The sequence below is a fragment of the Actinotignum timonense genome (assembly GCF_030216305.1).
Classification (GTDB): Bacteria; Actinomycetota; Actinomycetes; order Actinomycetales; family Actinomycetaceae; genus Actinotignum; species Actinotignum timonense_A.
The window spans coordinates 57,383-115,053 of the sequence record NZ_JASOKT010000001.1; the positions used below are offsets into that span (position 1 = coordinate 57,383).

At 61.2% G+C, this 57,671-nt stretch carries 46 protein-coding genes and 2 pseudogenes (2 of these 48 running past the window's edge); 38 read left to right on the forward strand and 10 right to left on the reverse strand.

Annotated features, from left to right (window positions below):
- From QP305_RS00290 to QP305_RS00325, 8 genes are all read left to right on the forward strand, one after another.
- On the forward strand, positions 1-82 hold the 3' portion of the coding sequence (locus QP305_RS00290) for an ANTAR domain-containing response regulator (protein ID WP_284903564.1). The gene continues 536 nt to the left of window position 1, outside the view; only the last 82 of its 618 coding nucleotides appear in the window; its start codon lies beyond the left edge, outside the window; it ends in the stop codon at positions 80-82.
- Between the two features lie 205 nt (positions 83-287).
- A complete protein-coding gene (polA, locus tag QP305_RS00295; RefSeq protein ID WP_284903236.1) occupies positions 288-2,966 on the forward strand; it encodes a DNA polymerase I in 2,679 nt (892 codons plus the stop codon).
- Positions 2,967-3,191: 225 nt separating this feature from the next.
- Positions 3,192-4,676, forward strand: coding sequence for a 30S ribosomal protein S1 (gene rpsA / locus QP305_RS00300; protein WP_284903237.1), 1,485 nt, complete (start codon positions 3,192-3,194; stop codon positions 4,674-4,676).
- 173 nt (positions 4,677-4,849) lie between these two features.
- Positions 4,850-5,551 carry a dephospho-CoA kinase gene (gene coaE / locus QP305_RS00305; RefSeq protein ID WP_284903238.1) on the forward strand — a complete coding sequence of 234 codons (702 nt, stop codon included), beginning with the start codon at positions 4,850-4,852 and terminating at the stop codon, positions 5,549-5,551.
- 149 nt (positions 5,552-5,700) lie between these two features.
- The gene (locus QP305_RS00310) at positions 5,701-7,047 is read left to right on the forward strand and encodes a gluconate:H+ symporter (RefSeq protein WP_284903239.1); all 1,347 of its coding nucleotides are present in this window, start codon (positions 5,701-5,703) and stop codon (positions 7,045-7,047) included.
- A 74-nt stretch (positions 7,048-7,121) separates the two neighbouring features.
- Positions 7,122-7,997 carry a D-hexose-6-phosphate mutarotase gene (locus QP305_RS00315; RefSeq protein ID WP_284903240.1) on the forward strand — a complete coding sequence of 292 codons (876 nt, stop codon included), beginning with the start codon at positions 7,122-7,124 and terminating at the stop codon, positions 7,995-7,997.
- Positions 7,998-8,193: 196 nt separating this feature from the next.
- A complete protein-coding gene (uvrB, locus tag QP305_RS00320; RefSeq protein WP_284903241.1) occupies positions 8,194-10,272 on the forward strand; it encodes an excinuclease ABC subunit UvrB in 2,079 nt (692 codons plus the stop codon).
- Between the two features lie 317 nt (positions 10,273-10,589).
- On the forward strand, positions 10,590-11,588 hold the full coding sequence (locus QP305_RS00325; protein WP_284903243.1) for a TerC/Alx family metal homeostasis membrane protein: 999 nt from the start codon (positions 10,590-10,592) through the stop codon (positions 11,586-11,588).
- Positions 11,589-11,683: 95 nt separating this feature from the next.
- Here the strand turns inward: QP305_RS00325 and QP305_RS00330 are convergent, their stop codons facing one another.
- Entirely contained in the window at positions 11,684-12,658 is a 975-nt protein-coding gene (locus tag QP305_RS00330; RefSeq protein ID WP_284903245.1) for a bile acid:sodium symporter family protein, read from the reverse strand.
- Between the two features lie 72 nt (positions 12,659-12,730).
- Between QP305_RS00330 and uvrA the strand changes: the two genes are divergently transcribed.
- The 9 genes from uvrA (at position 12,731) to secG (ending at position 24,379) form a co-directional block, all read left to right on the forward strand.
- On the forward strand, positions 12,731-15,574 hold the full coding sequence (gene uvrA, locus QP305_RS00335; protein WP_284903246.1) for an excinuclease ABC subunit UvrA: 2,844 nt from the start codon (positions 12,731-12,733) through the stop codon (positions 15,572-15,574).
- Positions 15,575-15,580: 6 nt separating this feature from the next.
- Entirely contained in the window at positions 15,581-17,569 is a 1,989-nt protein-coding gene (gene uvrC / locus QP305_RS00340; RefSeq protein WP_284903247.1) for an excinuclease ABC subunit UvrC, read from the forward strand.
- 93 nt (positions 17,570-17,662) lie between these two features.
- A complete protein-coding gene (gene rapZ / locus QP305_RS00345; RefSeq protein ID WP_284903248.1) occupies positions 17,663-18,610 on the forward strand; it encodes an RNase adapter RapZ in 948 nt (315 codons plus the stop codon).
- Positions 18,610-19,566, forward strand: coding sequence for a gluconeogenesis factor YvcK family protein (locus tag QP305_RS00350; RefSeq protein WP_284903250.1), 957 nt, complete (start codon positions 18,610-18,612; stop codon positions 19,564-19,566). Before rapZ ends, QP305_RS00350 begins: the two co-directional genes overlap by 1 nt.
- An 84-nt stretch (positions 19,567-19,650) precedes the next feature.
- Positions 19,651-20,637, forward strand: coding sequence for a DNA-binding protein WhiA (gene whiA, locus QP305_RS00355; protein ID WP_087070770.1), 987 nt, complete (start codon positions 19,651-19,653; stop codon positions 20,635-20,637).
- A 245-nt stretch (positions 20,638-20,882) separates the two neighbouring features.
- A complete protein-coding gene (gene gap, locus QP305_RS00360) occupies positions 20,883-21,890 on the forward strand; it encodes a type I glyceraldehyde-3-phosphate dehydrogenase (protein ID WP_026429334.1) in 1,008 nt (335 codons plus the stop codon).
- 75 nt (positions 21,891-21,965) lie between these two features.
- Entirely contained in the window at positions 21,966-23,156 is a 1,191-nt protein-coding gene (locus tag QP305_RS00365) for a phosphoglycerate kinase (RefSeq protein ID WP_284903251.1), read from the forward strand.
- Positions 23,156-23,932: a triose-phosphate isomerase gene (tpiA, locus tag QP305_RS00370; RefSeq protein ID WP_284903253.1), complete on the forward strand. Its 777-nt coding sequence runs from the start codon at positions 23,156-23,158 to the stop codon at positions 23,930-23,932. Before QP305_RS00365 ends, tpiA begins: the two co-directional genes overlap by 1 nt.
- Before the next feature lie 201 nt (positions 23,933-24,133).
- A complete protein-coding gene (gene secG, locus QP305_RS00375) occupies positions 24,134-24,379 on the forward strand; it encodes a preprotein translocase subunit SecG (RefSeq protein ID WP_016442760.1) in 246 nt (81 codons plus the stop codon).
- A gap of 95 nt (positions 24,380-24,474) precedes the next feature.
- On the opposite strand, the gene QP305_RS00380 is transcribed toward secG, so the two are convergent.
- The 3 genes from QP305_RS00380 to tkt all read right to left on the reverse strand — a co-directional run bounded on the left by QP305_RS00380 (position 24,475) and on the right by tkt (position 29,484).
- Positions 24,475-25,473, reverse strand: a complete 999-nt coding sequence (locus QP305_RS00380) for a glucose-6-phosphate dehydrogenase assembly protein OpcA (protein WP_284903255.1) — start codon at positions 25,471-25,473, stop codon at positions 24,475-24,477.
- A 77-nt stretch (positions 25,474-25,550) separates the two neighbouring features.
- Positions 25,551-27,071: a glucose-6-phosphate dehydrogenase gene (gene zwf, locus QP305_RS00385; RefSeq protein WP_087070771.1), complete on the reverse strand. Its 1,521-nt coding sequence runs from the start codon at positions 27,069-27,071 to the stop codon at positions 25,551-25,553.
- A 331-nt stretch (positions 27,072-27,402) separates the two neighbouring features.
- A complete protein-coding gene (tkt, locus tag QP305_RS00390; protein ID WP_284903256.1) occupies positions 27,403-29,484 on the reverse strand; it encodes a transketolase in 2,082 nt (693 codons plus the stop codon).
- A gap of 188 nt (positions 29,485-29,672) precedes the next feature.
- On the opposite strand from tkt, the gene xerD reads away from it, so the two are divergent.
- From xerD to der, 8 genes are all read left to right on the forward strand, one after another.
- Positions 29,673-30,596, forward strand: a complete 924-nt coding sequence (xerD, locus tag QP305_RS00395; RefSeq protein WP_284903257.1) for a site-specific tyrosine recombinase XerD — start codon at positions 29,673-29,675, stop codon at positions 30,594-30,596.
- An 86-nt stretch (positions 30,597-30,682) separates the two neighbouring features.
- Complete coding sequence (locus tag QP305_RS00400; RefSeq protein WP_026429342.1) at positions 30,683-31,531, forward strand: ParA family protein; 849 nt, start codon at positions 30,683-30,685, stop codon at positions 31,529-31,531.
- Between the two features lie 12 nt (positions 31,532-31,543).
- Positions 31,544-32,377, forward strand: a complete 834-nt coding sequence (locus tag QP305_RS00405) for a segregation and condensation protein A (protein WP_284903258.1) — start codon at positions 31,544-31,546, stop codon at positions 32,375-32,377.
- A gap of 65 nt (positions 32,378-32,442) precedes the next feature.
- Positions 32,443-33,000 carry an SMC-Scp complex subunit ScpB gene (gene scpB, locus QP305_RS00410; protein WP_087070776.1) on the forward strand — a complete coding sequence of 186 codons (558 nt, stop codon included), beginning with the start codon at positions 32,443-32,445 and terminating at the stop codon, positions 32,998-33,000.
- Entirely contained in the window at positions 32,997-33,719 is a 723-nt protein-coding gene (locus QP305_RS00415; protein WP_016442768.1) for a pseudouridine synthase, read from the forward strand. Before scpB ends, QP305_RS00415 begins: the two co-directional genes overlap by 4 nt.
- Positions 33,719-34,822 (forward strand): prephenate dehydrogenase, encoded by a 1,104-nt coding sequence (locus tag QP305_RS00420; RefSeq protein ID WP_284903566.1) that lies wholly within the window; start codon positions 33,719-33,721, stop codon positions 34,820-34,822. Before QP305_RS00415 ends, QP305_RS00420 begins: the two co-directional genes overlap by 1 nt.
- Positions 34,815-35,582, forward strand: a complete 768-nt coding sequence (cmk, locus tag QP305_RS00425) for a (d)CMP kinase (RefSeq protein WP_284903259.1) — start codon at positions 34,815-34,817, stop codon at positions 35,580-35,582. The genes QP305_RS00420 and cmk overlap by 8 nt, the downstream gene beginning before the upstream one ends.
- Positions 35,579-37,051: a ribosome biogenesis GTPase Der gene (gene der / locus QP305_RS00430; RefSeq protein ID WP_087070779.1), complete on the forward strand. Its 1,473-nt coding sequence runs from the start codon at positions 35,579-35,581 to the stop codon at positions 37,049-37,051. The genes cmk and der overlap by 4 nt, the downstream gene beginning before the upstream one ends.
- A 104-nt stretch (positions 37,052-37,155) precedes the next feature.
- Here der and QP305_RS00435 read toward each other — a convergent pair whose 3' ends face one another.
- Positions 37,156-37,956, reverse strand: a complete 801-nt coding sequence (locus tag QP305_RS00435) for an IclR family transcriptional regulator (RefSeq protein ID WP_284903261.1) — start codon at positions 37,954-37,956, stop codon at positions 37,156-37,158.
- A gap of 411 nt (positions 37,957-38,367) precedes the next feature.
- Between QP305_RS00435 and QP305_RS00440 the strand changes: the two genes are divergently transcribed.
- From QP305_RS00440 to QP305_RS00455, 4 genes are read left to right on the forward strand one after another with little or no spacing between them, the layout of a single operon-like run.
- A complete protein-coding gene (locus QP305_RS00440; RefSeq protein WP_087070781.1) occupies positions 38,368-39,966 on the forward strand; it encodes a mannitol dehydrogenase family protein in 1,599 nt (532 codons plus the stop codon).
- Positions 39,966-41,048 (forward strand): mannonate dehydratase, encoded by a 1,083-nt coding sequence (uxuA, locus tag QP305_RS00445; protein ID WP_016442774.1) that lies wholly within the window; start codon positions 39,966-39,968, stop codon positions 41,046-41,048. The genes QP305_RS00440 and uxuA overlap by 1 nt, the downstream gene beginning before the upstream one ends.
- Complete coding sequence (locus tag QP305_RS00450) at positions 41,048-41,695, forward strand: bifunctional 4-hydroxy-2-oxoglutarate aldolase/2-dehydro-3-deoxy-phosphogluconate aldolase (protein ID WP_087070782.1); 648 nt, start codon at positions 41,048-41,050, stop codon at positions 41,693-41,695. Before uxuA ends, QP305_RS00450 begins: the two co-directional genes overlap by 1 nt.
- A complete protein-coding gene (locus tag QP305_RS00455) occupies positions 41,692-42,798 on the forward strand; it encodes a sugar kinase (RefSeq protein ID WP_016442776.1) in 1,107 nt (368 codons plus the stop codon). The genes QP305_RS00450 and QP305_RS00455 overlap by 4 nt, the downstream gene beginning before the upstream one ends.
- A 330-nt stretch (positions 42,799-43,128) precedes the next feature.
- Here QP305_RS00455 and QP305_RS00460 read toward each other — a convergent pair.
- From QP305_RS00460 to QP305_RS00470, 3 genes and pseudogenes are all read right to left on the reverse strand, one after another.
- Positions 43,129-43,485, reverse strand: a pseudogene (locus QP305_RS00460) (DUF6688 family protein); the annotation flags it as partial.
- Between the two features lie 428 nt (positions 43,486-43,913).
- Positions 43,914-44,234, reverse strand: a complete 321-nt coding sequence (locus QP305_RS00465) for an AzlD domain-containing protein (protein WP_284890202.1) — start codon at positions 44,232-44,234, stop codon at positions 43,914-43,916.
- Entirely contained in the window at positions 44,231-44,971 is a 741-nt protein-coding gene (locus tag QP305_RS00470; RefSeq protein ID WP_284903264.1) for an AzlC family ABC transporter permease, read from the reverse strand. Before QP305_RS00470 ends, QP305_RS00465 begins: the two co-directional genes overlap by 4 nt.
- 117 nt (positions 44,972-45,088) lie before the next feature.
- On the opposite strand from QP305_RS00470, the gene QP305_RS00475 reads away from it, so the two are divergent.
- The gene (locus QP305_RS00475) at positions 45,089-45,730 is read left to right on the forward strand and encodes an antibiotic biosynthesis monooxygenase family protein (protein WP_284903265.1); all 642 of its coding nucleotides are present in this window, start codon (positions 45,089-45,091) and stop codon (positions 45,728-45,730) included.
- 345 nt (positions 45,731-46,075) lie between these two features.
- Positions 46,076-47,305, forward strand: coding sequence for a hypothetical protein (locus QP305_RS00480; protein WP_284903266.1), 1,230 nt, complete (start codon positions 46,076-46,078; stop codon positions 47,303-47,305).
- Between the two features lie 238 nt (positions 47,306-47,543).
- Here QP305_RS00480 and QP305_RS00485 read toward each other — a convergent pair whose 3' ends face one another.
- Together QP305_RS00485 and ppc are read right to left on the reverse strand one after the other, a co-directional pair.
- Complete coding sequence (locus QP305_RS00485; RefSeq protein WP_284903267.1) at positions 47,544-47,945, reverse strand: hypothetical protein; 402 nt, start codon at positions 47,943-47,945, stop codon at positions 47,544-47,546.
- Positions 47,946-48,329: 384 nt separating this feature from the next.
- The gene (ppc, locus tag QP305_RS00490; protein WP_284903269.1) at positions 48,330-51,158 is read right to left on the reverse strand and encodes a phosphoenolpyruvate carboxylase; all 2,829 of its coding nucleotides are present in this window, start codon (positions 51,156-51,158) and stop codon (positions 48,330-48,332) included.
- A 336-nt stretch (positions 51,159-51,494) separates the two neighbouring features.
- On the opposite strand from ppc, the pseudogene QP305_RS00495 reads away from it, so the two are divergent.
- The 7 genes and pseudogenes from QP305_RS00495 to QP305_RS00525 form a co-directional block, all read left to right on the forward strand.
- Positions 51,495-52,344, forward strand: a pseudogene (locus tag QP305_RS00495) (sugar-binding transcriptional regulator).
- Positions 52,345-52,706: 362 nt separating this feature from the next.
- Complete coding sequence (gene deoC, locus QP305_RS00500) at positions 52,707-53,381, forward strand: deoxyribose-phosphate aldolase (protein WP_284903567.1); 675 nt, start codon at positions 52,707-52,709, stop codon at positions 53,379-53,381.
- Between the two features lie 105 nt (positions 53,382-53,486).
- Positions 53,487-54,890 (forward strand): L-fucose:H+ symporter permease, encoded by a 1,404-nt coding sequence (gene fucP, locus QP305_RS00505; protein WP_350309588.1) that lies wholly within the window; start codon positions 53,487-53,489, stop codon positions 54,888-54,890.
- A gap of 53 nt (positions 54,891-54,943) precedes the next feature.
- Entirely contained in the window at positions 54,944-56,041 is a 1,098-nt protein-coding gene (locus QP305_RS00510) for an aldose 1-epimerase family protein (RefSeq protein ID WP_284903270.1), read from the forward strand.
- Positions 56,041-56,949: a ribokinase gene (gene rbsK / locus QP305_RS00515; RefSeq protein ID WP_087070794.1), complete on the forward strand. Its 909-nt coding sequence runs from the start codon at positions 56,041-56,043 to the stop codon at positions 56,947-56,949. The genes QP305_RS00510 and rbsK overlap by 1 nt, the downstream gene beginning before the upstream one ends.
- A 167-nt stretch (positions 56,950-57,116) precedes the next feature.
- Positions 57,117-57,497: a hypothetical protein gene (locus tag QP305_RS00520; protein ID WP_284903272.1), complete on the forward strand. Its 381-nt coding sequence runs from the start codon at positions 57,117-57,119 to the stop codon at positions 57,495-57,497.
- Between the two features lie 41 nt (positions 57,498-57,538).
- Positions 57,539-57,671, forward strand: the 5' portion of a protein-coding gene (locus QP305_RS00525; RefSeq protein ID WP_284903274.1) for a hypothetical protein. Its footprint extends 233 nt past the window's final position; only the first 133 of its 366 coding nucleotides appear in the window; its start codon is at positions 57,539-57,541; its stop codon lies off the right edge, out of view.

Below are 57,671 nucleotides of genomic sequence, written 5' to 3' on the forward strand. Positions count from 1 at the left end.
TCAAAAGACGTCCATGGATCGGCGCCTGACCATGCGCGAAGTTGCCGATGCCGTTATCGAACAGGTAGGCGGGAAGAACTAAGCTTGCGCACCCGCAGCGCGCACCCGCCGAACTCGTAGCACGAACCGCTACGTGAGGAACCGGGGCGGAAGCGGCGCACACGTGTTGCGGAACCCGCAGTACGAACCGCGCATACGTGTTGCGGAACCCGAACACGCTTTCAACTAGCAGGCGCTCACCGGAAATCCGGTGGGCGCCTGTTTGCTATCTCGCGTAGGCTAGAGGGGTGAGTGACGAAAAATTCCTTCTTGTTGATGGCCATTCCATGGCGTTCCGTGCCTTCTACGCCCTGCGGGCGGAGAACTTCCTCACTGATCGCGGGCAGTACACCAACGCCGTATACGGGTTCCTTTCCACCCTCCTGAAAATCATTGGTGACTACCATCCCGATTACATTGCTGTGGCCTTTGACCTGCCGGGAGGAACCTTCCGCACCCGTGTCTATCCTGATTACAAAGCGGGCCGGGCCCCCACCCCGGTGGAATTCGCCGGGCAAATCGATGTTATTAAAAGCGTCCTTGATGTTTGCGGAATCAGCTGGCTCACCTACGAAGATTACGAAGCCGACGATATTATCGCCACCCTCTCGCGCCGGGCGGTAGACCACGGTGCGGATGTGTATATCGCCTCCGGTGATAAAGACTCCTACCAGCTCGTTGATGAGCACACCACCGTGCTGTATCCCATGCCGCGCTCGACCATGCAGGTGCTCGACCCGGCAGGTATCGAAAAGAAAACCGGGGTGCGCCCCGAACGCTACGCTGACCTGGCCGCACTCGTGGGGGAGGGCGCCGATAATATTCCCGGCGTGCCCGGGGTCGGCCCGAAAACCGCGGCGAAATGGCTTGCGAACTACGGTGACCTCGACTCCATCCTCGCCCGCGCCGACGACATCGGCGGAAAAGTGGGGGCTTCCCTGCGCGAGCACCTGGATCAGGTCCGTCAAAATCGCTCTCTCAACACCCTCGTACGTGACCTTCCCATCGGGGAGAATCTCGAGGAATTCCGCCCGCGTGGAGTGGACCGGGAGGCACTGCACGAACTCTTCGATACCCTCGATTTTGATACCTTGCGTGGGCGTGTCCTCACCGAATTACCTTCGCGCGACGGCGCACCTCAATCCGATGCTCCAGCCGGATTCACCCTCGCCGGCCTGGAGATCACCACCTCCGGGGTACGCGCGTGGCTTGACCAGCATGCCGATGCCCCGTTCTTTGGTCTCGAAATCGCCGGGCCGGCCAGCCCGGGTGCGGGGCGCGTGGAGGCAATGGCGATTGGCACAGCCCACGCGGCCTTGCTTCTCGATACGCACACCATGAACGAGGAGGACACCGCCCAGGTGCGGGCCTGGCTGGAATCGGATGCCCCGAAAGTGGTGCACGGCGCCAAAGAAGCCTGGCATCGGGTATGCGGGCAGGGCGCCGAATTGCGCGGCGTCGTACGCGATACCGTGCTGTGTGCCTACCTTCTCTATCCCGATCAGCGCAGCTATGACCTCGGTGATCTGGCGCTGCGCCACCTCGGCGTTGATCTGGGGGACGGGGGAGTGCTGCCCGGACTAGATGGGCAGGCTGATCCGTTGGCGGCACGCGCCGCGCTCCTCGGCCCGCTTTCCGAGAAATTACTCGGGGAATTGACGCAGCGCGGGGAAGACGGCGCCCTGCTCGACCTGGAAATGGATGTGGCGCGCACCCTCGCGCGCATGGAGGACACCGGGATTGCGGTGGACGCTCCCTACCTTGAAAAGCTCCGGAAGGATTTCGACGGCCGGGTGGAAGCCGCGGCGCGGCTTGCCTATGATGCCATTGGCCACAAGGTGAATCTCTCCAGCCCCAAGCAGCTCCAGGGGGTGCTGTTCGACGAATTGGGCTTGCCCACCACCCGGAAAACCAGATCCGGGTACACCACGAATGCGGAGGCGCTGGCTGATCTTGCCGTACGCATCGCACCCCGGGAAGATGATAAGGCGGTGGCCGGAACCCAATTCCTCGGGGCGCTCCTCGAGCATCGTGATGCCATTAAATTGCGGCAATCCGTGGAAGGCTTGCAGCGCAATACCCGGGCGGACGGAAAAATCCACACCACCTACCAGCAGGCGGTGGCCGCCACCGGGCGGCTCTCCTCCACGGACCCGAATCTCCAGAATATTCACGCGCGCACGGCCGAAGGACTCCAAATCCGTTCCGCTTTTATTCCCTCGGAGGGCTATGCGGCGCTCATGACCGCGGATTACTCCCAGATTGAAATGCGGATTATGGCCTCGCTTTCCGGTGATGAAGCGCTTATTACCGCCTTTAATGAAGGCGAAGACTTACATTCCTCGGTGGCGTCCCTCGTGTTCGGGATTCCCGAAAGCGAGGTGAGTAGCCAGCAGCGCTCCCGTATTAAAGCGATGAGCTACGGCCTGGCCTACGGCCTCTCCGCCTACGGGCTCTCCCGCCAGCTTCATATTTCTGCCCACGATGCCCAAGAGCTGATGGACACCTATTTTGCACGCTTCGGGAAAGTGCGTGATTACCTTGATTCCCTCGTAGTGAAAGCTCGCGAAGATGGCTATACCCAGACCCTGTTGGGGCGGCGGCGCTACCTGCCGGAACTGCGCTCCACGAACCGCCAGCTGCGCGAAGCATCCGAGCGGATGGCCCTCAACGCGCCTATCCAGGGCAGCGCCGCGGATATTATCAAGATCGCCATGGTGGCCGTGGTGGAAGCGCTGCGGGAAGCCGGGTTGCGCAGCCGGGTTCTGCTCCAGGTGCATGACGAACTGGTGCTGGAAGTAGCGCCCGGCGAGCACGAGGCCGCGGAGGAAATTGTGCGCCGGGAAATGGCTGGGGCAGCCCAGTTGCGGGTCCCGCTCTCCGTCGGGGTGGGCTACGGCCCCAATTGGCGTGAGGCAGCCCACTAAAACGCTCGACAGCGGGTCCACAAGAACAGCGCAACTGTCCCACGCGAACCTCGCGCACCATCCCGTGAGAACGGGGCTCACGCCACTCCGATTCCGGCCCGGATACCTTGCACTGGCCAAGCGTTTCCGCGTAGTATGGAGAACTGGTGTGAGCACCCGCCACACTGGCCGATATCCATCGGTCCCAAGCAAATATTCACAATAGTGTCCGGAAGTTATCAGTTAATGACTAATACCACCCCCGAGTCTTCGACTCTCCCCGAGATTGCCGTCAACGATATCGGCTCCGAGGAAGAACTTATTGCCGCCGTCGATAAGACGATCAAGTACGTTAACGATGGTGACCTCGTCGAAGGAACCGTTGTCAAGGTCGACCATGACGAAGTGTTGCTCGACATTGGCTACAAAACCGAGGGTGTTATTCCCTCCAAGGAACTTTCGATCAAGCACGATGTCAATCCCGATGACGTCGTGGAAATTGGCGACCAGGTAGAAGCCCTCGTCCTCCAGAAAGAAGACAAGGAAGGCCGCCTCCTCCTCTCGAAGAAGCGCGCGCAGTACGAACGCGCCTGGGCTGAAATCGAGAAGATCAAGGAAGCCGATGGTGTCGTGACCGGTACCGTCATCGAAGTCGTCAAGGGCGGCCTGATTGTTGATATCGGGCTGCGTGGCTTCCTGCCCGCTTCGCTCGTTGAAATGCGCCGCGTGCGCGATCTGCAGCCCTACATCGGCCGCGAACTCGAAGCGAAGATCATCGAACTTGATAAGAACCGCAATAACGTGGTTCTTTCCCGCCGCGCTTGGCTGGAAGCGTCCCAGTCCCAGGCCCGTGGCGAATTCCTGCACCAGCTCCAGAAGGGCCAGGTGCGCGAAGGCTTCGTGTCCTCCATCGTCAACTTCGGTGCCTTCGTGGACCTCGGCGGTGTGGACGGCCTCGTTCACGTCTCCGAACTGTCCTGGAAGCACATCGACCACCCGTCCGAGGTTGTCGAAGTTGGCCAGCCTGTCACCGTCGAAGTTCTCGATGTTGATATGGACCGCGAGCGTGTCTCGCTCTCCCTCAAGGCCACCCAGGAAGATCCCTGGCAGTCCTTCGCCCGCACCCACGCGATCGGCCAGATCGTTCCGGGTCGCGTGACCAAGCTCGTTCCCTTCGGCGCTTTCGTGCGCGTGGAGGACGGCATCGAAGGCCTCGTCCACATTTCCGAACTGGCTTCCCGCCACATCGACACCCCGGAAGAGGTTGTCAAGGTGGGCGACGACGTTTTCGTCAAGGTTATCGATATCGATCTGGACCGCCGCCGCATTTCGCTCTCCCTCAAGCAGGCGAACGAAGGCGTGGATCCGAACTCCCAGGACTTCGATCCCTCGCTCTACGGCATGGCCGCTGATTACGACGAAAACGGCAATTACAAGTACCCCGAAGGCTTCGATCCCGAATCGAACGAATGGCTCGAGGGTTACGAAGCTCAGCGCGAGGCATGGGAGAACGAATACGCCCAGGCCCAGGCCCGTTGGGAAGCACACAAGGCCCAGGTTGCTGCCGCGATCGAAGCCGATGCTGCCGCCGGCGCCCAGGCTGCTGCCGCTGCCGAACCTGCCGCCGAAATTCCGGCCAGCTACAGCTCCACCTCCGAACCGAGCGGCTCGCTCGACTCGGATGCTGATGAAGCTCTCGCCGCTCTGCGTGAGAAGCTGACCAACAACTAAGGTTCGCGTTTCCGCGGGTAGCAGCTAGACTGCTGCGGTAGCCGGGATATCCACGCTACCGCGCGTAGCAGCACGCTGCCGCGGGTAAATACCTTGTACCGCCGCCGGCGCACCTCTTCGGGGGAGCGCCGGCGGCGTTTTCTTTCTCCCGGGCGCATTGTTAAGCTGAAACGGTGAACGCACTAACAATCGGGGGAGCCAGCGCACAACTGCTGCGCCCCTTCACCCGCCCGCGAGGCCGCGCCCTGCGGATCGCGGTATCCGGCGGCATCGGCGCCGGCAAATCCACAGTTACCCACGTCCTACGCGACCGCGGCGCAATCATCGCCGACGCCGATGCCCTCGCCCGGGAAATCACCGCCCCGGGTAGTCCCGTCCTCGCGCAACTCACCGCCGCATTCGGTCCCGATATTTTAAACGACGACGGCGCCCTCAACCGGGCCGCCCTCGCCGCGCATATCTTCACCAACCCGGCCGCCCGCCACCGGCTCGAAGCCCTCACCCATCCCGCCATCATCGCGCGGGCCCGGGATATCCTCGCCAGTGCTGCCCCCGGCCAGCTGGCGGTCTACGATGTGCCGCTCCTGGTAGAAACCCGCGCTGATCGCGAAGTCGATTGCGTCATGATCGTGGCGGCCCCGGAAGAAAAACGAATCGAGCACCTGCGAGGCCGGGGGATGAGCCAGGCTGATGCCCAAGCCCGGATGCGCAACCAGGTAGATGATGAGGCCCGCCGGGCCCTGGCCCATATCTGGATCTGGAATGCGGGAAGCCGCGCGGAGCTGGAGAATCTCGTTGCCCAGTGTGCGGAGAGCTGGCTGGCGGCGCCGCAGGCGCCGGCGACGTCGTACAACAATCAAGAGAAACGCAAGTAAAAAGGTGATCCGTATCGTGTTTACTCTCAGCGTAAGAGGGAGTACCATTTACAGATAGTGAAATGACCGTTTCGCTATATGGTACGTCTCGTCGCCACGAAGCAACGATGCGCGGCGATGGGGCCTAAAATTTGAGAGGTTAAAAAGCTATGCCAATTGTTTGGCTGCTCGTGGGCATTGCGTTGATGCTCGTGCTCAACATCGTGTTCAAGGTGAATTCGATGCTCGCGCTGTTGCTCGCCGCCGTGGTGGTGGCGCTGTGCAACGGCATGGGCCCGATGGAAACTCTCAAGACCGTCACCACCGGTTTTGGTTCTACGCTGGGTTCGCTCGCCATTATCGTTGTTTTCGGTGCAGTTATCGGCCGCCTCATGGTGGACTCCGGTGCGTCTCACGTGCTGGCATCGGGGCTCATCCGCCGCTTCGGACTGCGCTTCGTGCGTATCGCCGTCATCATCATCGGTCTTATTTTCGGCCTGGCGATGTTCTACGAAGTTGCCTTCCTCATGATTGCTCCGCTCGTTATTTCTATTGCTCAGGAAGCAAAGGTGCCGTGGCTGCGCCTGGCCATTCCGGCCGTCTGCGCCACCACGGTTGCTCACTCCATCTTCCCGCCGCAGCCCGGCCCGGTTGCGCTCATTGACCAGTACAAGGCCGATGCCGGCATGGTCTACCTCCTCGGTATTCCCATGGCCATCCTCTGGGTGATCGTGGGTGGTGTGCTGCTGCCCAAGATTCTCGGTAACCTCGAGCGCCCGGTGCCGAAGTTCATGTCCGGTGATGAAAACGATAAGGAAGCGGCGGTCAACCCGCCGTCCTTCTTCGTTTCGCTTATCGTGCCGCTCAGCCCGGCCATCATTATGATCTCGGTGACCATTGCCAATATCTGGGTGGATCCGAAATCGACGCTGGGCCAGTGGCTCAACTTCTTCGGCTCCTCCCCGGTGGCCATGTCCGTGGCGCTGGTGCTCGCCATGCTGCTCTTCGGTATTCAGCGCGGGCACAAGGGCGAATGGGTCATGGATAAGTTCAATAAGGCCGTCTCCATTATTGCCGGCGTTGTGATGATTATCGGTGCCGGTGGCGCCTTTAAGCAGGTTGTTATCGACTCCGGTATCGGCGATTACATCGGCGGCTTCATGAGTGCGGGCGCGGTTTCGCCCTACATCATGGCGTGGTTCATCACCGTTCTTATCCGCCTGGCGACCGGCCAGGGCGTGGTCTCCGCGATGACCGCCGCCTCCATTATTGGTGCGGCTGTTATGGACCCGGCGACCGGCGTGATGCAGGCGGGCGTGGATCCCACGCTCCTCGTGCTCGCCACCGCAGCGGGCTCCAACTTCATGACGCATATTAATGACGCGTCCTTCTGGCTCTTCAAGGAATACTTCGATCTGTCCATCAAGGACACCCTGAAGACGTGGGGCGGTCTGCTCGCCTCCGGTTCGCTGGTCTCACTGGCGTACGTAATGTGCCTCTCGCCGTTCTTCGGCTAAGGCATGAGCAAGAAGGTGCGGGCGGCCGGTATGGTCGCCCGCATCGCACACATAAAGAAAAACAAGGAGTACACATGACGCAGAGCATTCCCTTTGCCGAGCAGAATATCGCCGGCGTCAGCCTCGTCACCCGTGGGGACCTGAGCGCGCTGGAGATTAACACCGATACCGTATCCGGTACCGTTTTCCCCTACGGCGCCCACGTTGCCTCCTGGAAACCGGCTGGCTTCGAGGACGTCCTCTACATGAGCGAACTATCCGGCCTCACGCAGGGCACTCCTATCCGGGGTGGTATCCCGGTGGTAGCCCCGTGGTTCGGCCCCTCGGATAACGGCCTGCACGGCTGGGCCCGCATCCAGGATTGGACCCTCGAATCCGTAAGCGGGGATTCCACCGCGGTGGAAGCGACCTTCACTCTCGCGGGTAGCGCCCTGGGTGGAGAGCTGGGTGATTCCCTCAAGCTCGCCTACACCGTGCACCTGGGCAGCGATTTCTGGGTACGGCTGAGCGCCACCAATACCGGCACGGAAAACATTGCGCCGGAGCTGGCTCTTCACGCCTACTGGGCGGTGGATGCCCAAGCGCTTCGCATCGAAGGTATCGAGGAGGGCGGTATTGATCGCCTCGCCGATAATGCGCAGCTCCCGGCCGGGCCTTTCGAGGAGCTCGCGGGCCAGACCGTGGATCGCTTCTACCCCTTCGCGGGCGATATCGTGCTCGTGGACGCGGGCGGGAACCGTAAGATCACGCTGAGCTCGGAAGAATCCGATAAGTCCGTGGTGTGGAACCCGGGCACGAAGGGCTCGGCCGCGAATGCGGATATGCCCGATGATGCCTGGAAGCATTTTGTGTGCGTGGAAGCGACTCGGGTGCGCGAAGGTGCCCCGCAGCTCGCGCCGGGGGAGAGCGCCACGCTCACCCTGCACGCCACGGTTGAGCAGCTCGGCTAAGTTCGCCTGGCCTATGGTTCGCCTGGCGGCTATATTCGCCCAGTAACAGGCAAACGTAGCTGAAAGCAACCGATAGTCGTTTGTTACGACGACGGCGCCCAGTGGCCGGATACCGTCCCGAATTTCTTCGGGCCGTTATCCGGCCACTGGCGTATTTCATACCGCAATCCGGGACTTGGCTAGTAAGCTCGCCACTATGGCTCTTGATTCTGAGATTGTGCGCAGCGATAAGCCTTTTGAAGTTATTTCCGAGTATCGCCCCTCGGGTGATCAGCCCGCCGCGATTGCCGAACTCACCCGCCGCATTAACGACGGCGAAAAGGACGTGGTGCTGCTGGGAGCCACCGGTACCGGAAAATCCGCCACTACCGCTTGGCTTATCGAACAGGTGCAGCGCCCCACCCTCATTATGGAGCCAAATAAAACCCTGGCCGCGCAAATGGCAGCGGAATTCCGCGAACTCATGCCCAATAACGCGGTGGAATACTTTGTTTCCTATTACGATTACTACCAGCCCGAAGCCTACGTTCCCCAAACCGATACCTTTATTGAAAAAGATTCCTCCATTAATGATGAGGTGGAGCGGCTGCGCCATTCGGCTACCAATTCGCTCCTCACCCGGCGGGACACCGTGGTGGTGGCCTCTGTTTCCTGCATTTACGGCCTGGGCACTCCGCAGGAATATGTTGACCGCATGGTGCAACTCCACGTGGGCCAACAACTGGATCGCGATGAGCTGCTGCGCACCTTCGTATCCATGCAGTACACCCGTAACGATATTGCCTTCACCCGCGGCACCTTCCGGGTGCGGGGCGATACCGTGGAGATTATCCCCGTCTACGAAGAGCTGGCTATCCGCATTGAATTCTTCGGCGATGAGATTGACGGGATTTCTCTTCTCCACCCGCTCACCGGGGATGTTATCCAACGCACCGATACCGCGCATGTATTCCCGGCTTCCCACTACGTGGCCGGCCCCGAGCGGATGGAACGCGCTATTCGATCCATTGAGGAAGAACTGGCCGAACGCCTGGAGTATCTGCGCGCCCATAACAAGCTCCTTGAGGCGCAGCGCTTGGAAATGCGCACCAGCTACGATATAGAGATGATGCGCAATATCGGAACAACGTCCGGTATTGAAAACTATTCGCGGCATATTGACGGGCGCGGCCCGGGCACCGCCCCGAATACCCTCCTCGATTATTTCCCGGACGATTTCCTCCTTATCCTCGATGAATCCCATGTGACTGTTCCCCAGATTGGGGCCATGTACGAAGGGGATATGTCCCGCAAACGCACCCTGGTGGAATACGGCTTCCGGTTGCCCTCCGCCATGGATAACCGCCCCCTCAAATGGGAGGAATTCCTCGACCGTATTGGCCAAACCGTGTACTTATCCGCAACGCCTGGCAAATATGAACTTGGCCAAGCGGACGGCGTCGTCGAACAAATTATTCGACCCACCGGTTTGGTTGATCCCCTTATTAAAGTCAAGCCCACCGAAGGGCAGATCGATGATTTGCTCGAAGAAGTGCGGGTGCGGGCCGAACGTGATGAGCGGGTGCTCGTCACCACGCTGACGAAGAAAATGGCTGAGGATCTCACCGCGTACCTGGCGGATTGCGGAGTGCGGGTGGAGTACCTGCATTCGGATGTGGATACCCTGCGCCGCGTGGAGCTGCTGCGGGAGCTGCGGCTCGGGAAATTCGATGTGCTCGTGGGTATTAACCTGCTGCGCGAGGGGCTAGATCTTCCGGAAGTCTCGCTCGTGGCGATTCTCGACGCCGATAAGCAGGGCTTTTTGCGATCCACCACCTCGCTTATTCAGACCATCGGGCGCGCGGCCCGTAACGTTTCCGGGGAAGTGCATATGTACGGGGATAGCATCACCCCGAATATGCAGCAGGCTATTGATGAAACGAATCGGCGCCGGGAGAAGCAGCTCGCCTACAACCGCGAACACGGTATCGATCCGCAACCGCTGCGCAAACGCATCGCGGATGTGACCGATATGCTGGCCCGCGGGGATGTGGATACCGAACAGCTCCTTGCCGGCGGGTATCGCCAGGAACCCGCGCATGCCCGGGCCCGCGCTTCGGAAGCGGAAATTGCCCGCGCGCAGGGCGGGAAAGAGCTGCGCGAACTCATTACCGAGCTCACCGCGCAGATGCACGCGGCCGCCGAACAGCTCCAATTTGAGCTCGCGGCGCGCTACCGCGATGAGATCAAGGATCTGAAAAGCGAGCTGTGGCATTCCCAGCAGGCCCAAAAATAAAACGGCTGCACGGGAGCGGCACCGGAGGCACGCGGAAGCCGCGCGTCCGCCTGTGCGCACCGCGCACGGCACACAAGCCACATATGAAACACGGCTCGGCGGTGCTCCCCATCGTGTAAAGTGTGCACTCGTGGAGGGGAGTATTCCCATCAACCACCGATTCGTCAGCACGAGACCCACCCGGGTCGTCCGGATCGGAGACCTGCCGCGGCCGCGCGCCCGGCGGGTGGGGAGAGACCTCCGGTCATTCCATCCGGAGGGTATTTATGCTTTCATACGCCACGGGTGTGCTGCCGTTGACGAGCACGCCCGAGCAGATGTCGGTCCATTTGGCCGAGTGGATTCTGCTGTTCGTCGTCGTTATCGGTATTTTCGCCTTTGATCTGCTGTCCCACGTGCGCAAACCGCACGAGCCCAGCATGAAAGAATCGGCCGGTTTCCTGCTGTTCTATATTTTCCTGGCCGTCTGCCTGGGCGGATACCTGTGGTGGCGCCACGGGGATACCTTCGGATTGCAATTCTTCAGCGTCTGGGGCGTGGAATATTCACTTTCCGTCGATAATATCTTCGTCTTCATTATTATTATGGGTTCCTTCGCGGTGCCCCGGGCCCTCCAGCAAAAAGTGCTGTTCTGGGGCATTGTTATTGCGCTGTGCCTGCGCTTCATTTTCATCGTGCTGGGCAAGGTTATTGTGGAATCCCTGGCCTGGTCCTTCTTCCTCTTCGGTGCCTTCCTGCTGTGGACCGCATTCTCGCAGGTCAAAGAAGGGCTCTCGGAAAGCGAACCGACGGGCGAGGAAGCCGATAACTTCTTCGTACGCCTGGCGCGCCGCACCCTCCCGGTCGCCGAGGATTACCACGGCGACCACTACATCGTGAAGCGCGGCGGCAAGCGCTATATCACCCCGCTGCTGCTGTGCATTATCGCCATCGGCGGGATCGACCTCATGTTCGCCCTCGATTCCATCCCGGCCTCCTTCGGTTTCACCACCGAACCTTTCATTATTTTCGCGGCGAATGCCTTTGCGCTCATGGGCCTGCGCCAGATGTTCTTCCTGGTCGATGGCCTGCTCGAACGCCTCGTGTACCTGCACTTCGGCCTGGCCGCGATCCTCGCCTTCATCGGCTTCAAACTCATTTTCGAAGCCCTGCATCATTACGATATTGCCACCGGCTTCTTCGAGTTCACGCCGCTGAGCTCGCTGCTCGTCATCGTGGTCATTATTGTGGTGACGGTGGTGGCGTCCCTGCTGCGCTCGCGTTCTCTCGCGCGTAAGGAGAAGAACGACGACGGCGCAGCTGGCGGCGCAAACTAAGGGGTGCGTGCCGATAGCGCGAGGCGCTAGTGCTAACTGATTGGCTGAGCGCCCGTTAATCGGCGCTGCGCCGTGCTCATTGCTGTGGCGCCGCACTAATCGGCGCTGCGCCGTGCCAGGTGGCGAGCCAGAATCGCGCACACAAAAATTTGTAGCTGGTGGAAAATAACCACCGGGACGGACAGCGGGGCGACCGTGGCCGGGGAGAATAGTGCCTTGGCCATCGGGAGCCCCGTTGCCAATGATTTCTTCGAACCGCACATGAGCACCACGATGCGATCCTCCAAGGTCATCCGAGCCAGGCCCCCGAGCCACCAGGTAATCGAAAGCATGGCGGCTAGCAGCACGCAGCACAGGGCAAGCAGGCCGAGGATCGTCCAGAGCGTCACTCCCGCCCAGGCGCCTTCCGCGGTGGCATTGAGCACGGAGGAGAGCACGATGAGGATAATCGAGGTGTTATCCACCGTACGCACTAGCCGCGGGTGAGCCCGGAACCAGGTACCCACCCAGGGCTGGAGGCACTGCCCGATAATAAAGGGGAGGAGTAGCTTGAGGAGCACCGAATTAATAGATCCGGCCGAAGCTCCCTCCACGTGCAGGAAAAGCAGCACGAGCAGCGGGGTGAGGAAAATCCCGGCAATATTGGAGACGGTAGCGGAAGTGACGGCAGCGGCCACATTCCCACGGGCAATGGACACCATCGTGACCGAAGATTGGATGGTAGACGGCAGTAGCGCCAGGTAGAGGAAACCGAGGGCGAATGCCGGGCCCAGGAAAGGCGCCACCAGGTGGCCCAGGGCGAAACCGAGAAGCGGGAAAATGAGGTAGGTGCACAGGAACACCAGGCCCTGGAGTTTAATATTACGCAGCCCGGCCAGCACATCCCGGGTGCGCAGTCGCATCCCGTATACCAGAAAAACGCAGGCCACCGCGAGGTCGGAAACCGTACCTAGATATGCCCGGACCGCACTGGGCGCCGGAATAAGAAGCCCGGCGATCATCGCGAGGATAATGCCGGCCACCAGGGGATCGGGCCGGTAGCGGAGGAGACGTGCTCGGTTAGTTGCCATGGGAACCAGCCTAGCGTGAACATTGCACCATCCGGTTATCGAACCTGTGTTCAACCGTGTAAGCTTGGCCGGGTGAGTGATGTTATCCATGTTCAGGGCGCGCGGGAAAATAACCTCCGTAATATCACGGTGGATATTCCCCGCGATCAACTCGTTGTCTTTACCGGGCTTTCGGGCTCCGGTAAATCCTCCCTGGCTTTTGACACCATTTTTGCCGAAGGGCAGCGCCGCTACGTGGAATCGCTGAGCTCCTACGCTCGCATGTTCCTCGGCCAGATGGATAAACCAGATGTGGACCTCATTGAAGGGCTGTCCCCGGCGGTCTCCATCGATCAGAAATCCACCAACCGTAACCCGCGCTCCACGGTGGGCACGGTTACGGAAGTCTATGACTACCTGCGTTTGCTCTACGCGCGGGCCGGGGTACAGTACTGCCCGGAATGCGGCGCGAAAATCACCGCCCAAAGTGCCCAGCAAATCGTGGATACCCTCCTCACCTACCCGGAAGGTACCCGTTTCCAGATCCTTGCCCCGGTGGTACGTGACCGCAAGGGCGAATACGCGGATGTGTTCACGGATCTCGCCCAGGCCGGCTACACCCGCGCCCGGGTCGATAGCGAAGATATCCGCCTGGATAACCCGCCCAGCCTCGATAAGAAACTGCGCCACAATATCGACGTCGTTGTTGATCGCCTCGTGGTACGCGAAGGCATCACCAGCCGCCTCACCGATTCGGTAGAACAGGCTCTCGGACTCTCCTCCGGGCTCATGGTGGTGGAATTCGTGGACGCGGCCGAAGGCGAAGAACGCTCCCGGCGTTTTTCCGAGCACCGTTCCTGCCCGAACGGGCACGCCCTCGCCCTGGAAGAAATCGAACCGCGCACCTTCTCTTTTAACGCTCCCTACGGGGCCTGCCCGGCTTGCGATGGCCTGGGTTCCACCCTGGAAGTGGATCCGGATCTGGTGGTCCCGCATCCGGAGAAAACCCTCCGGGAGGGCGCCATTGCCCCGTGGACGAGCCACCAGGATTTCTTCACCCGCCAGATGGAAGCCCTGGGGGAGGAACTTGGCTTCGATGTGGATACCCCCTGGAAGGACCTGCCCAAGAAAGCGCGGAAGGCCCTGCTGGAAGGCAATAACTACAAGGTCACCGTCAAGTACCGCAATCGCTGGGGCCGGGAAAAAACCTATGCCACCGGCTTCGAGGGGGTCCTCGGCTACGTCAAACGCAAGCATGGGGAAACCGAATCCAGCTGGTCGAAGGAACGTTACGAAGGCTATATGCGGGAAATTGCCTGCTCGGCCTGCCACGGTGCCCGCCTCAAGCCGGATGTGCTGGCGGTGCGCATTGGAGACCTCAATATTTTCGAGCTGTGCTCCCTCGCCATCGACGATGCCAAAGCCTTCCTCGATTCCGTGGAACTCGATGCGCGCCAAGCCCAGATCGCCGCGCAGGTACTGCGTGAAATCCAGGTACGGATGGGATTCCTCGTGGATGTGGGGCTGTCCTACCTCACCCTGGCGCGGGGCGCCTCCACGCTTTCGGGCGGGGAAGCCCAGCGTATCCGCCTCGCCACCCAGATCGGTTCCGGCCTGGTGGGCGTGCTCTACGTCCTCGACGAACCGTCTATCGGCCTCCACCAGCGCGATAACGAAAAACTCATCGGCACCCTCGTCAAGCTCCGCGACCTGGGGAATACCCTGATCGTCGTCGAACACGATGAAGAAACGATTCGCACCGCCGATTACGTTATTGATATCGGCCCGGGTGCGGGAGAATTCGGGGGGCACGTTGTCTACGCCGGAGATGTTGCGGGCTTGAGCGCTTGCGAAGAATCCGTGACCGGTGCATATCTATCCGGGAAACGTGCCATAACGACGCCGCAGCAGCGGCGCACTGTTGATCCGCAGCGGAAAATCACGGTGCGGGGCGCACGGGAAAATAACCTCAAAAACGTGGAGGTGTCTTTCCCCCTCTCTACCTTTATCGCGGTAACCGGGGTGTCCGGCTCCGGGAAATCCACCCTCGTTAACCAGATTCTTTACCGTTCCTTGGCTAACCAGCTCAACGGTGCGCATACCGTTCCGGGGCGCCACCGGGAGGTCACCGGGGCCGGGGAGCTCGATAAGGTCGTGCACGTGGATCAGTCACCCATCGGGCGCACCCCGCGCTCGAATCCGGCCACCTACACCGGGGTATGGGATAAAGTGCGCCAGCTCTTCGCCCAAACCCAGGAGGCGAAGGTGCGCGGCTACGGCCCGGGGCGCTTCTCCTTTAACGTTAAGGGTGGCCGCTGCGAAGCTTGCAAGGGCGATGGCACCGTGAAAATTGAGATGAACTTCCTCCCCGATGTGTATGTGCCCTGCGAGGTCTGTCACGGCACCCGTTACAACCGGGAAACCCTGGAAGTGAAGTACCGCGGGAAGAACGTCTCTGAAGTTCTTAATATGACCATTCACGAGGCCGCGGAATTCTTCGATCCCATCACGAATATCACCCGCTATCTCACCACCCTGGAACGGGTGGGCCTGGGCTACGTGCGTTTGGGGCAGTCGGCAACCACGCTTTCCGGCGGGGAAGCCCAACGCGTCAAGCTCGCTTCGGAATTGCACCGCCGCTCCAGTGGCCGCACTGTCTACATCCTGGATGAGCCCACTACGGGCCTGCATTTTGAGGATATTCGCAAGCTCCTCCTGGTGCTGCAATCCCTCGTGGATAAAGGCAATACCGTTATTGTTATCGAGCACAATCTCGATGTCATTAAATGCGCGGATTGGGTTATTGACATGGGGCCGGAAGGAGGCGCCGGCGGGGGTACCGTCGTCGCCACTGGAACCCCGGAACAGATCGCCGCGGTGCCCGAATCCTATACCGGGCAATTCCTCCGCCCCCTCCTGGAGGAGACGAGGAGGTGACCAGCCGTGGCTGATCCACGCAGCTACCGCCCGGCGCCGTCGTCCATTCCCACCGACCCGGGCGTCTACCGTTTCGTGGACGGTGAAGGGCGCATTCTTTACGTCGGGAAAGCGAAGAATCTACGCAACCGGCTCCAGAATTATTTCCAGCCGCCCGAACGCCTCATCCCGCGTATCCGCACCATGGTGCATACCGCCACCAATGTGGTGTGGGTGGTGGTGGGTAGTGAAATCGAGGCCCTCACCCTGGAATACTCCTGGATTAAGGAATTCGAACCGCCCTTCAACGTGATGTTTCGGGATAATAAGTCCTATCCCTACCTGGCGGTTTCCCTGGGGGAGGAGTTCCCGCGCGCCTATATCACCCGGGAAAAGCACCGCAAAGGCACCCTGCACTTCGGGCCGTACACCAAGGTGTGGGCGATCCGAAAAGTGCTGGACGCCCTGCTTCCCGTCTTCACTATGCGCTCGTGTTCCGATGCGGAATTTCGGCGAGGGCAGCGCACCGGGAAACCCTGCTTTAACACCCATATCGGGCTGTGCAACGGGGCCTGCGCCGGGCTGGTGAGCGCGGCGGAGAATCGCGCCGTCGCCGAAGAATTCGTAAAATTCATGGAATCGGACGGCAGCGATTTTATTCGCGCCCGCACCGCGGAGATGAAAAAAGCAGCTGCCGTGGAAGACTTCGAACGCGCCGCGAAACTACGCGATGAAATCACCGCGATGAAAACCGCAACCGAACGCAATGTTGTGGTCTTCGATTCCAATCTCAACGCCGATATTATCGGGCTGGAATCCGATGAAATTGATGCCTCGGTCCAGGTTTTTTACGTGCGCGGCGGGCGAATCCGCGGGCAGCGCGGCTGGGTAACAGAAACCGAAGGCACCGAACCGGCCGATATTATCAACGCGCTGCTCCTCCATATTTACGGCAATCCCGAATATGACTCCTATCGCGGGGTGGGGACCCAGGGAGACCGCACCGTGCGGGCCGGAACCTCCGTTGATGACCGGGATCACGTACCGCCCGGGGCCATCCCGGGGGAGATTTGGGTGCCGGTTTTCCCCTCGGATCGGGCCGGGCTGGAACGCTGGCTCGCACAGCGGCGCGGCGGGCCGGTCCACCTCAAGCGCCCCCAGCGCGGGCCCAAAGCCCAGCTGGCGGATACCGTGCACGCGAATGCCAAGCAGGCTTTCGACCGTAACAAGCTGGCGCGGGCCGCCGATATTACGGTGCGTTCCCAAGCCCTGGAAGAGCTGCGCATCGGCCTGGATTTGGATCGCGCCCCGTTGCGCATCGAAGGCTACGATATTTCCCATACCCAGGGCCACCAGCAGGTTGGCTCCATGGTGGTCTTCGAAGACGGCCTGAAGAAAACCTCCGATTACCGTCATTTCATTGTGCGCGGGCCGGAAGGGCAGGGGGCCCGTGATGATACCGCCGCGATGGACGAAGTGCTGCGCCGCCGGCTGCGCCGTTTGAACGACGACGACGCGCACGCCGCCGATGCCGGCGGCGTGGAAGACGAAGGTGCACCCACCGCTGCCCCGCGCCGTTTCGCCTACCGCCCCGACCTCCTCGTGGTGGACGGTGGGCTCCCGCAAGTCAATGCCGCCCAGCGGGTGGTTGATGAGCTCGGCGCCGATGTGCGGGTGGTGGGCCTGGCCAAACGCCTGGAAGAAGTGTGGATTCCGGGGGAGGAGTTCCCGGTTATTTTCCCGCGTACCTCGCCCGCGCTGCGCCTGCTCCAGCAGCTACGCGATGAATCGCATCGCTTCGCCATTACTTTCCACCGCAAGAAACGCGGCCAGGCGATGACCCGCTCCGCGCTCGATGCCATCCCGGGGCTAGGGCCGGCCAAGCAAAAGAAATTGTTGAGCGCGCTCGGTTCGGTCAAACGGATCCGGGAGGCCAGTATCGAGGAGCTCACCGAAGTACCGGGTATCGGCCCGGTACTCGCGGCAGCCATTAAGGAAGCACTGGGTGAAGAATAACGGGTTGGCCTCGCGCAAACTGGGCGCGGCGGGCCGTTAAGGAAGCATTACCGGAGGAGTAACGCTGACCGTTCCGTGTGGCATGATGGAGATATGAGTGACACGCGTGACATCAACGATACTTCCCGTATCCCCGCCATCGTTCCGGCCGCGGATTGCAGCACGGAACTACCGCCGGCCAACGTCCCGGAGATCATTATTGTGACGGGGATGTCCGGCGCGGGGCGCTCCCGAGCGGCTGCCACCCTGGAGGACCTCGGCTGGTACGTGGTAGATAACCTCCCTCCGCGCCTGCTCAGCGCCCTGGCCGGGCTGCTCTCCGGAAACGGGAAAGTGACCCGGATGGCCGCGGTGGTGGATGTGCGCTCCCGGGAATTCTTCGCCGAACTCCTGGAAGTCCTCACCGATCTCACGAATAGTGGTATTAATTACCGCATTATCTTCCTGGATGCCGATGATGCCTCGCTGGTACGCCGCTACGAAAGCGTGCGCCGGCCCCACCCGCTCCAGGGCCACGGCCGGCTTTACGACGGCATCACCGCGGAACGTAAACTCCTCGCGGATCTGCGCAGCCGCGCCGATTCCGTGATCGATACGTCGCGCCTTTCCGTCCACGATCTTTCCCGGAAAATCCGCCACCTCGTGGGCGAAACCTCCGGAACAGAAGCCACCCGCGTCACGGTTATGTCCTTCGGCTTCAAATACGGCCTGCCGCTGGACGCGGATAATGTGGCCGATGTGCGCTTCCTGCCCAATCCCTACTGGATTTCCGAGCTGCGCCACCTGAGCGGCCACGATGAGCCGGTGGCTCATTTCGTGCTGGAGCAGGACGGCGCGGAAGCTTTTGTGCGCGAGTACTCCCACCTCATCCACACCATCCTGGCCGGCTACGCCCGCGAGCTCAAACCCTTCACCACCACTGCCATTGGCTGCACCGGCGGGAAGCACCGCTCGGTGGCCATCGCGGAAGCGGTATCCGAAGCACTGCGGGCGGCCGGGCACTCGGTGCGCACCATCCACCGTGATTTGGGGCGCGAATAATGGGCGGGCGCGGTAGTCGCGGCCCGCGCGTCGTCGCCCTCGGGGGCGGTCACGGCCTGTACGCCTCACTTTCGGCCCTGCGACTCATCACCCAAAACATCACCGCCGTGGTCACCGTTGCGGACGACGGCGGCTCCTCGGGGCGCTTACGCGATGAATTCAACGTGATTCCGCCCGGAGATTTGCGCATGGCGCTGTCTGCCTTATGCGACGACGGCGAATGGGGCCAGACCTGGCGCGACGTTCTCCAATACCGTTTCTCCTCCGACGGCCCCCTCAACGGGCACGCCATGGGGAACCTTCTTATTGTTTCCATGTGGGAACAATTGGGGAGCACGGTTTCCGGCCTCGACTGGGTGGGCCAGCTGCTGCGCATTGACGGGCGGGTGCTGCCTATGTCACCCATTCCGCTGGAAATCGAAGCTCGGGTCATTGATGAGGAAGACGGCCCCCAGCTCTATCGCGGTCAGGTGGCGGTGGCAACGGCCCGCGGCAAAGTGGAGCACGTCAGCCTCATTCCGGAGAACCCTCCCGCCCAGCCCGAAGCAATCGCCGCTATTGACGAAGCCGATTGGATCGTATTCGGGCCGGGCTCCTGGTACACCTCGGTTATTCCCCACCTCATGGTTCCCGATCTGCACGCGGCCCTGGTACGCTCCCCGGCCCGCCGAGTCCTCGCCCTCAATCTGCGTACCGAGCGCGAAACCTGGGGGATGAGCGCCGCGGACCATATCCGTTCCTTCGCCCGCCATGCCCCTGATCTGCGCATTGACGTGGTGGTGGCCGATCCGCGCAGCGTGGACGATATCGGTGAAGTAGCCGCGGAAGCCGAAGGTATCGGGGCCACTCTCATGCTGCGACAGGTTAGAATGGGCGATAATCGCGCACGTCACGATGCGCTACGTTTGGCCGCTGCATATCGGGATGCCTTCGAAGGCGTCATAGGAGATTCCTAAATCGGAAGCTCCCGCACGGGGAAGAATCCACAACCGGGATATTCCCCGGTCAGCAGCGGTTCCACCATCGAAGGAAGGGGAGTCGTGTCCGCGTTAACACGTACGGTGAAAGATGAGCTAGCCACCGTTACGCCGGCCTCGCTTTCCGCCGCTCTGGCTGAACTCACCGCGATGTTCCGGTACGGCGGGGGATTGGCCGTGCGCTCGCGCACCCTGGAACTGGTGGCCGAAGTGGGCCACCGCCCCACCGCGCAGCGCCTGTGGGAACTGGTGCGCCAACTTTTTTCGGTGGAACCCGAACTTCTCTCGGTCTCCTCGCAGATGCGCCAGGGCCAGCGTTTCCTGGTGCGCTCCTCGGAAAACACCGAACGCATCGCGGTGAAACTCGGGCTCCTTGATGCGCACGGCCGGCCGGTACGCGGGCTTCCACCCGCGGTGGTGGGCGGCTCGAAAGCCGATGCGGGAGCTGCCTGGCGCGGAGCTTTCCTGGCGCGCGGCACCCTCATGGAACCCGGGCGCAATGCTTCCCTGGAGATCATTTGCCCGCGCCTCGAGGCGGCCTACGCACTGGGTGGGCTGGCCCGCCGCCTCGATATTCCCTACCGGGTACGCGAATCGCGCGGGGCCCACCGGATCGATATCCGCGGGGGCGAAGCGATCTCCGATATGCTCACCCGCATGGGCGCCAATGACGCCGTGCTGCGCTGGGAAGAATTACGTGTGGAACGGGAAGTCCACGGCACGGTTAACCGTCTTGCTAATTTCGACGACGCAAATATGCGCCGCAGTGCCGATGCCGCTGTTATCGCGGTGATCCGGGTCAAGCGAGCTTTTGAAATTCTTGGCACTGATGTCCCGGAGAATTTGCGGGCGGCTGGCGAAGCGCGCATTGCCCACCCGGAAGATTCCCTCAACCTGCTCGGGGAGCAACTCACCCCGCGCGCCACGAAAGATGCGGTGGCCGGGCGCTTGCGTCGGCTGAATTCCATGGCGGATAAGCGGGCCAAGGAGCTGGGCATTCCGGACACGATGGCCGCGGTGCGGGCGGCAGGGCACACGGCAATGTCCTAACGCGCGGTAGCGCGTTCGCCGTCGTCGAAAAATAGAACAGTCAAAAATGGGACTAAGGGCGTGTTATGCCGTTCTCAAGTTTCGCTCTGTGCCAAAGCTCGCAAGCTCCTTCCAACTGGCATTAGCCCCAGCCGAACGTGACCGGTAGAATAGTGAGTGGTTCCGAGAGAAGTTCTCGGACGGACTTCTCAAAGACAAGAAGTCGAGTTGGAAACGCGCTAGCTGGCGCGTGAGGAGGATAAAGAGTGACTGTACGCGTTGCTATTAACGGCTTCGGCCGTATTGGTCGTGCCGCTGTCCGCGCAGCCCTCGCCGAGGGTGCGGATTTCGAGATCGTCGCGGTCAATGACCTGACCGATATCAAGACTCTCGCCCACCTGCTGAAGTATGACACCGCCGGCGGCCGCCTCCCCGTGGAGATTGAAGCAACCGAAGATGGATTCGTGCTCGACGGCAAGAAGATCAAGGTTCTTGCTGAAAAGGATCCGGCCAACCTCCCGTGGAAGGAACTCGAGGTTGACATCGTTCTCGAGTGCACCGGCCGCTTCCGCACCGGTGAAGCCTGCCAGGCTCATATCGAAGCCGGCGCCAAGAAGGTTCTTATTTCCGCCCCGGCGAAGGGTGAAGATGCCACCTTCGTTATCGGCGTGAACTCCGATCAGTACGATCCTGCCAAGCACAATATTATTTCCAACGCTTCCTGCACCACGAACTGCCTCGCCCCGGTGGCGAAGGTCCTCGTGGACAAGTTCGGCGTCAAGAAGGGTCTCATGACCACGATCCACGCTTACACCGCGGATCAGAACCTGCAGGACGGCCCCCACAAGGATCTGCGTCGCGCCCGCGCGGCCGCGCAGAACATGGTCCCCACCACCACCGGTGCGGCCAAGGCCGTGGCTCTGGTTCTCCCCGAACTCAAGGGCAAGCTCGATGGTTACGCCGTGCGCGTCCCCACCATCACCGGCTCCCTCACGGACCTCACCTTCGAAGCTGAGAAGTCCGATGTCACCGTGGAAGAAATCAACGCCGCGATGAAGGAAGCCTCCGAAGGCGCTCTCAAGGGCACCCTCGCTTACACCGAGGATCCCATCGTTTCTTCGGACATCATCGGTGATCACCACCAGTCCATCTTCGATGCCGGCCTCACCAAGGTGATGGACGGCCAGGTCAAGATCGGTGCTTGGTACGACAACGAATACGGCTACGCCGCTTCCCTCGTGAAGCTTGCCAACCTCGTTGCGAGCAAGCTCTAAAGATCAAGCGATGAGCTGATGTGAAGCCCGTGCGTGCGCTAGCGCGCACGGGCTTCCCTACGCGAAAGGAAAAATATGAGGACTATTGAATCGCTCGGTGACCTCACCGGCAAGAAGGTTTTTGTTCGTTCCGATTTCAACGTTCCGCTGGACGGGGATCGCATCACCGATGACGGCCGTATCCGCGCCGCGCTGCCCACCATTAAGCGTCTCCTCGACGCCAAGGCGAAGGTCATCGTTTCCGCGCACCTGGGCCGCCCCAAGGGCGAGCCGAAGCCGGAATTCTCCCTCGCTCCGGTAGCCAAGCGCCTGGGCGAACTGCTCGGCCGTGAGGTCCCCCTCGCGGAGGATACCGTGGGCCCGGACGCCAAGGCTAAGATCGAGGCCCTGAACGACGGCGACATCGTGCTGCTCCAGAACGTGCGTTACGACAAGCGCGAAGACTCGAAGGTCGATGCTGACCGCGAAGCTCTCGCCAAGGAATACGCCGCGCTGGCCGATGTGTTCGTTTCCGACGGTTTCGGTGTGGTGCACCGCAAGCAGGCCTCGGTTTACGATATTGCGAAGCTGCTGCCTTCGGCCGCCGGTGAGCTTGTTGCCAAGGAAATTAATTCACTGTCCAAGGCCACCGCGGATCCGGAGCGCCCCTACACCGTGGTGCTGGGTGGCTCCAAGGTGTCCGATAAGATCGGCGTGATTGAGAACCTCCTGGACAAGGCTGATGTTCTCCTTATCGGTGGCGGCATGGCCTTCACCTTCCTGCGCGCCAAGGGTTATGAGATCGGTTCCTCGCTGTGCGAAGATGACCAGATCGAGAAGGCCCGCGAGTACCTGGAGACGGCGTCCAATAAGGGCGTGGAGCTGCTCCTGCCGGTAGACGTCGTCGTCGCTGATAAGTTCGATAAGGACGCTGAATCCGAAATCGTTTCCGCTTCCGATATGCCCGCCAACGGCATGGGCCTGGACATCGGGCCGGAAACCGTGGCCGAATACGCGGAGAAGATCGCTTCCTCGAAGACGATCGTCTGGAACGGCCCCATGGGCGTCTTCGAATTCCCGGCCTTCGCCGAGGGCACGAAGGGCGTTGCCCAGGCCATGCAGGATGCCGAAGGCTTCACCATCGTTGGTGGCGGTGACTCCGCGGCGGCCGTGCGCATCCTCGGCTTCGACGAAGAGAAGTTCAACCACATTTCCACCGGCGGTGGCGCTTCCCTCGAATTCCTCGAGGGTAAGACCCTGCCCGGCATCGCTGTTCTGGAGGGTTAATGGCACGCACCCCCCTGATGGCGGGTAACTGGAAGATGAATATGGATCATCTTGAGGCTACCCACCTTGTCCAAAAAGTCGCGTGGACCCTGGACGACGCCGGTTTCACCTACGGTGATGTGGATGTGGCGGTTTTCGCCCCTTACACCGACCTGCGTTCCATCCAGACCCTGTGCGAATCGGATGAGCTGCGCATCGCCTACGGTGCCCAGGATGTGTCCGTACATGACGAAGGCGCCTACACCGGCGAAATCTCCACCTCGATGCTTTCCAAGCTCGGGTGCAGCTACGTCATTGTGGGCCATTCGGAGCGGCGCGCCTACCACGGCGAAAGCAATGAACTCATCGGCCAGAAGGCACAGAAGGTTCTTGGCGCTGGCATGATTCCTATCGTCTGCTGCGGTGAAGAACTTGAGGTGCGCAAGGAAGGCCGGCACGTGGAGTACGTCGTCTCCCAGATTGACGAACTCTTCGCCGGTTTCCAGGCCGCGGATATTGCCAAGCTCGTGATCGCCTACGAGCCCATCTGGGCTATTGGCACCGGCGAAGTAGCCACCCCGGAAGACGCCCAGGAAGTCTGCGGCGCCATTCGGGCCCGCATCGAAGAAACCTTCGGTGCGGATGCGGCTGCCGCGGTTCGTATCCAGTACGGCGGGTCGGTCAAGGCTGCTAACGTCCAGGAAATCATGGCCCAGCCTGATGTTGACGGTGCCCTCGTGGGCGGCGCCAGCCTCAAGGCGGAAGAATTCGCGAAGATCGTGATGTTCCGCGGCTAAGGCCATACCGGCTCAGAGCTATAGCTAAAGGGCGGGGCGTGAAAACTCCGGCCTGATCGGTTGATACCGGCTAGCTCCGGCGTGCGGGGTGGGATTCTTCCCACCCCGCACGTTTTATTTCCCGCAGCCCGGTTCCACCAGGTACACTAACCAAGGACTCTATTACTCTCCGGGTGCACGAAGCACTCGAAAGGACTGGAAATGAAAGCTTTGCTCATTACCTGCGAAGTGCTTATGCTCATCACCAGCATCTTCCTCACGCTCTCCATCTTGCTGCACAAAGGCAAGGGCGGCGGAATCTCCGATATGTTCGGTGGCGGCATTTCCACGTCCATGCGTTCCTCCGGTGTAGCCGAACGCAACCTCAACCGCATCACCGTGGTGCTGGCTCTCATCTGGGGGATTTCCATTATCCTCATCGGCCTCATCGTCAAGGTCGGCATCTAAGCCCTCAGAGTTTTCCCGAGGCGGGAATATAAGCCTTAAGCAGCGGGGCCGGTACGTAAATGATGACGTACCGGCCCTGTTTCCTGCCCTAGATGCTACGCGCCGTGTGCCGCAGTGCTACCCGTGGCTACAGTCTCTGCGTTCGCGGGAGCTTTCACATCCACATCCGCGGGGGAGTAGTCGAGCAGAGGGAGTCCCTTGGTGAGGACCTCGCCGTAGGCGGTATCGGGATTGAGGTCGCGCAGATCCTCGATGAGCATCGCTTCAAGGCTGCGCACCGGCAAAGATACTTCCTGGGGAGCCCGGCCTGGGCGCAGCATCATGCCGTGATCATTGCCCGGGGTGCGATGCAGACTGAGAGCTGCGCCGTCGTTCAAGAAAATCTCCACGCCGGTAATCGGAGCGCCCTCCTGCGGTTCAATCTCCACCGGAACATCCAGGCGCAACCGTAGCCACGCGGCGAGCAAGAAAAGCGAGGAGCGGTGCGGGCGCCCCCATACCTTCGCGCCGGTAATGGTGCGGCCCGGGAATTCATCGACCATGGAAGCGATGTAATTGCGCCACAGGGTGGTGCCCGCCCAGCCCAGGTCGGTATCCCCGGGAACGTAATTGGCGGAAAGATGCTGGAGCGCCAGGGCTGGGTGATCGGCGGTGCGGGTGGTGGTGATGCGGCGCTGCGCGATGCGGCCGGCCGCGGTTGCCGCAGGGTTTTCCGGCATATTCTGAATCCACCACGTCACCACGGGAGTATCGGGGAGCAGCAGCGGGGTCACCAGGGTATCCACGTTCTCCGCGGCACCCGCGTGGGCGCGCAAAATAACGATCTCGGAAGCACCGGCCTCGGATCCGGTGCGGATTTCCGCATCGAGGCGCGCGGTTTCCCCAGCCACGGGAAGCACCGCGATAATCCGCGAAGGATGGGCGCGGGAGGCCCCGGCCGCCGCCTCGAGGGCATCGCGCACCCCGCCCTCGGTATGCGCCACAATAATGAGCGTGAGGACCCTTCCGAGGGCTCCCACCCCGGAAGTTCCGCGCAATTGATCAAGCTGCTGGCCCACCTGGGCGGACGTGGTATCGGCAATATGGTTAATCATGAAGCTTCCTCGGATCTTTCAGGTACGGGATAGGGGCCGCTGAGGGTGCCCGGATACGAACCGCGTAGAGTGCCGGCCTAGGGGCGGCGCCAGGCGTGGCCGTGGGCGGCGAGCATAGCATCGGCACCGGCCGGGCCCCAGGACCCGGGCGCGTAGGTTTCCAGGGACTCCGGATGAGCATCCCAATAGTTTTCCACCTGGTCAATAATCCGCCAGGATTCTTCCACCTCGCGGGTTTGCGGGAAAAGCGGCGGATCGCCCAGTAGCACGTCAAGAATAAGGCGCTCGTAAGCTTCCGGGGTGTACTCGGTAAAAGCGTGGCCGTAGGCGAAGTCCATGGTGACATCACGCAGGCGCATTTCCGAGCCGGGCACCTTGGAACCGAATTTGAAGGTGATACCTTCATTGGGTTGCACCCGGATAACCAGGGTGTTTTGGCCCAGGCCGGCCACGTCCGGGAAGGGCAGGAAGGGTGGGTTGCGGAAGACCACCGCAATTTCGGAAACGCGCCGCCCGAGCCGCTTACCGGTGCGCAGGTAGAACGGCACTCCGGACCAGCGCCGCGTCTCAATCCCCAGGGCAATGGCCCCGTACGTATCGGTCACGGATTCGGCGGGGATACCGTCTTCTTCCCGGTAGCCGCGCACCCACTGGCCGCCCTGCCACCCGCTCGAATACTGCGCCCGCACCGAAGCCTGCGCCGGGCTCCCGAACAGGTGGGTAGCCTCGAGGACTTTCTCCTTTTCGGCCCGCAGCGCATCGGCGTGGAAAGAGGTCGGCTCCTCCATCGCGGTGAGGGCAAGCAGCTGAAGCAGGTGGTTTTGGATAACATCGCGGGTGGCCCCGATACCGTCGTAATACCCGGCGCGCGAACCAATCCCGATATCCTCCGCCATGGTGATTTGCACGTGGTCCACATGCGAAGAATTCCACAGCGGTTCGTAAAGCTCGTTAGCGAAACGCAGCGCGAGGATATTCTGCACCGTTTCTTTACCGAGGTAGTGGTCGATGCGGAAAACCGAATCGTGGGGGAAGACCCCGCTCACCGAAGCATTGAGCTCACGCGCGGAAGCCATATCGTGCCCGAAGGGCTTCTCGATAACCACGCGCCGCCAGCTGCCCGGTGCCCCGCGGTTGAGCCCGGCGTTGGCGAGCCCTTCGGTCACCACCGGGAAAAGGCTGGGCGGAATGGAAAGATAAAAAGCGAAATTACCGCCGGTACCGCGGGTGGCATCCACATCCGCCATGGTGGCGCCGAGAGCGCGGTAGAGTTCCGGATCGTTGTACTGGCCTTCGACCATCCGTAAACCGTCGAGGATTTGGGCCAGGGTGGTGGAGATAACCGGAGTTTGGGCGCCGTTGCGGATGGCCGCTTCGACACTGCGGGCCGCGTCCACGGGACGGCGCGCCACTCCGATAATGGAGAACGACGGCGGCAACAGCCCCCGATTCGCCAGATCGTAGAGAGCAGGAAGAATTTTGCGGTTCGCCAAGTCACCGGTGATGCCAAAAAGAACAATTCCGCAGGGGCCGGCCACCCGCTGGAGGCGGCGGTCAGCGACGGCACGGAGCGGATTACCTGAGGTAGGAGCAACCATAAAATTCCTGTCATGAAAAAGAGGGCGAGAATATGCGCCTGTCTTATGGTAGACGCTTGAGCCGAAAAGGGGCACGGCTGTGTCCATCACGGTGTGCAGCCGGCTCCGGGAGCCGCTGGTGCACCCAGTTCGCGTAAACCGCTTATAGGCCAACGAATAACCTCCGAAGCCGAAACTGTCGCAACTAATCAAGGTCGCGTGACCGGCACAGCGGCCACGCGACCTTGATGATGTTACGCGACTAGCGTGAAACGAGTGCGGTTCCCGCCAGCTAGGTGTTTGCTAACTGTCTGCTAGCCGCCAGCTATCGGTTACGGCAGCTGAGTGCCAGCTACGCCCGCGCTGCTTCGATGGATTCGAGGGCTGCGGACACCACGTGCTCGGCGGTCATCCCGTATTCCTTCATGAGCTCACCGCCGGGGCCGGATTCCCCGTAGGTATTGATACCCACGCTGCGCCCGGCATCGCCAACGTAGCCAGCCCAGCCGAAGGTGGCGCCGGCTTCCACCGATACTCGCGCCTTCACATCGGGGAGGATCACCGCATCGCGGTAGGCCCGGTCCTGAGCTTCGAACCATTCCAGGCAGGGCAGCGAGATAACGCGGGCACCCACGCCCTGTTCCGCGAGGCTCTTCTGCGCCGCTACCGCGAGCTGCACTTCCGAACCGGTGGCCAGCAGCTGCACATCGACCGTCCCGGTGGGGGAGTCCGCCAGCACGTAGCCGCCCTTGAGCACGCCTTCGGTGGAGGTCCCTTCCAGAACCGGCACGCCCTGCCGGGTGAGGATGAGCCCGGTAGGCCCGCCGTCGACCTTCTCCAATGCACCGCGCCACGCGGCCGCGGTTTCATTCGCATCGGCCGGCCGCACAATGTTGAGGCGCGGGATGGCGCGGTAAGCCCACAGGTGTTCGATGGGCTGGTGGGTGGGGCCGTCCTCGCCCACGCCCACCGAATCATGCGTCCACACGAAAATCGAGGGGATATTCATAATGGCCGCCAGGCGGGCCGCGCCGCGCATGTAATCGGAGAACACAAAGAAGGTGCCGCCGTAGGCGCGGGTGAGCCCATCGAGGGTAATTCCGTTAATGATCGCGCCCATGGCGAATTCGCGGATACCGAAGTGGAGGGTACGCCCGTATATATCACCCGAGAACATCTCCGAGGAGCGATGCGCGGGCAGGAAGGAAGGTTCGCCCTTCATCGTGGTGTTATTCGAACCGGCCAGATCGGCCGAACCGCCCCACAGCTCGGGGAGTACCGGGGCCAGGGCATTGAGCACCGCGCCGGAAGCCGCGCGGGTCGCGATCCCCTTGGGATCCGGCTCCCAGCTCGGCAGCTTCTTTTCCCAGCCCTCGGGGAACTTCTTGGCCCGGATGCGATCGTAGAGAGCGGCTTCTTCCGGATGGGAAGCCCGCCACGCTTCGAAGCGCGCATCCCAATCCTTACGGGCCGCGGCTGCCCGCTCCGCCGTATGTGTGCGGGTGTGGGCCAGCACCTCATCGTCCAGCGGGAAATCAATATCCGGGTCGAAGCCCAGAATTTCCTTGGTGGCGCGAATTTCCTCCACGCCCAGGGCCGACCCGTGCGAGGCACCGGTGTTCTGCTTGGTGGGCGCCGGCCAAGCAATGATGGTAGAGAGCTTAATAATGGAGGGCTTATCGGTAACCTGCTGGGCAGCCAGAATCGCATCGTAGAGAGCCTGGACGTCCTCCTGGTAGGAGCCATCCTCCTTAATCCAATTCACGTGCTGGGTGTGCCAGCCGTAGGCTTCGTAACGCGCCAGCACATCCTCACTGAAAGCAATGGAGGTATTGTCCTCAATGGAAATGCGGTTGTCATCGTAAATGAGAATAAGATTCCCCAGCTCCTGGGTGCCCGCCAGCGAGCAAGCCTCACTGGTCACGCCTTCCTGGAGGCAGCCATCCCCGGCAATCACGTACACAAAATGATCGAAAACGGACTGGCCGAGCGGGGTATCCCGGTCAAAAAGCCCGTGGGCGCGCCGGGATGCCATCGCGAATCCCACCGCGGAGGCCAGGCCCTGACCCAGCGGCCCGGTGGTCATTTCCACGCCGTTGGTGTAGCCGTATTCCGGATGCCCGGGAGTCTTGGAGTGGAGGGTGCGCAGCGCCTTAATATCATCAAGTTCCAGACCGTAGCCGGCCAGCAGCAGCTGATTGTATTGCGTGAGGGAGGAATGCCCGGCCGAGAGAATGAAACGGTCACGGCCCACCCACGCAGAATCCGCCGGATCGTGGTTCATGACCCGCTGGTAGAGCAGGTAGGCCGCCGGCGCCAGGGACATAGCCGTTCCCGGGTGCCCATTCCCGGTTTTTTGCACCGCATCCGCGGCCAGCAGCCGGGTGGTATCCACGGCCCGCTGATCAAGCTGCGACCATTCGAGCTTCGCCATTGAATTCTCCTAACATAAGGTTGTGGTTACATGAGATGTGCCACGCACTAGTCTACTGGTCGAGCGGGTTTCGCGCGCCCGGGGCCCACCTTCGTTCGCGCCCGGCGCGAGGGCACGAACGCCCGAGTACCGCGCGAGCAATGCGGCGCGCCTCCCGCACGCTACCGCGCATCCGCGAAGGAGAATATATGGCCGAACCCGGCACCCCGCCCCTACAGCGCGCGGTTGCGCAATTCCTCGCCCATATCAGCGTCGAACGCGCGTTATCGCGCAATACCGTGGCCGCTTACCGGCGTGATTTGCGTAAATATCTTGCGCACCTCGATTCCCGCGGCGTCACCAGCCCCGCCGAGGTGCGCGAAGAGGACGTCGCGTCCTTTTCCGAAACGCTCACCGGAATGGCACCGGCTTCTATTGCACGGGCCGTGACCGCGGTGCGGGCTTTTCATACGTTTTTATACGACGACGGCGCCAGCCCGGCCAATCCGGCCAGCCGGGTGCGCCCCCCGAAACTCCCCGCGCGCCTGCCCGAAGCTCTGACAATCGCGGAGGTCACCGCCATGATTGAGGCGGCCGGGGCCACCCCGCCGCCCCTGGGCCTGCGTGATCGCGCACTCCTGGAAGTCCTGTACGGGACGGGCGCGCGCATCTCCGAAGCCCTCGGGCTCACCGCTGATGATATTGATACGGAGACGGCCACGATTCGGCTTTTCGGCAAGGGCCGCAAAGAACGAGTGGTGCCGCTGGGGCGCTACGCCCTGGAAGCACTGGATGCCTACACCACCCGGGCCCGCCCGGAACTGGCCGCGCGCGGGGAAGGAGTAACAAAACTCTTCCTCAATACCCGCGGGCGGGCCCTTTCCCGCCAGAGCGCCTGGCTCATTATTCGCCAGGCTGCCGAACACGCTGGTATAACCGCCCATGTTTCCCCGCATTCGCTGCGGCATTCTTTTGCCACCCACCTGCTCCAGGGCGGCGCGGATGTGCGGGTGGTCCAGGAGCTGCTCGGGCATTCCTCGGTGACCACCACCCAGATTTATACCCAGGTTTCCCGCGAGGTACTCAAGGCGGTGTATGCCACCTCGCACCCGCGGGCGCTGCGCAGCGAGTAGGAAGCGGGGCAGGCGCGGCGTCGTCGTTCTACGCTCTTCGCCAGAAATGGCACCGCAAGTCCTCCGAGTTTAGGTACCCTAGAGATGTGACCGAACAGAACGCGCTTTTTGAAACTGAGAACGTGGATTTTCCCGAACCGGAGCCTTTGCAGGAACACGGCCCGGCGCGCATTATTGCGATGTCCAACCAGAAGGGCGGGGTGGGGAAAACAACGACGTCGATTAACCTCGCCGCGGCGCTGGCCGGATACGGCCGGCGCGTTCTCATTGTGGATTTCGATCCGCAGGGCGCCGCCTCGGCCGGTCTGGGGATTAATGCCCGCGCGCTGGATCGCACCATTTATAACGAACTGATTGCCGCGAAACCGGATGTGCGGGGCATTATCCAGCATTCGAAGGTGGAGGGCCTGGATGTGGTCCCGGCCAATATTGACCTCTCCGCGGCCGAAATTGTGCTCATTAATGAAGTGGCGCGCGAACAGGCTCTCAGCCGGGTGCTGCGGCCGGTCCTCGATGATTATGACGTCATCATTATTGACTGCCAACCCTCCCTGGGCCTGCTCACCGTTAATGCGCTGACGGCCGCGCACGGGGTTATTATCCCGCTGGAGGCGGAGTACTTCGCCATGCGCGGGGTGGCGCTGCTCACCGAACAAATCGGGCGGGTGCAGGATCGCCTTAATCCGCGGCTCACCATTGACGGGGTGCTTCTCACCATGGTGGATATGCGCACCCTCCATTCGCGTGATGTGATGCGTTCGGTGCATGAAGGCTTCGGGGAAAAGGTGTACCACACATATATTGCCCGCACCGTGAAGTTCCCGGATGCTTCGGTGGCCGGGGAACCCATCACCCAGTACGCGCCCTCGCACCCGGGGGCGGTGGCCTACCGGAAGCTGGCGCGCGAAGTGATTGCCCGCGGCCAAAGTGCCTAAGCGGGAGTGGGCGTGACCACTCTTTTTGACGCCTCATCCGATTTCGATGTTGACCTCGATGTGTATTCGGGGCCCTTCTCGGTGCTGCTCACCATGATTTCCAAGAAAAACTTGGATATTACCGAGGTGGCGCTGGCGGAAGTCACCGATGAGTTCATCGCCTGGATACGCTCCAGGCCGGAAGTGGATCTCTCCACCACCTCGGAATTCTTGGTGGTGGCCGCCACCCTCCTCGATATGAAATTGGCACGCCTGCTGCCCCGCCACGAAAGCGAAGACGAAGATTGGGAGCTCCTTGAGCAGCGCGATCTCCTCTTCGCCAAGCTTCTCCAATACCGGGCGTTCAAAGAGGTCGCCCGCGATTTTGGGGCGCGCCTGGAAGAAACCGGGCGGCGGGTGGGCCGCGATGTCCCCCTCGAAGAAATGTACGCGAAAGCACTGCCGGAGGTGCGCCTCCCGCTCGGGGTCATGGATCTGGCCCTGCTGGCCGCCCGCGCTTTTACCCGCGATACCTCCGAACCGGTGGTCCAGCTGGAGCACCTGCATTCCCCGGTGGTTCCGGTGGCTAGCCAGGTGGCCTACCTAGAGGAACGTTTCCGGGCGGGGGAGTCTTTCACGTTCACGCAGCTGTGCGCGGATGCCGGATCGGTGCAGGTGGTAGTGGCCCGCTTTTTGGCGGTGCTGGAATTGCTACGCCGCGGCGCGATTGCCGCGGAGCAGGATGAACCGCTGGGCGCGCTGGTGCTGCGCCCCACCCCGGCAGATGATCGCGGGGCGGCCGGGGCGGGCGACGTCGCCGCGGAATACGGCGAGGTATCAGCAACCAGCGCGCCGGGCAGCGACTAGACTGGGCCACAAGGCGTGCGCAGCCCGCGCACCCTGCCTGGTCCGCAACATTACAAGGAGAATTCGTGGCCGATCTTTGCCCCGCCACCGCCCTCGAGGCGGTGCTTTTCGTGGCGGCCACCCCGGTTCCCCTCGCCACTCTTGCCGAAGCAGTGGGCTTGAGCGAAGCGGACACCCGCACCGAACTGGAGAACCTGGCCCGGGAGTACCGCAGCGGCCGCCCGCGCGGATTCGAATTGCGCGAAGCCGGTGGAGGCTGGCGTTTCTACACAAATCCGCTGGTATCCGATATTGTGCTGGCCCACGTAACCCGCGGGCAATCGGGTAAACTATCCACGCCGGCTTTGGAAACGCTGGCGGTGATCGCCTACCGGCAACCGGTGACCCGCGCCCAGATCGCGGCGATTCGCGGCGTGAATGTTGATGGAGTTGTGCGTACCCTCGCCACCCGCGGTCTTATTGCAGAAGCGGGCACCACGCCGTCCACCGGTGCGGTGCTGTATGCGACCACCCCGTATTTCCTCGAAGCCATGGGGATGAATTCCCTGGATGAACTGCCGCCCCTGGCGCCCTACCTGCCCGACGCAACCGAACTTGACGATGTGGAAAGAGAAATAAGATGAGAGAACGCTTGCAAAAGATCCTGGCCCACGCGGGGGTGGGCTCGCGGCGCGCCTGCGAAGCGCTCATTGCCGAGGGACGGGTGGCCGTCAATGGCGCCGTCGTAACCGAAATGGGAACGCGGGCGGATGCCGAACGTGACACCATCCACGTGGACGGAATGCCAATCGCGGTCAAACCCGATCTGCTCACGGTGGCGCTCTACAAGCCGCCGGGGGTTGTGTCCACGATGGATGATGATATGGGCCGCCCGAGCCTCGCCCAGTACGTGGAGAAATACGAGCAGCGCCTCTACCACGTGGGGCGCCTGGACGAAGATACCGAAGGCTTGATTTTGCTGTCGAACGACGGCGAACTCACCCACCGACTCACCCACCCCTCCTACGAGGTGCCGAAAACCTACGTGGCGCGGGTGGAAGGCCAGGTCACCCGGGGCCTCGCGCGGGTGCTGGAAAAGGGCATCACCCTGGAGGACGGCCCCATTCGGGTGGATAAATTCGTGCTGCGGGAATCCCAGCCGCGCAATTCCATTGTGGAACTCACCTTGCATTCGGGCCGCAATCGCATTGTGCGCCGCATTATGGAGGAAGTGGGGCACCCGGTTATGGAACTGGTGCGCACCCGTTTCGCCACGATCGATGCCGGGCGGCTGCGCCCCGGAAAAAGCCGGGTGATCGCTGGTAGCGAGCTCTCGGCCCTCATGCATTCGGTAGGGATGTGATGCACGCAGGTCCGGTCCTTATTATTGGCTCGGGGCTGCTGGGCGCGTCCCTCGGGCTGCGCCTGCGGCTGCGCGATATTCCGGTGTACCTGGAGGATTCCTCCCCGCTGGCCGCGGCCCTGGCCCGCGATCTGGGTGCGGGGGAGGAACCCCCGGAAAGCGCCTGGGAGCCGAGCCTCGTGGTGGTTGCGGTGCCCCCGGACGTCACAGCGCAGGTGGTGAGCGCGGCCCTGGATCGTTTCTCCACCGCGCTCGTGACCGATGTGGCATCCGTCAAGGCGGTAGTAGCAGAGCGCCTGGCTACCCATCCACAACGGGAGCGCTACCTCGGGTGCCATCCCATGGCCGGCCGGGAACGTTCCGGGGCGATTGCCGCGGACGCTGATCTTTTTGAGGGCCGCCCGTGGGTCATCTGCCCACGTCCGGAAACCCGCGAGGAAGATATTGCGCGTTTGCGCAGCCTCGCCCTGGATTGCGGCGCCATGCCGATCCTCGTGGAGGCCAGCGCGCACGACCGCGCCGTCGCCCTCGTTAGTCACGTCCCGCAGCTGGTGTCGTCCCTGCTGGCGGGTACGTTGAACGACGCCGCAGCTACCGAGCTGAGCCTTGCCGGCCAGGGATTACGCGATATGACGCGGCTGGCGCATTCGGATCCGCAGCTATGGACCGCGATTATTGCCTGCAATTGCGCGGCGGTTGCTCCCGTGCTTCGCGATGTTGCCGAGCGTACCGCGAACTTGGCGAGCGCCCTCGAAGCGGCCGCGGGTGCGGCGCAGGCGCCCGGGCTGGCCCGGGCTGTTGCCGCGGTGGTGGCCGAAGGCGGGCGCGGGGTGGCGCGCATTCCCGGCAAACACGGGGGAGCACCCCAGCGCTATACCGAGGTCACCGTTCTGGTTCCCGACCGCCCGGGCGAATTGGGCCGCCTCTTCACCGAAGTGGGTGAGATCGGCGTGAATATTGAAGATTTTTCGCTCGAGCATTCCGTGGCCCAAAAAGTGGGGCGGGCACGGCTCTCGGTAGCGCCGGCCGCGGCCCGGGATCTCAGCGCGGCGCTGGCCGCGCGCCAGTGGCAGGCTTTTATTGAAGGAGGAGAGCATGAGTGAGATGAACACGGCGGGCACGCAAGGCCCCGAGGCAGCCGGCACCCCGCACGCCGAAGCCATGGACACCCCGTGCCTCAAAACATCGGGCTATCCCATTGCTATTGACGGGCCCTCCGGTTCGGGCAAATCCACCGTCTCCCGCCAGGTTGCCCGCGAGCTCGGGCTCAGCTACCTCGATACCGGTGCCATGTACCGGGCCGCGGCCTGGGCCGCCCAGCATGCCGGCGTGGAACTCACCGACCAGCCGGCCGTGACCGCGGTGGTGCGGGCCATGAACCTTGACATGCCCCTCGATCCTGATAACCAGAAGATTAGCTGCGAAGGGGAGGATATTACCGCCGCTATCCGCGCTCCGGAGCTCTCCCGGGTGGTTTCCCAGGTAGCCGTCAATCTTGAGGTGCGCGCTGAACTCATTGCCCGGCAGCGGGCCATTATCGCGGCGCACCCGCGCATCGTGGTGGAGGGGCGCGATATTACCAGCGTCGTCGCCCCGGAAGCTCCCACAAAAATTCTCCTCACCGCATCGGAAGAAACACGTTTGGCGCGGCGCGCCCGGGAAGTGCGCGGCAGCGCGGCACCCGATGCCCTGGCCGCCACCCGCGCGGAAGTAACCGAGCGCGATGCTCAGGACTCCACGGTCGCTTCTTTCCTGGAAGATCGCGCAGGAGTCGTTACAATTGATTCTTCTCAGATGAGTATTGCGGACGTGGTGGCCGCGGTGCGCACGCTGGCACAGGGCTTCGGAAAGGAACAGGAATGACTGAGGAATACCGCGATATGAGCGCGGAGGGGACCACCCCGGACGACGCTGAACGCGTGCTCCGCGCCGGTCTGGAAGCCTACGATCTGGACGAGGCCGATCTGGCGCTCCTGGCCGGGGAAGAACCCGAGGATGCGGAAGCCGCCGCCCGCGCGCTGCCCGTGGTGGCGGTTATCGGGCGGCCGAATGTTGGCAAATCCTCCCTGGTGAATCGTATTGTTGGCAAGCGGGTGGCCGTGGTGCAGGACGTCCCGGGCGTGACCCGCGACCGGGTCTCCTACGAGGCAGAATGGGCGGATCGCCGCTTCCTCCTCATGGATACCGGCGGCTGGGAACGCGATGTGGCGGGCCTGGATCGCGATGTGGCCCTGCAGGCCGAAATTGCTATCGAGCAGGCCGATGCCGTTATTTTCGTGGTGGATGCCACTGTCGGGATGACGGATACCGATGAAGCCCTGGTGCGGGTGCTGCGCCGCTCGCGCAAACCCGTGATCGTGGCGGCCAATAAGGTGGATTCCCCGCAGCAGGAACCGGATGCCGCCTACCTGTGGTCTTTGGGGCTGGGGGAGCCCTACCCGGTTTCGGCTCTGCACGGGCGCGGCTCGGGTGATCTTCTGGACGTGGTGATCCGTGCGCTCCCGGAAGAACGCGAGGTGCCGGCCCGCCCCAAGCGGCGCGGGCCGCGCCGGGTCGCCATTGTGGGGCGCCCGAATGTGGGTAAGTCCTCCCTGCTCAACCAGCTGGCCGGGGAAACCCGCGCGGTGGTCAGCGATATTGCCGGAACCACCCGCGACCCGGTTGATGAAGTTATCGAGCTGGACGGCACCCCGTGGACTTTTGTGGATACCGCGGGGATTCGCCGGCGGGTGCACCAAACCCGCGGGGCGGATTATTACGCGAATCTGCGCACCCAGCGCGCGCTGGCGGAAGCGGAACTGGCCCTCGCCCTTATCGACGCCTCCGAGCCGCTCACCGAACAGGATATTAGGGTGATCCAGCAGGTTATTGATGCCGGGCGCGCCCTCGTTATCGTCTGCAATAAATGGGACGAGGTTGATGAGGAACGCCGTTTCGAACTCGACCGCGAATTCGAGCGCGAACTGGTGCAGATCCAGTGGGCGGCGCGCGTCAATCTTTCGGCGAAAACCGGCTGGCATACCAACCGGCTCTCCAATGCCATGACCACCGCGCTGCGATCCTGGGATCAGCGTATTCCCACCGGGAAACTCAATGCTTTCCTCAGCGAATTGGCGGCCGCGCACCCGCATCCGGTGCGCGGGGGCAAACAGCCGCGTATCCTCTACGGCACCCAGGCGTCGACGCGCCCGCCGCGTTTCGTGCTTTTCGCCACCGGTTTCATCGAGGCAGGCTATCGGCGTTTCTTGGAAAACCGCTTGCGGGCCACCTTTGGTTTCGAAGGTTCCCCGCTCCAGATTTCGGTTCGGGTACGCGAACGGCGTAAGAAGTAGCGGAAGTGGTACGACGGCGCAGCTAGCCTGCGTCGTCGTACTTGTATCGGTGGCAGGAACTATGCAGGAAGCCCGCCACCGGGCGCCGGCTACCCGCGGTTCGCTTAGCGCACGGAACGGGGCAGCAGGACCTCCGGAACGCTCACGCCGGTGGAACCGGAAATAGCGTTGATTTCTTCGGCAATACCGTAGGCCACCGCTTCGCGGGTTGCCGCTCCCAGACGTTCGGCGGGTGCGGTGACGGACACGGCCACCCGCTCGCCGTTTTTCAGATCGACCGGGACCGCAACGCAGGCAATACCCGCTTCGTTTTCTTCCACTTCCATACCCCAGCCGTGGCGGTGCACGTGCTCGATGCACTCCTCGATGGTGGCGCGGGTGGGGGGATTATCGGTGGGAACACTCAGGTACCAGTCAATTTCCGCACCGGTTACGTTATTGGCGCCCAGCAAAGCGCGCCCGAGTGCGGTGGTGACCGCCGGGGCATTACGCCCGATAAAGGACACCACCCGGATGGGGCGATCCGGTTCCACTTTATCGAGGTAGGTGACCACCTGGCCGGAGAGCTTGCCCAGGTGCACGAGTTCGTTATAGCGGTGGCAAATGGCCACGAGGGCGGGGTGGAGTTGGTCTACCACGAATTGGGTGCGGGTGGTGTAGCGAATAATGGGGTCTACGCCGTCCCCGAGGAAGTAGTAGCCGGTATCGGCATCCTGGTCCACCCAATCCCGGTAGCGCAGGGAACGCAGCGTGTGGTGGACCGTGGCCTTATTGGAATCCACCGCGGCTGCAATATCGGAGAGCGGGGCACCTTCCGGTCCGCGGCGTGCTAAAAACTCCACAACGAGCAACGCGCGATCGATGGAGGAGAGCGGAGCGCGCTCCTCAGGGGAAGTACCGGACACCTCAAGCTCCTTTACTCTACGAGGGTATAACTGCAGGCCGGGAAAATTATACCGCGCGATTTCAATATGTGAAACATAAAAACGGGGGCGCGGGACGGTCAGTGTTGAATAAGAAAAGGCCCGGAATCCGAATACTTCACACCCCGCTCCCGGGTGCCGCCGGGCACGAAAATGAGGTACAATCATTTCATACGTACGAACGGGCGTTTCACGTAAGGAAACATTCGGGTGCGGGGGTGCCCGGCCGGTTCGTCGTCGTATAAAGGAATACTGGGTGGTGGCATCGGGAGCGGTGTTCACTCACCGGGTGACCTCACGGCAGGAACACGGCGCACGCCGGCGCTCCTGCGGGGCGGCCGCCGGTGGATCGCACGTGGAGCCGTCCCGATCCAACTATCAAAGGTGATGTATATGAAACTCAATCTCAGCTCGCTCTCCCAAGCGAGTGATTACGAAGCAGCCGGTATTCAAGTTCCGGCTTTTGATGTGGCCGCAACTCAGGAGCGCGTGCGCACCAACCCGCGCTGGGTGCATATCGGCCCGGGTAATATTTTCCGGATCTTCCTGGCGCGCATCGCGGATGACATGCTGGCGGACGGCAAGTACTGGCCGATCACCGGCGTGGTGCCGATGAACCCGGCTGAAATGGAAAAGCAGCTCGAAGCTTTTGACCTGCTGACCCTGGGCGTTATTCTTTCCGGGGATAAGCGCGATACCCGCGTTATTGCCGGCCTGGCCGATGGCCTGGCAACTCGCCGCGAGGGCGATTTTGATCGGCTCGTCTCCATCTTCACCAACCCGGAGATGACCACGGTTACCCTCACCATTACCGAAAAGGGCTACGTGATTCAGGATTCCCAGGGTGAGCTTTCCGAAGCTACCCGCGCGGATATCGCCTCGGATCCCTTCGCCAACCATGAGAACACCATGGCGCTGCTGGCCGGGCTGCTCGCGCATCGCTACCAGGCGGGCGGGGCACCCATTAACTTCATCTCCGCCGATAACTTCTCCCACAACGGCGATAAGCTGCGCGATTCTGTGCTGCAGATCGCCCGCGGGTGGGTGGAGCGCGGCGCGCTCAGCCAGGAATTCCTGGACTGGGCCAGTGATGACACCAAGGTTGCCTTCCCGATTTCCGTGATCGATAAGATCACCCCGCGCCCCTCGGAAGAAGTATCGGAGTACCTCACCGGGCTCGGCTTCACCGATATGGGTATTGACCACCTTGGCCGCACCCCGATTGCCGGCTTCGTCAATGCCGAACCCACCGAATACCTCATTATCGAAGATAAGTTCGCGGCCGAACGCCCGCCTTTCGAGGATTACGGCGTATACATCACCGATCGCGAAACCTGCGATAAGTTCGAGCGGATGAAGGTCACCACCTGCCTCAACCCGCTCCACACCGCACTGGCAGTGTCCGGTACGGTGATGCGCTTCCCGACCATTGATTCGGAAATGCGCGATCCCGATTTGGCGAAGATGGTCAATATCCTCGCCTATGATGAAGCGATGCCGGTAGTAACCGATCCGGGGATTATCGATCCGAAGGACTTCGTGCGCGAAGTTCTCGAGGAGCGTTTCCCCAATAGCGCGCTGCCGGACAATCCGGCCCGTATCGCTATGGATACCTCGCAGAAGATTCCGATCCGTTTCGGCGTCACGCTGCAGGAATACCAGCGCCGCGGTCTGGATATGGACAAGCTGCGCGTGATCCCGCTCGTTTTCGCGGTGTGGGCACGGTACCTGCTCGGTATCGCGGACGACGGCGAAGAATTCACGCCGTCTTCCGATCCGCTGCTGGAAGAACTCCAGGGGCACCTCAAGGGAATTAAGCTCGGTGAGAGCGTTGATGCTCACGCCGCGCTCAAGCCCATCCTGTCCAATGCCAATATTTTCGGCCTCGACCTGTATACCACTCCGCTGGCGGAGAAGGTCGAAGCCCTGTTCACGAAGCTCATTGCCGGTCCCGGCGCTGTGCGTGCCACTATTCACGAGGAGATCAACTAATGAAAATGACATTCCGCTGGTACGGCGAAGGTCACGACCCCATTCCGCTGCAGTACATCAAGCAGATTCCGGGCGTGTCCGGAATTATGGGCACCCTGTCCTACAAGGCCGCCGGGGAGAACTGGGAAAAGGACGAAATCAAGGTCCTCATCGACCAGGTTCACGAAGCCGGACTCGAATGCGAGATCATCGAATCCGTGAACGTCCACGAGGATATCAAGCTCGGCCTTCCCAGCCGTGACGAATACATCAAGAACTACTGCACCACGCTGGAAAACCTCGCGGAATTCGGCGTCAAGGTAGTTGTCTACAACTTCATGCCCGTTTTCGACTGGCTGCGTACCGAACTCGCCCACGTAAACGAGGATGGCTCCACCTGCCTGTACTACGATCACTCCGAAATCGAAGGCATGACCCCGCAGGATATCGTCAATAAGACGGCCGAAGAATCCGGTGGTCTCACCCTGCCCGGCTGGGAACCCGAACGCCTGGCCAAGCTGGACGAAGTCATGGCGCTCTACCAGAACATGACGGTGGAGAAGCTGCGCGAAAACTGGAAGTACTTCCTGGACGGCATTATCCCCACCTGTGAAAAGGTCGGCATTAAGATGGCCTGCCATCCGGACGATCCGGCTTGGGATCTCTTCGGTATTCCGCGCGCCTACAAGAGCCTGGATGACATCAAGGAAATCCTGGCCCTCAATGATTCCCCGATGCACTCCCTGTGCGTGTGCATTGGCTCGCTTGGCTCCAACCCGTCCAATAACGTCGCGGAGATCCTGCGCTACGTGGGCGAACGCGGCCGTATTGCCGCTTCCCACCTGCGTAACGTCAAGTACCTGGGGGAGAAGACCTTCAAGGAAGCGGCCCACTGGTCCGCGGACGGCGACCTCGATATGCAGGCCGCGGTGGAAGCCATTTACGATACCTGCCCCGATATTTACGTGCGTCCCGATCACGGCCGCATGATTTGGGGCGAAGAAGGCCGCCCCGGCTACCCGCTGTATGACCGGGCACTGGGCACCCAGTACCTCCTCGGGCTGTGGGACGGCATCGACAAGATGAAGAAGGCGGCAAAGTAGTGTCTCAGCAACTTCCAGACGTTCGTCCGTTCCTGGAAACCCACCCCATTGTTCCCGTTGTGGTGATCGACGACGCCGCGCAGGCGCCCGAGGCTGCCCGCGCCCTGGTGGCCGGCGGTATCCACTGCGCCGAAGTGACCTTCCGTACCGCTGCCGGCGGGGAAGCCATTAAGGCCATGCGGGACGTTGAGGGTATGACGGTGGGTGCTGGAACGGTTCTTACCCGGGCCCAGGCGGAAACCGCCGCGGACCTGGGTGCGAAGTTCTTTGTTTCCCCGGGCTGGAGCGCCGGCGTGGCCGATGTGGCCGCCGAACGCCAGATTCCCTACCTTCCGGGCGTGCAGACCGCCACGGAAATCATGATGGCTCTGGAATACGGTGCCACCGCGGTGAAGTTCTTCCCCGGTGGGGAAGCTGGCGGGCTGCCCATGGTCAAGGCCCTGCGCGGTCCCTTCCCGAATACCTACTTCGTGCCGTCCGGCGGAGTGAAGCTCGCGAATATGGCCGAATGGCTCTCCGATCCGGCCATCCTGTCCGTTTCGGGTTCGTGGATGATCAAGCGCGATCTGATTTCCTCCGGGAACTTCGCGGAGATCACCCGCCTGTCCCAAGAAGCATCCGATCTAGCTAAGGAGATTCGCAAGTGAGCGACGCCCTGACGATTAAATCCGCCGAGGAAACCACCTACGATATTGTCTCCCTGGGTGAAGTGATGCTTCGCCTGGATCCGGGTGCCGGCCGTATCCGCACCACCCGGCAGTTCGCCGCCTCTGAAGGCGGCGGGGAGTACAACGTGGCCCGCGGCCTGCGACGCGCCTTCCAGAAGCGCGGCGCGATCCTCACCTCCCTGGTGCGTAATGAAGTGGGGCTGCTGCTCGAGGATCTGATCCTCACCGGCGGCCTGGATACCCGTTTCATTCATTGGGTCGACGACGACGGCATCGGCCAGTCGGCTCGTAACGGCCTCAATTTCACCGAACGCGGTTTCGGGGTGCGCGGGGCTGTCGGGTGTTCCGACCGGGCTCACACCGCGATTTCGCAGCTCACCCCGGAGGATATCGATCTCGATTACCTCTTTGGCGAGCTCGGGGTGCGCTGGCTGCACACCGGTGGAATTTACGCGGCTCTCTCGGAACAGGCTTCGGAAACAGCGCTGGCGGTTATTAAGAAGGCTAAGGAATACGGCACCGTTGTATCCTATGACCTCAACTACCGTCCTTCGCTGTGGAATCTGCACGGGGGCAAGGCCCGCGCGCAGGAAGTGAATAAGTCCCTGGCGCCCTTCGTGGATGTCATGATCGGTAACGAAGAGGACTTCACCGCCTGCCTCGGCCTGGAAATCGAAGGTGCAAATGAAAACCTCGATAACCTCCAGGTGGAATCCTTCCACAAGATGATTGAGAAGGCGGCGGAAACCTTCCCGAACTTCAAGGCCATCGGTACCACGATGCGCCAGGTGCGTTCGGCAACCATCAATGACTGGGGTGCGGTGGCATGGAAGCGCGATCAGGGCTTCGTGCAGGCTACCCAGCGTGATGGCCTGGAGATCTTTGACCGCGTGGGCGGCGGCGACTCCTTCGCCTCCGGCCTTATCTTCGGGCTCATGGAATACGGTGATGTCCAGAAGGCAGTGGAACTCGGGGCCGCCCACGGCGCTCTCGCCATGACCACGCCGGGGGACACCACCATGGCCACCCGCGCCGAGGTGGAGAACCTGGCCCGCGGCGGTTCGGCGCGCGTCAAGCGCTAAAGCCGCATAACCGCAGCGTGCGCCACGCGCCTATCGCGCGGCTTACCTTCGGGTGAGCTGGCGCAGGGCGCTCACCGCGCACAGCGCAATTAGTGGGGGAGCAGATCCGGATGCCCGGATCTGCTCCCCCACTGCATTCGCGGAGCCGCATGAAGCATGCCCGGAAACGAATGCGCTGGCGAGGAAGGTATGTTTTTCCGGGATGTACTTCTCGTGTACGACAAGCACAGTACAGCTCTGAAAACAGATACCCCCTCCCCAGGGGCTGGTGTGACTATTGAACTTCGTGAGCCCTTGCGCTATTCGTGCAGTTTTAACTTGCGCCCGATATTACCCGGCAGTGAAGTCCTGGCGGCGGCGGCCGGTGTACTGGATTGCGATGCGGTCCTCCGGGCGGGCATCAACCAGGTAAATAACTGCCAGGAATAGCCATTCCAGGGGTTTCATGGCGATCCAGACGACGTCCGCCGCGAGGCGGGTGCGGATGAGCCGCGAGAGTGGGAAGCCATAACGGTTATAGAAGCTTCGGATTGCCCGATGCGCTCTCGGGGTCTTTTCTTCCAGGACCTGTTCAAATGCATTCGCGATAAGAAGCTGGCGGTTCACGGTAATGCGATGCCCGCCGCGCACCCCGTCCCGGATCGGTTTGACTATCGCCGGGTGACCGCCGGCTGCCACGGTGCATAAATAGTGCTCGTCGTAGTAGGTATTGGGCTACTTTTCGACCGCTGCTTACATGGAAACTGAGCGCCAGGAAGATAGTCCAGACATCATGCGCAGCCTCCAGAACCGGCAGCAACTTCCCCCGTATTGCGATGATCAGCGCGATGACCTGGTAACACGTGAGGATAATCGGGTAGGTGGTGACCCAGGGGAAAATAGCGAGGACGATCAATGAAAAAATGAATTCCTCTGGGCTAGATGAATATCGTGAACTGGTGAACACAGCGTGGATAACACGTAAAATGAACCAGGCGTAGACAATCACATAGGCAAGAAAAATCTGCGTGAGGTAGGGGTGCCGGATCACGAAACTTCGTTTGCGCGCCTCAGGCATGTGGATCCTCCTCAGCAGTTTTCGCTCGCCTTCGGTGGCGCAAGCGTCACCCCAGATTCTAGATCGCGAGCAGGCCGATATAGGTGAGGGTGCCGGCGGCCAGGGAAACGAGCATGCGGCGCCCGGAAAGTTCGTGGGCCAGAATCGTGACCGCGCTGGCCACGCCCACGCGCAGCACGGATTCCGCAGATATTGGAAGCACTTCGTTGCGAACCATCGCCAGCGCCAAAATGACCAGTACCCCCACCGGGAGCCAGGCCGATAATGCTCGCACCAAACGCGAGCGGCGCAGCGGATGCAAAATAAGGAACGGCACCCCGCGCAGGCACAGCATGAGGGCCAGAGAACCCAGCAGCACAGCAAGGAGATAGCCGGTCATCGCAGCTCACCTTCCTCGCCTGATGCGCCGCGTGGGGAGGGAGCGGCGTCGTCGTTCTTCTTAAAACGGGTGCGCACCACGAAACGCACCACTAAGAACAGCGCAAAAAGACTCATCGCGACCGGCAGCAGGGCGCTCGGCGCGCATAGCTGCGCCAGCAAAAACGCGAGGCCCGCGCCGAGCACGCCGGGAATATCGCGGCGCGCGTGGAAAGCGTCCAGGGCGAGGACGACGAAAAGGGCGACGAGCGCGAAATTGACGCCGCGAATCTGGCCGGGGAGGAACCCACCAATCGCCACTCCCAGGAGCCCGCCGCCGACCCAGCACGCTTGGAGCACGGCTTGGAGGGAGACCAGCCGGCGTTGGTTCCAGACGCCGGGATGTGAGGTGGTGATGGCGTAGGTTTCGTCGGTGAGGGAGTAGACGCAATACATGCGGGCGAGCGGGTGGGTGAGTTGCGCGATGGGGTACGAAAACGCGTAAAAAACGTGACGCACGTTCACGAAAAAGATGGTGAGGAGAATCGTGAGGACGGGTGCGTGCGCACTAATAAGGGCGACGGCGAGCAGCTCGGCCGAACCGGAATAAATAAAGAAGGATAGCGCGGGAGCGAGCCACCACGGTTGGCCGTACTGGATAACAAGAAGTCCGAAGGCCATGCCCAGGGGGATCATCCCCAGGCCGGCGCCCGCGGCCATCTGTGCTCCGAAGCGGACATCTGAGACGTGGGAAGGCATGCGCCCTATTGTGGCACCGGCGGGGGAGCGGAGGGTGAAGTTTCCACCATGCGGAGCATCGGGTGCCAAGAGAGTTACTATGGTGCACGTCCCATTGTTCTAGGTGAAGGAGCCTCCATGACCGTCGTGAAAATCAATGCTATTTCTGTTCCGGAAGGTGCTGGCGAGCACTTCGAGGCGCGTTTTGCGGCGCGCGAAGGTGCCGTGGATCAGCGGCCCGGTTTTCTGTCCTTCCGGTTGCTGCGCCCGCTGAACGAAGGGGAGCGCTACCTGGTGGTCACCGAATGGGAATCCGAAGAGGATTTCACCGCGTGGCGTACCGATCCGGCCGCGCATCCGCGCAAAATGGATGCTGCCCGCCAGGCACCCGATAATGCACACTTGGGTGCGCAGCTGCTCGAATTTGAGGTGGTCAATCTTCCTGAAGTCGAGCACGGGCAGACCCCGCAAGCGGGCTTTGTTTCTATTGTGGCCCTATCTTTCCTCCCCGGAATGGAGAAGGTTATTGAGCAGCGTTTCGCGGCGCGCAAGGCGGCCGTGGATGCGGCACCCGGATTCTCCTTCTTCGAACTGTGGCGCCCGGTAAACGGGGTGGAGGACTACTACGTGGTGACCGGCTGGGATGCGCAGGATTCTTACGATGCCTGGGCCGCGGCCCGGGAACGCGCTCCGCATAACACCGCGGATCAGCCTAAGAACCGAGGCCTGGATGTGACCCTGCACGGGTACGCGGTGGTACAGCAGAGCATTAAGCAGTAGGTGCAGGATACTGGGCTGAGGTGCGGCCTGAGGTGCGGCTGCGGAAACGCGAGTCATCCTTGCGGATCCGTTCGTCACGAATCTGTTATGGAATCACGCCGATCTTGCGGCTTGGTTGTGGAAGATTAGCCGATATGTGGAGAGAAATAAAGACAAAGATTATAAGTTATTCTGATTGAGAAGTGAATGACATTACATGTCCTGTCGCTTTGATCACTTAAGGGTGGCGTGGCTAGTGTGGTGCCTAGAGAGTGCTGTGCTGCGCCTTCGACGGCTCTGCCACCACGGCTGACACCACCAGGCCGGCACCCATGGCGCTTTCCGCCAAGTTTTAAGGATCAACTCATGACAGAACATACAACTACGCCCGGAGGGGCAACTCCCGAGCGCGATTACCCTGAAGTAACGACGGCGCATACCCGCGCGGATCGCGAACGAGTTACCGCACGTCCGGTAGATGCCCGGACGGCTTCGGCCGGGCAGTACTCGGCCGAGGATGCGAAGCCGGGATGGCGCTCCACTTTCCTAGGCGCTGATACCCCGGGCCGGGCCACCAATATGTCCTGGGGCTCCGTTTTCGCCGGTGTTGCCGTTGCTATTGCCACCCTGGTGGTCTTCAGCTTCCTCGGCGCGGCGATCGGCCTGGGCACTTTCGATCCGGCCTCGAGCAATCCCGGTGAAGGTTTCGGCTTCGGCATGGGGCTGTGGGCGGTGTGCTCCATTGTGATCGCCCTAGGTTTGGGCGGTTACGTGACGGGCGCGCTGGCCGTTAAAGGCGGGCTGCTGCACGGCCTGACCACCTGGGCCACCACGATTATTGTGGCCACCGTAGCGGTGTGGCTGGGTATTTCCGCCGCGCTGGGCGCGGTTGGTTCAGCCATCGGCTCGGTGGGCAACGCCGCGGGTAGCGCGGTAGGTGGGGTGGCGCAGGCCTCCGGGAACGCCGTTTCGGAGGCGGCCAGCGCTATTTCCGATAACCTCGACGTTCAGTGGGATAGCGTGGAAGCTCAAACGGAGAAGATTCTTGCGGATACAGGTGAGGAAACACTCCAGCCTGATTACCTGCGCGGCCAGGTGGACGGCGCCACGGATGATATCAGTGCTGCGGCCAAGGACCTGGTGGTCAATCCGGAAAATTACGAAACGATCCTTTCCGATCTGGGCGATTCACTCCAGCAGCGGGTTGATTCCGTGACGAAGGATATTGACCGTGATGCGGTGGCGAAGTCCGTTGCCGCAAATACGGACCTGAATGAGGATGAAGCTCGCAAGGCCGTGGACAACGCGGTGGAAGCGTACAACCAGGCACAGGTCAAGGCTGAGCAGGCTCTTAATAACGCGGAAAAGACTCTCCAAGATGTGCAGGCTCAGGCCAAGGATCTGGTTGCGGAAGGCCGCGAGGTTGCTCAGGACGTCACCGATACCGGCTCCACCGTTGCTATCTGGGCTTTCGTGGGTCTGTTGCTCTCCGCGATTCTCACCGCTTTTGCGGGTGTATGGGGCTCGCGCGCGGTGGTTGGCCGCAATGATGCCGGTGCGGTGCGCCGCGATGCGGATGCTACACGCAGGAAGTAGTAGCTCGGTTTTATAGCCGGCTAACGGCCGAAGAGAGCTAAGCATGGGGCCGGGTCAGGTACCGAAATTCAGGTACGTGGCCCGGCCCGTTATTTTACGGAAAATTAGCTGAGTTTCCTGATGAAAGCAAACTAAGGGGCGGGTACCGTTTCTCGGTACCCGCCCGTGTACAGATTGGGTTGGTGCGCGGAAGCTGCGTCGTCGTTCCGGCATCGCGCTACCGCGCAGAAAGCCGCGCCTAGCGCTCCCGGTCCTCCAGATATCGAAGCAGCACTGCTTCGTATCCGTCCAGCGCGCCCTCGGGATCCTCCGCCGCCTTCTCAAGGAAGGGGATCAGATCCGGCCCGGTTTTCTCCATGACGTTCAGACGGTCCGGATTCATGTAACGGAAAGCCTTTTCCATAATATGGCGGAGAATCGTCTGCCCGATTGCCACATAAGCGAAAGCCACCGACTTCTGATGCGAGAAACCGCCATCTTCGAGTGCCCGGGAGAGCCCCTGGAGCTGTCGCGCGAAATGCACCGTCAGCTTCGGGTTGCATAGGAGCACCTCGCCTAGCCCGTTGTAATCATCCAGGGTGCGCCGCAGATTCGCATCTGCCTGCTCGATGGCATCGTGCCAATCAGTGCCCGCGTGCACAATTGGTGTTTCATCGGCAGCGCGCCGAATGACTGCCTCAACGATATCCTGACGGCCATCGTAAAGGCGGTACACCGCGGGGGGTCGCAACGCCGATCTTGCCTGCAATATCACTCATAGTGAAGGTAAAGACGCCAACCTCCTTCGCTGCCCGAATAACATCGTCAGCGTTGAAGCGTTGCTTCCTACCCACTCTTCTTCTATATGTTCGTTCCACGGTTTCAGTTTAGTGTAAAAATAAGTCCGGTGTCGCCCGAAACACAGGTTTTTTCTTAATAAAAGCCGCAGAAAGTAAAAATGAGGCTCAGCACCGGCGCCTTTGCCGGTCCCGAGCCTCGTCCGCGCGGTGAGATCGCCGCACGCTTCATACGGTTTCCATAACGTTTATCCCGTATTCTTCATTCCAGCGGAAATGCCGTTAATCGTGGTAAGCAGGGCGCGCTGCTCATCGGCCGATTGCGCCTTGCCGGAAAGCCCATCGGCGCTGCCCGCATCCGCTCGCACCCGCGCCAGCAGCGCCACCTGGAGGTAATGAATCGGTTTGAGATATTGGTCACGAATACGCAAGGTCCGCTGCAAAACCGGCTGGGTATCCAGAAGATCATCCTCGGCCAGCAATGCCTCAAGCTCGCGTACCGTCAGTTCGTATTCTTCGCGAATCTCCGCGTAGATATGGTGGAGCCGCTCGGGCACCAGGGTGCGCACATAATGCCCGGCAATATCCATATCTGTTTTCGCCAGGGTCATTTCAATATTGGACATCGTGGTGCGGAAGAACTGCCAGCTGCGCACCATTTTCTTGAGGTCCTCCCCGTACCCGGCTTGGCGCGCGGCCCGCAGCCCGGAACCGGCACCGAACCAGCCGGGTACAATCTGGCGGGACTGGGTCCAGCCGAAGACCCAGGGAATAGCCCGCAGGCCATCCAGACCCTTCTCGGAGGTGGTGCGCTTGGAGGGGCGCGAACCGATATTGAGATCACCGAGCAATTCCACCGGGGTGGAGGTCACGAAATATTCGGGCAGATCCGGATCATCGGCAAGCACGCGATAGCGCTGGTAGGCCGCCCCGCTGAGGAAGTCCATGACTTCGTCGTAGCGGCTGAGCGACACATTGCTATTACGCGGTTCGCGATGCAGGGCGGAAGCTTCCATGACCGCGGCCAGGGTGAGGGAGAGGTTCTCCCGGGCCAGGGCCGGCAGCGTGTACTTATCGGAAATAACCTCGCCCTGTTCGGTGAACTTAATTTCGCCGTCCAAAACGCCGTACGGCTGGGACAAAATCGCATCGTAGGTGGGCCCGCCCCCGCGCCCCACCGAACCGCCACGGCCGTGGAAGAGCCGCAGGGTCACGCCGTGCCGAGCGGCGACGTCGCGCAGCTGGCGCTGCGCCTGGTGGATTTCCCACTGGGACGTCACCACACCCGCATCCTTATTGGAATCCGAGTAGCCGAGCATAACTTCCTGGCGGTTACCCCGCAGCCGCACAATTTCCCGATAGGAAGGATCGGAGAGCAGGGTATCGAGGATCTCCCCGGCCCGGCGCAGCTCCGGCACTTCTTCCAGCAGCGGCGCAAATCCCAGATCGGCGCGCTTCTCCGAGCTTTCCAGATCAATAATCCCAGCTTCACGGGCCAGCAGCGCCACGGAGAGGATGTCGTCAGGGCCGTGGGTCATGGACACCAGATACGTGGTAATGGCATCGGTCCCGTAAATCTTATGGGCCTGGCGAATCGCCCGGAATACCTCGAAAGTCTTTTGCGAACTCTCCGTCAGCGGCGAATCATCGGTGTTGATCAGTGCGGGTGCCAGCGGGCGCGCGGAGGCCAGTTCCCGCCCCAGCAGCGCGGTGCGTTCTTCGCGGCTCAGCGTGGCGTAATCCGCCTCCAGACCCCCGAAGCGATTGAATAATTCGCTGAGCAGCTCAAAATGCTTCTCGGAGTGCTCGCGCACATCCAAAATGACCAGCCCCAGGCCCATCCCGTGAATAATCTGCTGGGCGGTGGCGAGCAGCCCGTCGGCCACCCGTTCCGCGCCGTGGCGGCGCAGGGCATCGCGCAGCAACTGGAATTCTTCTTGAATTTCCGTTCCGGTGGCGTAGTCATGGCCGGGAATATGCTCCGCACCCGTGGTGATGCGGGCCTTCGTATTATTGAGTTTGGAGCGAATGGCACCCAGCTTGAGCCGGTAGGGTTCTTCCGCGTAAAGGGCCCGCGAATCTTCATCCACGAGGTCCGGGAAGCGGAAGTCCTCTTCTAGGGAGGCCAGCAGTGCGGCGTCGTCGCCCGAAAGACGCGAGGAAATCGACAAGCTGAGCATCGCGCGGTTGACGAACCACACGGCAATATCGATAGCGGTGCTGGACTGGAGCCGCAACACATCGGCCGTGACCTCCGCGGTGACGTACGGGTTGCCGTCGCGATCCCCACCGATCCAGGAACCGAAACGGATCGGGACGGCGTCTTCGGGCAGGTGGGCGCCGTAACGTTCCAATTCGTCGCGGAAATCTGTGATGACATCGGGAAGGGTATCCGTGTAGAGGCTGCGCAGGTACCACATCACATTGCGGGCCTCATCCAGGGGAGTGGGCTGCACGCGGCGCAATTCGTCGGTGAGCCAGATGCTCTCCATCACCGAGGCGAGTTCGCGATCCTGGCGGGCGCGTTCCTCGCTGCCTTCTTCCGTTTCCGTCTCCACAATTTCGGAGACGCGGCGCAACTTGGTAAGCACGGCGCGCCGCTGCGCTTCGGTGGGGTGAGCGGTAAAAACAAGGCGAATATCCAGCGAATCGACGGTTTTTTGCAGGCCCTCCAGCCCGACCGCGTCATAAATACGCGCAATCGCGCGCGGAACCCAGGATTCAGCCGGATCCTTATCGCCAATAACCTTGATACGGAACGTTTGTTCCGCCGCGTTGGCGAGCAGGAAGTATTCCGCGAACGCACGCGTGAGAATGATAGCGGTATCCGTGGACATATTATCCAAGGAGCGCTGCACTTCTGAGGCGGCCGTCTCCGAATCGAGATCACGCGCCGCCGCCCGGACTTTCTCAATGAGATCGAGGGTTTCTTCCCCGTGCTGCTGGGCAATTTCCTGACCGAGCATCGTGCTCAGGCGCCGCACAACCGCGCGCAGCGGCGCATCGAAATCTTCGGGGGAGCGGGCCGTGGTGCGGTCAACGGAGTCGTGGAGCTGAATATCTTGGTCGTGGCTCACTAGATCTACTCGCCTCTCCTTGGGGATCTCACCGTTGCGGTATCGGCCGGTGCACAGCTGTGGCGCGTGCTGATGCCGATGCCGCTTTCCATCCTAACGCTAAGGCCGCGCCCGGGTGTAATCACAGGTCCCGGGTGGAACGACGCCGCAGCACCTGCGTTGTTACGTGCGCGCGGAGGCTCGCTTACACTTGCGATGATGAGGTACGACGACGAGGTGGTGCTGGTGGACTCTGGTGTTGTGACGCGGGATGGGCTTTCTGCGCGGGATATTGATGCGCTCGACGCCGCAAAACTGTATTACTCCGGACTCAGCCAGGACGAGGTAGCCCAGCGCATGCACCTGGCCCGTTCCACGATCTCCAAGTTGCTCAGCCACGCCCGCAAGCGCGGCTTTGTGCGGATTACCGTGAACGATCCGCGCGAAGATGACGCGTTCCTGTGCGCGCGGTTGAGTGAGCGCTTCAATTTATTGGATGTGCGCCTGGTCAGCCCGCCCAGTTCCGCGCCGGAAGATGTGCGCGAGGCCCTCGGGCGGGTGGGCGCGCAGGTGCTCAGTGAACAGATTCGCGACGGCGACGCTATTGGCATCTGCCTCTCGCGCACCACCGAAGCGGTCCCGCCATATGCCCCGTATTCCGCGCAAAGGCGTGGCGATTATTCAGCTCACGTGCTGTATTGGGGCGTGCGTGCGCACCATTGATGAAACGATGGTGATGGAGCGCATCGCCGCCTCCTGCGGCGGGCAGGCCGTATATTTCCAGCTTCCCGCTTTTCTTAGCGCCCAGCAACGTGAAGATCCGGATATTAAGGCACGTTTGCGGGCGACCCGCACCCAGCGGGCCAGCACCCGGGTGGTTCTCTATACGGTGGGGGATGCCCGCTCGAATCTGGCTTATCTGGCGGGCTTCCGCCTGGAGGATACGGATATGACGCGGCTGCTCACCACGTCGGTTGGTGATATTTGCACCCATTTCATTACCGCGCAGGGCCGGGTATGCCTTCCGGATCTCAATAATCGTTCCACCGGGATTAGCCTGCCCGAATTACGCGAGAAGGAACAAAAAATCCTGGTGGCCGGCGGGCCGGATAAACTCCAGGCTATTTATGCGGCGCTGGCTAATGGTTATGTGTCACGCCTGGTCACCGATGTGGGAACCGCGCGGGCTTTGACGATGATGAGCTAGGCGCGTGGGGCTGAGGTTTCAGGCATGCGGGGCGGGCGTTTAAGGCGCGCGGGGCAGGCGTTTAACGCGCTCCCCGCGCCCGCGGAACATATGTTCCTTTCGCGAACATCGGTGGTAATATGGGCACGGCGCATTCGCGCAGCGGCGACTTTTCCGCGAGCTGGCGCGCTTATGGACGCTTCCGGTGCGTGGGGCGGTGAAGGGGCAGCGCGTGGCACTCGGCGGCGCTCTCACCTAGATTCACTCGTGAACACCGTAAAACGGTGTCGTATTAGTAGCGTGAGGCTGGTAGGGGAGACTACGGTTATGGAGTTTCCGGCTATCAGCGTGAGTCACGGTGGGAAACATACAAAGGAGTCATGATGCCCGCTCTCGATCATTATTCACGTCCCGCACAGCTCATCGACCACACTCTTTTGCGTGCCGATGCCCGCCGCGCCGAGATTGAAGAACTGTGCGCCCAGGCTCGCACCCTGGGAACCGCCTCGGTATGCGTCAATCCGGTGTGGGTGGAGACCTGCGCGAAGCTGCTTTCCGGTAGCGGTGTCAAAGTATGTACGGTTATTGGCTTCCCTTTGGGAGCCAGTAGCTCGGCAACCAAAGCCTTCGAAACCCAGGACGCCATCACGCACGGCGCTACCGAAGTCGATATGGTTATCGATCTTGGGGCCGCGCGCGATGGCCGCTGGGAAGACGTGGAAGCTGATATTGCCGCGGTGGTGGGGGCAGCGAAGCCGGCCGCGCTAGTCAAGGTCATTATTGAGATCTGCCTGCTGGGCGACGATGAGATCGTGCGGGCCTGCCAGGCCGCCCAGCGGGCCGGCGCTGATTTCGTGAAAACTTCGACAGGCTTTTCCTCCGGCGGGGCAACGGAACACGCCGTCGCCCTTATGCGCGCAACAGTGGGGGAGCAGATGGGCGTGAAAGCCGCGGGCGGGATCCGCAGCGCCGCTGATTTCCGAGCGATGGTTGAAGCCGGAGCCACTCGCATCGGCGCTTCCGCGGGAGTCCAGATCCTCGCTGAACTACAGCGCTAAGCGCAAACACAATAACAACCGAATATTTCCTCCCGGGAGGTGGGGTGGCAGCGACGCCGCGGCCCACCACCCGCGGGCGGATATTGACAAAAAGAAGGACTACTCATGTCACAACAATCGGGCAATGAAGCCCCTATGCGGCCCGCAATAACGCTGCAAGAAGAATCCGGAGTTCCCAATACCACCTTCGGCCTCATTAAAGATCCCTCCCTCCAGCTCCGCGACGGTTATCTCAACCGCACCCCGCTGCTCCAATACATTCTTATTTCTATTTGTTTCCCCCTGTGGGGAGCCGCGGCATCCCTCAATGACGTGCTCATTACCCAATTCAAATCAATTTTCGAACTCTCGGATTTCGCTTCCGCCTTCGTGCAATCGGCTTTTTACGGCGGGTATTTCCTGCTGGCCATCCCGGCCTCGCGGGTGATCCGGAAGTGGTCGTATAAAACCGGGATCCTGGTGGGCCTGAGCTGCTATATCATCGGCTGCACGATGTTCTTCCCGGCCTCCCATATGGCAACCTATTCCGTGTTCCTGGCGGCGCTCTTCGCTATTGCTACCGGGCTTTCCTTCCTGGAGACCTCCTGCAATACCTACTCCACGATGATTGGCCCACGGCGCACCGCCACCCTGCGCCTCAATATTTCCCAAACCTTCTACCCACTGGGCTCAATTTTCGGAATTCTGCTCGGTAAATACCTGATTTTCACGGAAGGGGAGGCACTGCACAAGCAGCTTGATGACCTGAGCGGCCTGGAGAAAACCCAATTTGCACAGGAGATGCTCCAGCGCACTTTGCAGCCTTATAGGTTCATTATTCTGGTGCTCGCCGTCGTACTTATTTTGGTGGCGCTCACGCAATTGCCGTCGTGTAAACCGCTCAACGCCGCGCACCACCAGTCCCGGGCGTCTATCGGCGAAACGCTGCGCTATCTTCTCCACAATAAGCGCTTCGGCACCGGGATTCTCACCCAATTCCTCTACGTGGGTATGCAGACGGCGGTGTGGTCTTTCACGATTCGCCTCGCCCTCACCCTCGATACTTCCATTAATGAACGCACCGCCAGTAACTACATGGTGTGGGCTTTCGCGGCGTTCTTTACCGGGAAATTCATCGCGAATATTCTCATGACGAAGCTGAACGAAAACCTGGTGCTCGTGCTCTATTCCCTGGCCGGGGTGGCGGCCCTCAGCTACGTGGTGCTGGTGCCGAATATGACGGCGGTCTACGCCGCCATCGTGACCTCCGGGCTTTTCGGGCCGTGCTGGGCCACCATTTATTCGCGTACCCTCGACGCCATCGAGGACAAGCGGCATACGGAAACCGGTGGCGCGGTTATTGTTATGTCCATTATCGGTGGCGCGGTGATCCCCGTTATTCAAGGCTTGGTCTCGGATAAGACCGGGTCGATGCAAACATCCTTCATCGTGTCACTGTGCTGCTTCGTGGCGGTGCTCATCTACTTCTTCTCTATTTATCGTAAAGATCGCGCTGGCGTTGCGGCCTGACCCCGCACCATCGTGTTTTTGAGACGTCACTGTTATGAACAAAGGAGATCATTATGACGTTCACTATTAATCTGCGTGAGGATCAGTTCACCGAGGCGCCGCGCTGCCTGGCCGAATCCCCAGAGTTTCGGGTGATTGCGCAGCGCTATCCTTCGGGCGTTGCGGCGCTCACCGTGCATAATTCCCGCGGATATATTGAAGTTCTTCCGTTTATGGGCGGCATCATCTGGGATGCCAATTTTGACGGTATCTCGCTGCGCATGAAAAATATGTTCAGCCAGCCGCGCCCCGCCCGCGAGATTTCGGATACCTACGGCTGTTTCGCTTTCCATTCCGGATTGCTTGCGGCCGGCTGCCCGAGCCCGGACGATACTCACGTGCTACACGGGGAGTTTTCTTGCGCCACGATGGATCGCGCGTGGATTGAGATCGATGGTTGTGGGAACGACGGCGCTATTCGGCTTGCGTCCACCTACGAATACGCACGTGGTTTTGGCGATCATTACCGTGCCACGCCCACGGTTTCCCTAGGTGCCGGGGCCACCGATTTCACCATCGGTATGGACGTGGAGAATCTTTCTCCCTGCCAGCCGATGCCGCTCCAGTACATGTGCCATATGAATTATGCTTTCGTGCCCGGCGGCACCATGCGCCAGTCGCTCCCGGCGGGCAGTTTCCAATTGCGCCGCTCCATTCCCGCGCACGTCACGCCCACGCCGGAATGGACTGAGTTGAATAACCGGATTATCGCCGGTGACATTGATGCGGATTCCTTGGAAGGTGCGGAGAGCTTCAATCCGGAGATCGTGTACTTCGCCGATGATCTGCCCCGTTACGGGCAGAGCGCGCGTTTTGAGCTTGCGGCCCCGGAGGGGCACGCTTTCTTCACAGAATTTTCGACGGCGCAATTCCCCGTGGCGACCCGGTGGATCCTCTGGACTTTAGACCAGCAGGTGGCTGCTTTTGTTCTTCCGGGAACCAGCCGGCCTGAAGGTTTCCTGGCCGCTAAGGAGGCTGGCACCCTCATCTGGGTGGAACCTGGCGGAACCCGGAGTTTCCGGGTCCATACTGGCCTGGTACCGGAAGGGCAGGCCGCGGAGCTTTCTCATTCCCGCAGCGCGAAGAACGATACAGCAGAAGAGGCACACTAATGGATATCGCAGTAATCGGCTCGAATATGGTCGATCTTATTTCCTATATCAACCGCATGCCGGGAGACGGCGAAACCGTGGAGGCGCCCGATTTTGCGCTCGGCTGCGGTGGGAAGGGAGCTAATCAAGCGGTGGCCGCCGCACGCCTGGGTTCGGCGGTGCGGATGGTGACCCGGGTGGGTAATGACCTCTTTGCCGATAATACAGTTGCGAATTTCGAGCGAAACGGGATTGATACCACCTACGTGCTGCGTACCGCGGCAACATCTGGGGTGGCTCCTATTTTCGTCAATCCGGATTCCCAGAATTCCATCATTATTGTGCAGGGCGCTAATTCCTTGCTAACTCCGGCCGATATTGATGCCGCAGCGGCGGAGATTTCCAGGTGCAAACTGATTGTTTTGCAGTTGGAAATTCCCCTGGAAACGGTCTATTACGCTATCGAGTTCGGGGTGAAACACGGTATTGATGTGCTTCTCAACCCGGCGCCGGCCCAGCCGGATCTGCTGCTCTCTCGGGTACGAGCCTGCACCTATTTCACACCTAATGAAAGTGAGCTATCGCTGCTCACCGGAATGCCGGTAGAAACTATCCCGGATGTTCGCAATGCCGCGCATACTTTGCTGGAGGCGGGGATGCGCAACGTTATTGTGACGCTCGGCGGTAGGGGAGTGCTCTGGGTGGCCGATGGCGTGGATATGCTGTTGCCGGCAACGCCGGTGGAAGCGGTGGATACCACCGGTGCGGGCGATGCCTTTATCGGGTGTTTCTCCCATTATGTGGTGGCCACTGGCGATATTGAGTACTCCTTGCGGATGGCTAATCGCTACGCTGCTGATTCGGTAACGAAACGCGGCACCCAAACCTCCTACGCCAGTAAGGAGGAATTCGCTCTCCTGCACAGCTAAACGGCGGTAAAGGATAGGATCTGTACTCTGTTATATCCCCGCGCGGTGAGAGGCGCGTAGAAAGTGGCGGCCAGAGGCTCTTTCGGGAGCTTCCTGGCCGCTGCTCCGCTATAGTGCCAATAAGAACAATGCCGCATACCGTACCGAGCCGTCCGTGAGGGGAAACAATGGAGCAAGGCTGGGTTTTTCATCCCGAAGAAAAATATCAATTTGACCACGTATGGGATTACGACAACCGGCATCCTGATGCGCTTTACGAGATCAGCTTTTCTAATGGGGAATGTTACCGGGCGGTCTACTTCACCTCGTTCGAAAGTGATAACGCCGGTGAACTCGACATCGAAATGGACGATCCCCTCTACGACGAGTTCTTTGTAATCGTTTTCGAGATTTTGGAAATTGTCCATGACGGCCCGCGCCGGTATAGCAACTTCCTCGCGGTCGATTACCGGGATTTTCCGGAGAAGATTATCGACATCACGACCAACACCGTGGTTTATCCGCTAAATTCGCTGACTCAGGCAACGATACCTACTATCCAAAACTGAGGCCCCATCGCCCCCGCCACACCGAGAAAGAGGGACAAAAAGTGACCGGCATCACCCATTCAGAGGAACGAGAGCAAGTAGATGTTCTTGAGGCGTACTACTGGGATCATCCAGATGCCCAGTATCGCATCGTTTTCGCCGATGGTGAGGAATATATAGGTATTTTTTTCGCGG

What these genes read in the sequence shown, in the direction of transcription:
- QP305_RS00415 (WP_016442768.1), top strand. Translation starts at nt 32,997, where the DNA reads ATGAGAGAACGCTTGCAAAAGATCCTGGCCCACGCGGGGGTGGGCTCG.
- QP305_RS00520 (WP_284903272.1), top strand. Translation starts at nt 57,117, where the DNA reads ATGGAGCAAGGCTGGGTTTTTCATCCCGAAGAAAAATATCAATTTGAC.
- uvrB (WP_284903241.1), top strand. Translation starts at nt 8,194, where the DNA reads ATGGCTCTTGATTCTGAGATTGTGCGCAGCGATAAGCCTTTTGAAGTT.
- tkt (WP_284903256.1), bottom strand. Translation starts at nt 29,484, where the DNA reads ATGGCGAAGCTCGAATGGTCGCAGCTTGATCAGCGGGCCGTGGATACC.
- QP305_RS00350 (WP_284903250.1), top strand. Translation starts at nt 18,610, where the DNA reads ATGGGCGGGCGCGGTAGTCGCGGCCCGCGCGTCGTCGCCCTCGGGGGC.
- QP305_RS00325 (WP_284903243.1), top strand. Translation starts at nt 10,590, where the DNA reads ATGTCGGTCCATTTGGCCGAGTGGATTCTGCTGTTCGTCGTCGTTATC.
- zwf (WP_087070771.1), bottom strand. Translation starts at nt 27,071, where the DNA reads ATGGTTGCTCCTACCTCAGGTAATCCGCTCCGTGCCGTCGCTGACCGC.
- tpiA (WP_284903253.1), top strand. Translation starts at nt 23,156, where the DNA reads ATGGCACGCACCCCCCTGATGGCGGGTAACTGGAAGATGAATATGGAT.
- QP305_RS00510 (WP_284903270.1), top strand. Translation starts at nt 54,944, where the DNA reads ATGACGTTCACTATTAATCTGCGTGAGGATCAGTTCACCGAGGCGCCG.
- QP305_RS00480 (WP_284903266.1), top strand. Translation starts at nt 46,076, where the DNA reads ATGACAGAACATACAACTACGCCCGGAGGGGCAACTCCCGAGCGCGAT.
- deoC (WP_284903567.1), top strand. Translation starts at nt 52,707, where the DNA reads ATGCCCGCTCTCGATCATTATTCACGTCCCGCACAGCTCATCGACCAC.
- QP305_RS00365 (WP_284903251.1), top strand. Translation starts at nt 21,966, where the DNA reads ATGAGGACTATTGAATCGCTCGGTGACCTCACCGGCAAGAAGGTTTTT.
- QP305_RS00420 (WP_284903566.1), top strand. Translation starts at nt 33,719, where the DNA reads ATGCACGCAGGTCCGGTCCTTATTATTGGCTCGGGGCTGCTGGGCGCG.
- der (WP_087070779.1), top strand. Translation starts at nt 35,579, where the DNA reads ATGACTGAGGAATACCGCGATATGAGCGCGGAGGGGACCACCCCGGAC.
- rpsA (WP_284903237.1), top strand. Translation starts at nt 3,192, where the DNA reads ATGACTAATACCACCCCCGAGTCTTCGACTCTCCCCGAGATTGCCGTC.
- QP305_RS00315 (WP_284903240.1), top strand. Translation starts at nt 7,122, where the DNA reads ATGACGCAGAGCATTCCCTTTGCCGAGCAGAATATCGCCGGCGTCAGC.
- QP305_RS00310 (WP_284903239.1), top strand. Translation starts at nt 5,701, where the DNA reads ATGCCAATTGTTTGGCTGCTCGTGGGCATTGCGTTGATGCTCGTGCTC.
- QP305_RS00475 (WP_284903265.1), top strand. Translation starts at nt 45,089, where the DNA reads ATGACCGTCGTGAAAATCAATGCTATTTCTGTTCCGGAAGGTGCTGGC.
- rapZ (WP_284903248.1), top strand. Translation starts at nt 17,663, where the DNA reads ATGAGTGACACGCGTGACATCAACGATACTTCCCGTATCCCCGCCATC.
- uxuA (WP_016442774.1), top strand. Translation starts at nt 39,966, where the DNA reads ATGAAAATGACATTCCGCTGGTACGGCGAAGGTCACGACCCCATTCCG.
- QP305_RS00440 (WP_087070781.1), top strand. Translation starts at nt 38,368, where the DNA reads ATGAAACTCAATCTCAGCTCGCTCTCCCAAGCGAGTGATTACGAAGCA.
- secG (WP_016442760.1), top strand. Translation starts at nt 24,134, where the DNA reads ATGAAAGCTTTGCTCATTACCTGCGAAGTGCTTATGCTCATCACCAGC.
- xerD (WP_284903257.1), top strand. Translation starts at nt 29,673, where the DNA reads ATGGCCGAACCCGGCACCCCGCCCCTACAGCGCGCGGTTGCGCAATTC.
- QP305_RS00470 (WP_284903264.1), bottom strand. Translation starts at nt 44,971, where the DNA reads ATGCCTTCCCACGTCTCAGATGTCCGCTTCGGAGCACAGATGGCCGCG.
- fucP (WP_350309588.1), top strand. Translation starts at nt 53,487, where the DNA reads ATGTCACAACAATCGGGCAATGAAGCCCCTATGCGGCCCGCAATAACG.
- QP305_RS00465 (WP_284890202.1), bottom strand. Translation starts at nt 44,234, where the DNA reads ATGACCGGCTATCTCCTTGCTGTGCTGCTGGGTTCTCTGGCCCTCATG.
- cmk (WP_284903259.1), top strand. Translation starts at nt 34,815, where the DNA reads ATGAGTGAGATGAACACGGCGGGCACGCAAGGCCCCGAGGCAGCCGGC.
- rbsK (WP_087070794.1), top strand. Translation starts at nt 56,041, where the DNA reads ATGGATATCGCAGTAATCGGCTCGAATATGGTCGATCTTATTTCCTAT.
- QP305_RS00330 (WP_284903245.1), bottom strand. Translation starts at nt 12,658, where the DNA reads ATGGCAACTAACCGAGCACGTCTCCTCCGCTACCGGCCCGATCCCCTG.
- QP305_RS00380 (WP_284903255.1), bottom strand. Translation starts at nt 25,473, where the DNA reads ATGATTAACCATATTGCCGATACCACGTCCGCCCAGGTGGGCCAGCAG.